Annotated in this window: 48 protein-coding genes (1 of these 48 cut by a window edge); 13 read left to right on the top strand and 35 right to left on the bottom strand. The window is 71.4% G+C overall.

Going from position 1 to position 56,416, the window contains the following annotated elements; genetic code table 11:
• Both ACQ5BE_RS07255 and ACQ5BE_RS07250 read right to left on the bottom strand, forming a co-directional pair.
• On the bottom strand, positions 1 to 499 hold the 5' end (the start) of the coding sequence (locus ACQ5BE_RS07255) for a geranylgeranyl reductase family protein (RefSeq protein WP_430296343.1). It extends 833 nt beyond the left edge of the window; 499 of the gene's 1,332 nt are visible here — the first part of the coding sequence; its start codon is at positions 497 to 499; the stop codon falls past the left edge of the window.
• Between the two features lie 10 nt (positions 500 to 509).
• Positions 510 to 1,220: a demethylmenaquinone methyltransferase gene (locus ACQ5BE_RS07250; protein ID WP_255405788.1), complete on the bottom strand. Its 711-nt coding sequence runs from the start codon at positions 1,218 to 1,220 to the stop codon at positions 510 to 512.
• A gap of 100 nt (positions 1,221 to 1,320) precedes the next feature.
• Between ACQ5BE_RS07250 and ACQ5BE_RS07245 the strand changes: the two genes are divergently transcribed.
• Complete coding sequence (locus ACQ5BE_RS07245; protein WP_430296341.1) at positions 1,321 to 2,703, top strand: isochorismate synthase; 1,383 nt, start codon at positions 1,321 to 1,323, stop codon at positions 2,701 to 2,703.
• A gap of 109 nt (positions 2,704 to 2,812) precedes the next feature.
• Here the strand turns inward: ACQ5BE_RS07245 and ACQ5BE_RS07240 are convergent, their stop codons facing one another.
• The 7 genes from ACQ5BE_RS07240 to ACQ5BE_RS07210 form a co-directional block, all read right to left on the bottom strand.
• A complete protein-coding gene (locus tag ACQ5BE_RS07240) occupies positions 2,813 to 3,619 on the bottom strand; it encodes an amino acid ABC transporter ATP-binding protein (protein ID WP_222703650.1) in 807 nt (268 codons plus the stop codon).
• Positions 3,616 to 4,617 carry an amino acid ABC transporter permease gene (locus ACQ5BE_RS07235; RefSeq protein WP_369802221.1) on the bottom strand — a complete coding sequence of 334 codons (1,002 nt, stop codon included), beginning with the start codon at positions 4,615 to 4,617 and terminating at the stop codon, positions 3,616 to 3,618. The genes ACQ5BE_RS07240 and ACQ5BE_RS07235 overlap by 4 nt, the downstream gene beginning before the upstream one ends.
• 5 nt (positions 4,618 to 4,622) lie before the next feature.
• A complete protein-coding gene (locus tag ACQ5BE_RS07230; protein ID WP_208710197.1) occupies positions 4,623 to 5,561 on the bottom strand; it encodes an ABC transporter substrate-binding protein in 939 nt (312 codons plus the stop codon).
• A gap of 412 nt (positions 5,562 to 5,973) precedes the next feature.
• A complete protein-coding gene (menD, locus tag ACQ5BE_RS07225) occupies positions 5,974 to 7,665 on the bottom strand; it encodes a 2-succinyl-5-enolpyruvyl-6-hydroxy-3-cyclohexene-1-carboxylic-acid synthase (RefSeq protein WP_430296339.1) in 1,692 nt (563 codons plus the stop codon).
• 16 nt (positions 7,666 to 7,681) lie between these two features.
• A complete protein-coding gene (locus tag ACQ5BE_RS07220) occupies positions 7,682 to 9,727 on the bottom strand; it encodes a PhoX family protein (protein ID WP_430296615.1) in 2,046 nt (681 codons plus the stop codon).
• 158 nt (positions 9,728 to 9,885) lie between these two features.
• Positions 9,886 to 10,908, bottom strand: a complete 1,023-nt coding sequence (locus ACQ5BE_RS07215; protein ID WP_430296338.1) for an o-succinylbenzoate synthase — start codon at positions 10,906 to 10,908, stop codon at positions 9,886 to 9,888.
• On the bottom strand, positions 10,905 to 11,648 hold the full coding sequence (locus ACQ5BE_RS07210; RefSeq protein ID WP_430296337.1) for a M50 family metallopeptidase: 744 nt from the start codon (positions 11,646 to 11,648) through the stop codon (positions 10,905 to 10,907). Before ACQ5BE_RS07210 ends, ACQ5BE_RS07215 begins: the two co-directional genes overlap by 4 nt.
• A gap of 91 nt (positions 11,649 to 11,739) precedes the next feature.
• Between ACQ5BE_RS07210 and ACQ5BE_RS07205 the strand changes: the two genes are divergently transcribed.
• Positions 11,740 to 12,789, top strand: a complete 1,050-nt coding sequence (locus ACQ5BE_RS07205; protein WP_430296336.1) for a LacI family DNA-binding transcriptional regulator — start codon at positions 11,740 to 11,742, stop codon at positions 12,787 to 12,789.
• Positions 12,790 to 12,898: 109 nt separating this feature from the next.
• On the opposite strand, the gene ACQ5BE_RS07200 is transcribed toward ACQ5BE_RS07205, so the two are convergent.
• The 4 genes from ACQ5BE_RS07200 to ACQ5BE_RS07185 all read right to left on the bottom strand — a co-directional run bounded on the left by ACQ5BE_RS07200 (position 12,899) and on the right by ACQ5BE_RS07185 (position 17,512).
• A complete protein-coding gene (locus ACQ5BE_RS07200; RefSeq protein WP_430296335.1) occupies positions 12,899 to 14,260 on the bottom strand; it encodes a glycoside hydrolase family 32 protein in 1,362 nt (453 codons plus the stop codon).
• Positions 14,261 to 14,271: 11 nt separating this feature from the next.
• The gene (locus ACQ5BE_RS07195) at positions 14,272 to 15,138 is read right to left on the bottom strand and encodes a carbohydrate ABC transporter permease (RefSeq protein WP_430296614.1); all 867 of its coding nucleotides are present in this window, start codon (positions 15,136 to 15,138) and stop codon (positions 14,272 to 14,274) included.
• Between the two features lie 68 nt (positions 15,139 to 15,206).
• Positions 15,207 to 16,082: a carbohydrate ABC transporter permease gene (locus ACQ5BE_RS07190; RefSeq protein WP_430296334.1), complete on the bottom strand. Its 876-nt coding sequence runs from the start codon at positions 16,080 to 16,082 to the stop codon at positions 15,207 to 15,209.
• Positions 16,079 to 17,512, bottom strand: a complete 1,434-nt coding sequence (locus ACQ5BE_RS07185) for an extracellular solute-binding protein (protein ID WP_430296333.1) — start codon at positions 17,510 to 17,512, stop codon at positions 16,079 to 16,081. The genes ACQ5BE_RS07190 and ACQ5BE_RS07185 overlap by 4 nt, the downstream gene beginning before the upstream one ends.
• A gap of 155 nt (positions 17,513 to 17,667) precedes the next feature.
• Between ACQ5BE_RS07185 and ACQ5BE_RS07180 the strand changes: the two genes are divergently transcribed.
• A complete protein-coding gene (locus ACQ5BE_RS07180) occupies positions 17,668 to 18,621 on the top strand; it encodes a phosphatase PAP2 family protein (RefSeq protein WP_430296332.1) in 954 nt (317 codons plus the stop codon).
• A gap of 32 nt (positions 18,622 to 18,653) precedes the next feature.
• Here ACQ5BE_RS07180 and ACQ5BE_RS07175 read toward each other — a convergent pair whose 3' ends face one another.
• The 6 genes from ACQ5BE_RS07175 to pdhA form a co-directional block, all read right to left on the bottom strand.
• Positions 18,654 to 19,850 (bottom strand): MFS transporter, encoded by a 1,197-nt coding sequence (locus tag ACQ5BE_RS07175; protein WP_430296331.1) that lies wholly within the window; start codon positions 19,848 to 19,850, stop codon positions 18,654 to 18,656.
• Between the two features lie 229 nt (positions 19,851 to 20,079).
• Positions 20,080 to 21,576, bottom strand: a complete 1,497-nt coding sequence (locus tag ACQ5BE_RS07170; protein WP_430296330.1) for a MinD/ParA family ATP-binding protein — start codon at positions 21,574 to 21,576, stop codon at positions 20,080 to 20,082.
• Between the two features lie 76 nt (positions 21,577 to 21,652).
• Positions 21,653 to 22,465 (bottom strand): MBL fold metallo-hydrolase, encoded by an 813-nt coding sequence (locus ACQ5BE_RS07165; protein ID WP_430296329.1) that lies wholly within the window; start codon positions 22,463 to 22,465, stop codon positions 21,653 to 21,655.
• 56 nt (positions 22,466 to 22,521) lie between these two features.
• Entirely contained in the window at positions 22,522 to 24,066 is a 1,545-nt protein-coding gene (locus ACQ5BE_RS07160) for a dihydrolipoamide acetyltransferase family protein (RefSeq protein WP_430296328.1), read from the bottom strand.
• A gap of 1 nt (position 24,067) precedes the next feature.
• Positions 24,068 to 25,168 (bottom strand): alpha-ketoacid dehydrogenase subunit beta, encoded by a 1,101-nt coding sequence (locus tag ACQ5BE_RS07155; protein ID WP_430296327.1) that lies wholly within the window; start codon positions 25,166 to 25,168, stop codon positions 24,068 to 24,070.
• Positions 25,165 to 26,346, bottom strand: coding sequence for a pyruvate dehydrogenase (acetyl-transferring) E1 component subunit alpha (gene pdhA, locus ACQ5BE_RS07150; RefSeq protein WP_430296326.1), 1,182 nt, complete (start codon positions 26,344 to 26,346; stop codon positions 25,165 to 25,167). Before pdhA ends, ACQ5BE_RS07155 begins: the two co-directional genes overlap by 4 nt.
• Before the next feature lie 149 nt (positions 26,347 to 26,495).
• Here pdhA and ACQ5BE_RS07145 point away from each other — a divergent pair, with 149 nt between their 5' ends.
• Both ACQ5BE_RS07145 and ACQ5BE_RS07140 read left to right on the top strand, forming a co-directional pair.
• Entirely contained in the window at positions 26,496 to 26,981 is a 486-nt protein-coding gene (locus ACQ5BE_RS07145) for an Lrp/AsnC family transcriptional regulator (protein ID WP_430296325.1), read from the top strand.
• 56 nt (positions 26,982 to 27,037) lie between these two features.
• Positions 27,038 to 27,847: a hypothetical protein gene (locus ACQ5BE_RS07140; protein ID WP_430296324.1), complete on the top strand. Its 810-nt coding sequence runs from the start codon at positions 27,038 to 27,040 to the stop codon at positions 27,845 to 27,847.
• 154 nt (positions 27,848 to 28,001) lie between these two features.
• Here ACQ5BE_RS07140 and ACQ5BE_RS07135 read toward each other — a convergent pair whose 3' ends face one another.
• The 6 genes from ACQ5BE_RS07135 to paaA are packed head-to-tail and all read right to left on the bottom strand — an operon-like array spanning position 28,002 to position 32,749.
• Positions 28,002 to 28,784 carry an enoyl-CoA hydratase/isomerase family protein gene (locus tag ACQ5BE_RS07135; RefSeq protein ID WP_430296323.1) on the bottom strand — a complete coding sequence of 261 codons (783 nt, stop codon included), beginning with the start codon at positions 28,782 to 28,784 and terminating at the stop codon, positions 28,002 to 28,004.
• Between the two features lie 35 nt (positions 28,785 to 28,819).
• Complete coding sequence (gene paaE / locus ACQ5BE_RS07130; protein WP_430296322.1) at positions 28,820 to 30,055, bottom strand: 1,2-phenylacetyl-CoA epoxidase subunit PaaE; 1,236 nt, start codon at positions 30,053 to 30,055, stop codon at positions 28,820 to 28,822.
• Positions 30,056 to 30,556, bottom strand: coding sequence for a 1,2-phenylacetyl-CoA epoxidase subunit PaaD (gene paaD / locus ACQ5BE_RS07125; protein WP_430296321.1), 501 nt, complete (start codon positions 30,554 to 30,556; stop codon positions 30,056 to 30,058).
• A gap of 22 nt (positions 30,557 to 30,578) precedes the next feature.
• Positions 30,579 to 31,436, bottom strand: coding sequence for a 1,2-phenylacetyl-CoA epoxidase subunit PaaC (gene paaC / locus ACQ5BE_RS07120; protein WP_430296320.1), 858 nt, complete (start codon positions 31,434 to 31,436; stop codon positions 30,579 to 30,581).
• Complete coding sequence (paaB, locus tag ACQ5BE_RS07115) at positions 31,433 to 31,726, bottom strand: 1,2-phenylacetyl-CoA epoxidase subunit PaaB (RefSeq protein ID WP_208710228.1); 294 nt, start codon at positions 31,724 to 31,726, stop codon at positions 31,433 to 31,435. The genes paaC and paaB overlap by 4 nt, the downstream gene beginning before the upstream one ends.
• Positions 31,727 to 32,749 (bottom strand): 1,2-phenylacetyl-CoA epoxidase subunit PaaA, encoded by a 1,023-nt coding sequence (paaA, locus tag ACQ5BE_RS07110; protein WP_430296319.1) that lies wholly within the window; start codon positions 32,747 to 32,749, stop codon positions 31,727 to 31,729.
• Between the two features lie 181 nt (positions 32,750 to 32,930).
• Here paaA and ACQ5BE_RS07105 point away from each other — a divergent pair, with 181 nt between their 5' ends.
• Positions 32,931 to 34,013: an LCP family protein gene (locus ACQ5BE_RS07105; RefSeq protein ID WP_430296318.1), complete on the top strand. Its 1,083-nt coding sequence runs from the start codon at positions 32,931 to 32,933 to the stop codon at positions 34,011 to 34,013.
• Between the two features lie 50 nt (positions 34,014 to 34,063).
• On the opposite strand, the gene ACQ5BE_RS07100 is transcribed toward ACQ5BE_RS07105, so the two are convergent.
• From ACQ5BE_RS07100 to ACQ5BE_RS07085, 4 genes are all read right to left on the bottom strand, one after another.
• A complete protein-coding gene (locus ACQ5BE_RS07100) occupies positions 34,064 to 35,737 on the bottom strand; it encodes a polysaccharide biosynthesis tyrosine autokinase (RefSeq protein ID WP_430296317.1) in 1,674 nt (557 codons plus the stop codon).
• A gap of 125 nt (positions 35,738 to 35,862) precedes the next feature.
• Complete coding sequence (locus tag ACQ5BE_RS07095) at positions 35,863 to 36,453, bottom strand: low molecular weight phosphatase family protein (protein WP_430296316.1); 591 nt, start codon at positions 36,451 to 36,453, stop codon at positions 35,863 to 35,865.
• 90 nt (positions 36,454 to 36,543) lie between these two features.
• The gene (locus tag ACQ5BE_RS07090; RefSeq protein WP_430296315.1) at positions 36,544 to 37,131 is read right to left on the bottom strand and encodes an LPXTG cell wall anchor domain-containing protein; all 588 of its coding nucleotides are present in this window, start codon (positions 37,129 to 37,131) and stop codon (positions 36,544 to 36,546) included.
• A 173-nt stretch (positions 37,132 to 37,304) separates the two neighbouring features.
• Complete coding sequence (locus ACQ5BE_RS07085; RefSeq protein ID WP_430296314.1) at positions 37,305 to 39,152, bottom strand: DUF4012 domain-containing protein; 1,848 nt, start codon at positions 39,150 to 39,152, stop codon at positions 37,305 to 37,307.
• A gap of 113 nt (positions 39,153 to 39,265) precedes the next feature.
• Here ACQ5BE_RS07085 and ACQ5BE_RS07080 point away from each other — a divergent pair, with 113 nt between their 5' ends.
• Positions 39,266 to 41,518 carry a S9 family peptidase gene (locus ACQ5BE_RS07080; protein WP_430296313.1) on the top strand — a complete coding sequence of 751 codons (2,253 nt, stop codon included), beginning with the start codon at positions 39,266 to 39,268 and terminating at the stop codon, positions 41,516 to 41,518.
• Positions 41,519 to 41,665: 147 nt separating this feature from the next.
• Here ACQ5BE_RS07080 and ACQ5BE_RS07075 read toward each other — a convergent pair whose 3' ends face one another.
• From ACQ5BE_RS07075 to pta, 3 genes are all read right to left on the bottom strand, one after another.
• Positions 41,666 to 43,147 carry an amino acid permease gene (locus ACQ5BE_RS07075; RefSeq protein WP_430296312.1) on the bottom strand — a complete coding sequence of 494 codons (1,482 nt, stop codon included), beginning with the start codon at positions 43,145 to 43,147 and terminating at the stop codon, positions 41,666 to 41,668.
• Positions 43,148 to 43,399: 252 nt separating this feature from the next.
• Entirely contained in the window at positions 43,400 to 44,566 is a 1,167-nt protein-coding gene (locus tag ACQ5BE_RS07070) for an acetate/propionate family kinase (protein ID WP_430296311.1), read from the bottom strand.
• Between the two features lie 8 nt (positions 44,567 to 44,574).
• Positions 44,575 to 46,677, bottom strand: coding sequence for a phosphate acetyltransferase (gene pta / locus ACQ5BE_RS07065; protein WP_430296310.1), 2,103 nt, complete (start codon positions 46,675 to 46,677; stop codon positions 44,575 to 44,577).
• 212 nt (positions 46,678 to 46,889) lie between these two features.
• Here pta and ACQ5BE_RS07060 point away from each other — a divergent pair, with 212 nt between their 5' ends.
• From ACQ5BE_RS07060 to ACQ5BE_RS07040, 5 genes are all read left to right on the top strand, one after another.
• Positions 46,890 to 47,354 (top strand): hotdog fold thioesterase, encoded by a 465-nt coding sequence (locus ACQ5BE_RS07060; RefSeq protein ID WP_344299015.1) that lies wholly within the window; start codon positions 46,890 to 46,892, stop codon positions 47,352 to 47,354.
• Between the two features lie 192 nt (positions 47,355 to 47,546).
• Complete coding sequence (gene paaK / locus ACQ5BE_RS07055) at positions 47,547 to 48,821, top strand: phenylacetate--CoA ligase PaaK (RefSeq protein WP_430296613.1); 1,275 nt, start codon at positions 47,547 to 47,549, stop codon at positions 48,819 to 48,821.
• Between the two features lie 63 nt (positions 48,822 to 48,884).
• Entirely contained in the window at positions 48,885 to 49,538 is a 654-nt protein-coding gene (locus tag ACQ5BE_RS07050) for a TetR/AcrR family transcriptional regulator (RefSeq protein ID WP_430296309.1), read from the top strand.
• 53 nt (positions 49,539 to 49,591) lie between these two features.
• Positions 49,592 to 50,398: a DUF427 domain-containing protein gene (locus tag ACQ5BE_RS07045; RefSeq protein ID WP_430296308.1), complete on the top strand. Its 807-nt coding sequence runs from the start codon at positions 49,592 to 49,594 to the stop codon at positions 50,396 to 50,398.
• A gap of 124 nt (positions 50,399 to 50,522) precedes the next feature.
• Positions 50,523 to 51,647 (top strand): PQQ-dependent sugar dehydrogenase, encoded by a 1,125-nt coding sequence (locus ACQ5BE_RS07040; protein ID WP_430296307.1) that lies wholly within the window; start codon positions 50,523 to 50,525, stop codon positions 51,645 to 51,647.
• 126 nt (positions 51,648 to 51,773) lie between these two features.
• Here ACQ5BE_RS07040 and ACQ5BE_RS07035 read toward each other — a convergent pair whose 3' ends face one another.
• From ACQ5BE_RS07035 to ACQ5BE_RS07025, 3 genes are read right to left on the bottom strand one after another with little or no spacing between them, the layout of a single operon-like run.
• A complete protein-coding gene (locus ACQ5BE_RS07035) occupies positions 51,774 to 52,967 on the bottom strand; it encodes a mannitol-1-phosphate 5-dehydrogenase (RefSeq protein WP_430296305.1) in 1,194 nt (397 codons plus the stop codon).
• Positions 52,964 to 55,009, bottom strand: a complete 2,046-nt coding sequence (locus ACQ5BE_RS07030; protein WP_430296304.1) for a PTS mannitol transporter subunit IICBA — start codon at positions 55,007 to 55,009, stop codon at positions 52,964 to 52,966. Before ACQ5BE_RS07030 ends, ACQ5BE_RS07035 begins: the two co-directional genes overlap by 4 nt.
• A 55-nt stretch (positions 55,010 to 55,064) precedes the next feature.
• On the bottom strand, positions 55,065 to 55,880 hold the full coding sequence (locus ACQ5BE_RS07025) for a TetR/AcrR family transcriptional regulator (protein WP_430296303.1): 816 nt from the start codon (positions 55,878 to 55,880) through the stop codon (positions 55,065 to 55,067).
• A 211-nt stretch (positions 55,881 to 56,091) separates the two neighbouring features.
• Between ACQ5BE_RS07025 and ACQ5BE_RS07020 the strand changes: the two genes are divergently transcribed.
• Positions 56,092 to 56,416: phosphoenolpyruvate-utilizing N-terminal domain-containing protein (locus ACQ5BE_RS07020; protein WP_430296302.1), on the top strand; the 325-nt coding region annotated here is incomplete at its 3' end.

The following is a 56,416-nucleotide window of genomic DNA, read 5'->3' as shown; positions in this document are numbered from 1 at the left end:
AGTTGCCGTCGGCGGCGAGGACGACGTCGGCGCGGAACTCGCGCGTCTCCCCCGTCTTCTTCCCGTCCCCGTCGAGAAGCTGGGCGCGGGCACCCACGACGCGGCCGCCGTCGTCCGTGATGACCTCGGTGACCGAGTGCCCCTCGAGGATCTGCGCGCCGGCGCCGCGGGCGTGCTCGGCGAGGGCCTCGTCGAAGCCGAGGCGGGTGCGGATGAGCCCGTAGTCGGGGAAGTCCCCGAGCGCGGGCCACGGGAGCTCGAGCGTGCGGCCGCCGGCGATGAGGCGCAGGCCGCGGTTTCGCCGCCAGCCGTCCTCGGCGGCATGCGGCAGGCCGAGGAACTGCATCTCGCGCACTGCGCGGGGCGTGAGCCCGTCGCCGCAGACCTTCTCCCGCGGGAAGCGGGTCTTCTCGAGGACCGTGACGGGCACGCCGGAGCGCGCGAGGTAATGGGCAGCGGTCGAGCCGGCAGGGCCGGCCCCGATGACGAGGACCTCCATGGGACTCAGCTCAGCGCGATGCGCGGCGGGTGCGGCGCACCTTCGCGAGCGGACCGGTGGAGGATGCCGGCGAGACGGGCTTGTAGGCCCGGTGCACGGCCACGATCCCGCCCGTCAGGTTGCGGTAGGCGATGTTCTCCCACCCGTCCATCGCGAGCCACGCGGCGAGGTTGTCCTGGTCCGGCCAGGCCCGGATCGACTCGGCGAGGTACACGTACGCGTCCGGGTTCGAGGAGGCGCGGCGCGCGATCTCCGGCAGCGCGCGCATGAGGTACTCGAGGTACATGGTCCGCCAGATCGGGTTGACCGGCGACGAGAACTCGGCGATGACGAGCCGGCCGCCCGGCTTCGTCACGCGCAGCATCTCGGCCAGCGCCTTGTGCGGCTCGTTGACGTTGCGCAGGCCGAAGCTGATCGTGACGGCGTCGAAGGAGTTGTCGGCGAACGGCAGGTTCGTGGCGTCGCCGGCGATGAAGTCGATGTCAGGGCGGCGCCGCTTGCCGACCTTGAGCATCCCAAGCGAGAAGTCGCAGGCCACGACGTCGATCCCGGCGTCCGCGTAGGGCTCGGCGGAGGTGCCGGTCCCGGCCGCGAGGTCGAGGACGCGCTGGCCCGGCTTGGCCGCGACGGCGTCCACCACGACCTTGCGCCACCGGCGGGTCTGGCCGAGGGAGAGGAGGTCGTTGACGACGTCGTAGCGCGGTGCCACCTCGTCGAACATGGAGGCGACCTCGTCGGGTCGCTTGTCGAGGGATGCCCTGCTGCCTGCGCTGCTCACCCGCACCATTCTGCCAAAGATTACCGCGTAGTCTTGATCCATCATGAGCCACCCTCTGCGCGCCCTCACGGTTGATCTGGGCCCCACCGGCCCGGGCACCACCGGCCAGGGCGACGTCCCCGACAATCTGGCGGCACTCCTGGGAGGCGCGGGCACGCAGTGCTGGATCCGCCGCGGCGAGGGGCAGGTCGGCTTCGGGGAGGTGGCCCGCTTCACCGTCACCGGGCCCGAGCGGTTCATCGAGGCCGAGGCCTGGTGGAAGCACCTCGTGATCGAGGCGGACATCGAGGACCCGGTCCAGCACCCGGGCACCGGCCTGGTCGCCTTCGGCAGCTTCGCCTTCTCCAAGACCTCCCACTTCCTCTCGCGGCTGATCGTGCCCGAGCTCGTCGTCGGCATCCGGGACGGTCGGGCCTGGGCCACCCTCGCGACCGCCGACGGCGGGCGCCCCTCCGAGGCCGAGGTGCGCGGCGCCGTCGTGCGCGCGCTCGCCGACCGCACGCGCGGCACCGAGGCGGCCGTACGCACGACGGCGCGCGCGGACCTCGCGGGCGGCAACGGGCAGGCGGGGGGCCGGGCGGCGCGCAGGCCCGTGCGCCTCGGACCCGGATCGCTCGGGGAGCAGCGGTGGATGCACGCGGTCTCCTCGGGAGTGGAGCGGATCGCGGCGGGCGAGCTGGAGAAGCTCGTGCTCGCGCGGGACATCGTCGTGGAAGACGGCGCGGGGATCGACCGCGGCGGGGTGCTGCGGCGGCTGTCGTCCGCCTACTGGGATACGTGGGTCTACGGCGTCGACGGGCTGGTGGGCGCCACGCCCGAGATGCTCATCCAGGTGGAGGGCCGCACTGCGCAGGCGCGCGTGCTCGCCGGGACCCTGGACCGGCGCGATGCCTTCGGGAAAGGCGAGGACTACCCCGCCCGGGTGCTCGCGGGCTCGGCGAAGCAGCGGCACGAGCACGACATCGCCATCCAGTCCCTCACTGTGGCGCTCGAACCGTTCTCGGAGGCCATGAACGCCCACGACGAGCCGTTCATCCTCGAGCTGCCGAACGTCTTCCACCTCGCGAGCGATGTGAAGGCGGAGCTCGCCGAGGTTGAGGGGCACGTGCCCACCTCGCTCGCCCTCATCAACGCCCTGCACCCCACCGCGGCGGTGTGCGGGACGCCCACCCAGGTGGCGGGCGCGATCATCCGCGAGCTCGAGTCGATGGACCGGGGGCCGTATGCCGGGCCGGTCGGGTGGCTCGACGCCGCCGGGAACGGCGAGTGGGGCATCGCGCTGCGCGGGGGCGTCATCGAGTCCCCGACGACGATCCGCCTGTATGCCGGCTGCGGGATCGTCGAGGCGTCCGTGCCGGAGACCGAGCTCGCCGAGACGTGGGCCAAGTTCCGCCCGATGCTCGAGGCGCTCGGCGTCGAGCGCTGACCGGGACCCCGCAACCGCACGGCAGGGACCACGCAACCACCGTAATGGTTGCGGGGTCCCTGACGGGGCCTTGCGGGGTCCCTGGCGGGGCCTTGCGGGGTCCCTGGCCTCAGAGCACCTTGCTCAGGAAGCCCTTGGTGCGCTCGTGCTGCGGGTTGGCGATGACGTCGCGCGGGTTGCCCGACTCGACGACCACGCCGCCGTCCATGAACGTCAGGGTGTCGCCGACCTCGCGTGCGAAGCCGATCTCGTGGGTCACCACGATCATGGTCATGCCCGAGGCGGCGAGGTCCTTCATGACGTTCAGGACGTCCCCGACCAGCTCGGGGTCCAGGGCCGAGGTCGGCTCGTCGAAGAGCATGAGCTCGGGGTCCATGGCCAGAGCGCGGGCGATCGCGACGCGCTGCTGCTGCCCGCCGGAGAGCTGTGCCGGGTAGTGGTTCGCCCGGTCCGAGAGCCCCACCCGGTCAAGGAGCTCGAGCGCACGCTTTCGCGCGGACGCCCTGTCGTGGCCCTTGACCTGGACGGGCGCCTCCATGACGTTCTCGACGGCCGTCTTGTGCCCGAAGAGGTTGAAGCGCTGGAACACCATCCCGATGTTGCGGCGCTGCCGGGCGATCTCCTTGACCCGCAGCTCGTGCAGCCGGCCGCCGTGCTCGCGGTAGCCGATGAGCTCGTCGTCGACGAAGATCCGTCCCGCGCTGATCGTCTCGAGGTGGTTGATGCAGCGGAGCAGGGTCGACTTGCCGGACCCCGAGGGCCCGATCAGGACGGCAACCTCGCCCTGGCGGACCGTCATGTCGATCCCGCGCAGCACGTGGTGCTGGCCGTAGTACTTGTGCACTCCCTCGATCCGGACCAGTTCGCCAGCCCCGGAGGGGATGCGGTGGGTGCCTTCGGGCGCCGGTGCGCTCATCGTCCGCTCTCCTCGATGTCCTTGCCGGCCACGGTCGGGCCGCCGGGCATGGTGTCCGCCGCGGAGCCGAGACCCGCGGCCGCGGCCTTGGTTGCTGCGGGGTTGACCACCGCGGCGGGTGCGAGGTTGTCCACGCCCTTGCCGTAGTGCTTCTCGATGAAGTGCTGGCCGACCATCAGGATGCTCGTGACCAGCAGGTACCACAGCGCCGCGACGATCAGCAGCGGGATCGGCAGGTAGGTCTTGTTCGCGAGCGAGTTCGTCACGAACGTCAGGTCGAGGGTGAACGGCACCGCCAGGACCAGCGAGGTGGTCTTGAGCATGCCGATCGTCTCGTTGCCGGTCGGCGGGACGATCACGCGCATGGCCTGGGGGAGGATGATGCGCCGCATGATCTTGCCCCGGTGCATGCCCAGAGCCTCGGCGGCCTCCATCTGGCCCTTGTCCACGGACTTCAGGCCCGCACGGAAGATCTCGGCGAGATACGCGGACTCGTTCAGGCCCAGCCCGATCACCGCGGGCAGGAACCCGCGGGTGGGATCCTCGAGGACCCAGGTGACCAGCGCCGGCCCGAACGGGACGCCCAGGGACACGGTCGGGTACAGGACCGTGACCAGGCCCCAGAAGATCAGCTGCGTGTAGACCGGGGTGCCGCGGAAGAACCACACCCACGCCCACGCCGACCAGCGGAAGATCGGGTTGTCCGACTGCCGCATGAACGCCAGGACGACCGCGAGCACGATCGCCAGGATCATCGACAGGACCGTGAGCAGGAGCGTCCAGCCCACGCCGCGGACCACGTTCACGTCCAGGATGTAGAGCGCGACGGTGTCCCAGTGGAAGTTGGGGTTGGTGGCTAGGCTCTGGACGGCCAGGGCCAGCAGGAGCACGATGACGGCGGCGCCGACCCACCGGCCGGGGTGGCGCACCGGAACCGCCTTGATCAGTTCCGGTGCGCTTGCCGTGGAGGCTGGGGCGTCAGCCTTGTGAACAGTCATAGTCATCAGACTGCCGGGTTGACCTCAGACTTCGGAAGAGCGCCTTCGGCGTTGTTCCACGAGTCCAGGATCTTCTTGTAGGTGCCGTCCTCCATGAGGCTCGTCACCGTCTTCTGGATGAGCTGTGCGAACGCCGTGTCGCTCTTGGCCACGGCGATGCCCTGGGGGGCCGAGTCGTAGGTGTCGCCGAGCTTCTCGACGGCGCCGTTGGTCTGCTGGACCGCGTAGCCGACGATCGGCGAGTCAGCGGCCATTGCATCGAGCGAGCCGTTCACGAGACGCGTGTTGAGGTCCGTCTGGGCCTTGAGGGAGACGACCTCGATCGCGGGCTTGCCAGCGGCGGTGCACTTGGCGTTGCGCTCCTTGAGGTCCGGGTCCTCCTGGACGGTGCCGGTCTGGACGCCGACCTTCTTGCCGCAGATGTCATCGAGCGAGAACTTCTTCGGGTTGCCCTTCTGCACGGCCCACGCGGTGCCGGCCTTGAAGTAGCTCACGAAGTTCACCGCGGCGAGGCGCTCGGAGTTGATCGTGAAGGAGGACATGCCGAGGTCGTACTTCGGGCCGAGGGCGGGCAGGATCCCGGTGAACTCCGCGGTCTGGACCTCGGTCTTGAGCCCGAGCTTGGCGCCGATGGCCTTGGCGAGGTCGACGTCGTAGCCCATCGGCGTGGCGTTGTCGCTGCCGCCGAGGAATTCAGCCGGTGCGTACGACGTGTCGGAGCCGACGACGAGCTTGCCCTTGGACTTGATGGCGTCCGGAACCTGCGAGGCCAGGCTGTCGTCCTTCTTCACCGACGACGGGTCGAAGGACGCCGATGCCGACCCCGAGCCGCTCGGCTGTGCCGCTCCCCCGGTCTCGGAGGCGTTCGTGCAGGCCGTGAGCGCGAGGGCCCCGACGGCGAGGACCGCAGCGCCCTTGGCGGCGAGCTTCGCGGAGAAAGTCATATCTCTACCTTTACTTGGAGGTACATGTCAGAGGTGCTAGGCGACGTCCCATCCTACCCTTGACCAGGGCGCGATGAGATGTGCATCACAGGCAACTTATGTTTCCCTATTGGACAACACCCCTGAAGGGTAATCAAGCTCTGTCACGAGGAGGTTTCCGAAATCCCAGACACCCGCCCCAACGGGCCGGGAGGCCCCAGCTTCCCCCCTCCATCCTCTCGGGTACGCCAATTCCCGACCCCCAGCGTTCCGGGTACGCGAATCCTTCGTCCCAAGCGTTCCGGGTACGCAGCGGGATCCTCCGCCGCGGCGCGCCATCCACGCGAAGCTCCCCCGCGTACCCGAGACCGCTCAGACATGACTTTGGCGTACCCGAAACGGCCCCAGGGGCGACTTTGGCGTACCCGAGACGTCAGTTGTGGCTCACGGCCCTGCCCACGGCCAGCCGGATCCGCTCGTGCAGGTCGCGCAGGGACGCCCTGTCTACCCGGGCCTCGATGATCTCCCGCCCCCGCCGCCGGGGAGCGCCGAGCGCCGCGGACGCCTCCGCCGTCGTGCGCACGAGCGTGTGCCGTACCCCATACGCGGCCGCGAGCGCGCGGAGGTCGGCGCGGTGCGGCGTGCCGAAGAGGCGTTCTACGGCGGCCGCGGCGCCCGGGAGCGCCGGGTCGCCCACGCGCCCGTGCTCGAGCAGGCCGAAGATCGCCCCGCCGGCGTCGTTGAGCACGACGGCGCGCAGGTCCGGGTCCGCTTCCCCGTCGCCGAGGAGGAGCCCGCCGGCGTCGTGCAGGAAGGTCAGGTCCCCGAGGAACGCGGTGGTCTCGGTGCGGCGGCCGAGCCAGAGGCCGGTGGCCGTCGAGACGGTCCCGTCGATCCCGGACAGGCCGCGGTTGGCGAAGACCCGGGCAGCCGGCTGCGGCGGAGGGGCCGCCGCGAGGTCGACATCGCGGATCCCGTTGGACGAGCCGAGCAGCAGCTGCCCCCGCGCGCTCTCCCACACGAGCTGTGCGAGCCTCGGCCCCGTCAAGGGCGCGCCGGGGCCGCCGACGATCCGGTCCACCGCCTCCTGCGCCGCGGCGCCGGCGAGGAGCCACGAGTCGAGCCACCCCTCGGCCCCGCGCCCGGCGAAGCCCGAGAGGATGTCGAGGTCGTCCACGAGCCGTTCCCTGCGTCGGCCCTCCCGGAACCACGCGACCGGGCGGGGGTGGTACAGCGCCGTCTGGACGCCGTCGCGGGCCAGGAGCGCCGTGACGGGCCGGGACAGGGTGGGCCGGCCGAACAGCACCACGCGCTCGATCCTCAGTCCGGGATGCCCGTCCAGGAGGAGCCGGTAGGGGCCCACGGCATGGCCGCCGAAGCGCGCATTCGAGGACGGCTCCGCCAGCAGCGGGAGGCCGTGCGCTGCCGCGAAGGCCTCCGCGAGCGGGCCCGCGCCGTGGCCGGCGAGGACCACGGTGCGCCGCGGCGGCAGCCCGCCGAGGGCTGCGACCGGCGGCCGGCGGTAGGCGTAGGGCTGGACGGGAGGCGGCTCCCAGCCTCCGCCGGCGGGCGGCTCCCAGCCGGGTTCCGGCACGAGCGGGTCGCGGAAGCAGAGGTTGAGCTGGACGGGGCCGGCGGGGATCCCCTCGAGCGCGCCCGTCGCCGCGGAGAGGGCGGTCCGCACGGACGACGACGGCGACGCACCGGCCGCGACGCTCGTCGCGAAGCGCACGTGCTCGCCGAAGAGGTCGAACTGCTCGGTGGTCTGGTTCGCGCCGGTCCCGTGGAGCTCCTCGGGCCGGTCGGCCGAGAGGACCACGAGGGGCACCTCGGCGTGGTTGGCCTCCATGACGGCGGGCAGCAGGTTGCCCACGGCCGTGCCGCTCGTGGTCGCGACGGCGGCCGGCCGCCCCGAGGAGAGAGCCACGCCGAGGGCGGTGAAGGCGCCCACGCGCTCGTCGACCCGCACCACGAGCTCGAGGTGGCCCCGGCCCTCCGCCTCGGCCAGGGCGTAGGCGAGCGGGGCGCTGCGGGATCCCGGGCACACGACGACACAGCGGACGCCGCCCGCGAGCAGCGCGTCGACTGCTGCGCGGGCGGCGTCCAGGGAACTGAGGGCACTCACGCCCCCATCGTATGTACTACTTCGCGTGCTGGGCCGGGAGGACCTGCACCACGGCCGGGCGCGGGGCGCGCACCTGGCCGGCGGCAGGCGTGCCGCCCTTCACGTAGTCCGGGAAGAGCGAGTGCGGCTCCTCGAAGGTGCCCTCCTCACCCGGGTGCTGGACCGAGACGTAGACGTGGCGCTCGGCGTCGTGGACGATCGGGCCGCAGGTCTCGGCGTCCCGCGGGACCGAGAGGAACTGCTCGACCTTGCCGCGCTCAGGGCCCTCGAGGGTGACGCGGAAGAGGCCGTCGTTGTAGCCGATCGAGCTCGGCGCGCCGTCCGTGGCGAGCCACATGTACCCGGAGGAGTCGAACGCGACGTTGTCGGGGCACGAGATCGGGGAGACCTTGTCCGTGGGGTAGCCCGCGAAGTACGCGGTCTTGTTCTTCGCCGGGTCGCCGGCGACGAGGAGCAGGTTCCAGCCGAACGCGGTGGCCGTCTGGTCGCCCCCGTCCTCGGTGATCTCGACGATGTGGCCATCGCGGTTCACCGTGCGCGGGTTGACCTCGTCCGCCGGCGCGTTGGTGCCCTTGCCGCGGTTCGAGTTGTTCGTGCAGACCACGTAGACCTTGCCCGAGGTGGGGTGCGGCTCGACGTCCTCGCAGCGGTCCATCTTGGTCGCGCCCACCTTGTCGGCGGCCAGACGGGTGAAGACCAGGATCTCGGCCACGGTCATGTCCTTGAGCGCCTCGTGCCCGGGCTTGCCGCCGACGACGAGCGGGAGCCACTCGCCGCGGCCGTCGAACGCGCCGTCGGACGGGAGCGCGCCGGAGCCGTCGATCTCGCCGGCGGAGTTGCCCGTGAACTTGGCGACGTAGAGGTCGCCCTCGGACAGGAGGGTCATGTTGTGGGCCCGGTCGCCCTCCCTGTACGTGTCCTTGGAGACGAACTTGTACAGGTAGTCGAAGCGCTCGTCGTCGCCCGAGTACGCCACGGCCTTGCCGTTCGCGGCGATGCGGACGTTCGCGCCCTCGTGCTTGAAGCGGCCCAGCGAGGTGTGCTTCTTGGGGGTCGACGTCGGGTCCATCGGATCCACCTCGACGACCCAGCCGAAGCGGTTCTCCTCGTTCTCGTAGCCCGCGGTGCGGGTGTCGAAACGCGGGTCGTCGAGCTCCCAGCCGCGGCCGGTCGCCTTGTCGGAGAGGCCGTAGCGCTTCTGGGCCGCCGAGGTGCCGGCGGAGCGGAAGTAGCCGTTGAAGTTCTCCTCGCCGGAGAGGATGGTGCCCCACGGCGTCGTGCCGCCGGCGCAGTTGCCGAGGGTGCCCTTGACCGTGCGGCCGGCCGGGTCGGCGGCGGTCTTCAGCAGCGGGGAGCCTGCCGCGGGGCCGGTGAGCTCGTACTCGGTGTCGATGAGGAAGCGGCGGTTGAGCGGGGCGCCCTTGACGTAGGTCCAGGCGCTGTTCTTGTCGCGGCGCGTGAGCTCGACGACGGACAGGCCGTGGGCGGCGCGGGCGACGGCGCGGACCCGGGCCGGGTCGGCGTCGAGCTGCGCCTTCGGGAACATGATGCCCTCGTTGGTGTACTCGTGGTTCGTGAAGAGCACCGCGCGGTGGCCGTTCTCGCCGTCGATCCGGATGATGTCGGTGTAGTCGTTGTTGTAGCCGAACTGGCGGGCCTGGGCGGCCTCCGTCTGGTTCACGATGTCGAACGCGGGCGAGTCGTTGAAGAGCGGGTCGCCCCAGCGGATGATCGGCGTCCAGCTGTAGCCCGACGGGACCGTGAACTCGTCGACTGTGAAGTTGACGGGGCTGATCGGGGTGAAGTCGAGCTTGCTGGTGACGCCCTTGGCGGCCGGGGCGAGGCCGGCGGCCTCAGAGCGTCCGGCGCCCGCGCCCGTGAACGCGAGGGTGAGCGCGCCGGCGAGGCCGAGGCCCAGCGCGGAGCGGCGCGAGATCGCCCCGGCGGCGATGTCGCGGAAGTAGCCGTTGTCCGAGGTGTTGCACACCTCGCCGAGGCAGGCGTTGTCGCACTTGAGGGCGCAGGTCACGGCGCTTCGCTTGCCGCGGACATGGTCCAGCATCGGCAGGAGCGTACGGCGGGATTCAGTCAAGGGGAATCATCCTTACGGGTGCGATCGGATAGCGATGTCCTCCACCCGAACATTCCCAGCGAAAATCCAGCTAAGCCAGAGGTTAACTCAAGGTAAATGCCCTTGGAGACCTGAGGCACACGCGGCCCTCAACGGCCCGCGAGGACGGCGTGGCACCGGCGGAGCCGCTCGATCCACCACGTGCGCCGCTCCGCCTCCACGGCGAACCGGGCCAGCAGCTCGGGGTCCGGCTCTGACCGTCGGGCCAGCTCGGCCCCGGCCGGGAGGTAGCCGCCGTCAGGCACGAGAGGCGACCGCACGACGTCGTGCGCCAGCAGGGCCCCGGTGCCGAGCCCGCAGGCGTACGGCAGCTGCGGGAGCGCGGCGGCCAGCGCGACGCCGGCGGCGAGCCCCACCGAGGTGTCGAGCGCCGAGCTCACGACGGCGGGGAGGCCGGCCTCGCGGACGATCTCGAGGGCGCGCCGCACTCCCCCGAGCGGGGCGGCCTTGACGACGATGAGGTCCGCCGCGCCGGCGCGGGCGACGCGCAGGGGGTCCTCGGCCTTCCGGACGGCCTCGTCGGCGGCGATCCGCACGGGTGTGCCGCGCGCCTCGAGGAGGGCGCGGACCTCGGCGAGCCCGTTGATGCCGGGGACGGGCTGCTCGGCGTACTCGAGGCCGAACGGCTCGAGCTGCCCGAGCGCCTCGACGGCCTCAGGCACCGACCAGCCCCCGTTCGCGTCGACCCGCAGCGCCGCGTCCGGCAGCACCTCGCGCACGGCGGCGACCCTGCCGACGTCGTCCGCGATGCTCTGCCCGGCCTCGGCGACTTTGACCTTGACGGCGGTGACCGGCCCGAAGGCGGCGAGCACCTCGGGGACGCGCCCCGCGGGGACAGCCGGGACGGTCGCGTTGACGGGCACGCGCTCGCGCACCGGCGCGGGGAAGCCTTCCCACGCCGCCTCGACGGCGGAGGCGAGCCAGCGGGACGACTCCGCGTCGTCGTACTCGAGGAACGGGGCGAACTCGCCCCATCCTGCGGGCCCGCGCAGCAGCAGCGCCTCGCGCTCGGTCACGCCGCGGAACCTGACGGTCAGCGGGACGCGCACGACGGCGGCCGCCGCCTCGAGCTCTGGCAGGTCGGGGAGCACGGGACGGCGGGTGCAGCTCATGCGCCCACTGTACGCACGGCGCCCGTCAGGACGGCCCACGAGGCGACGCCGGCGAGGGCGATGACGGCGGCGAACGCGACGAGCCACACGGCCGAGGGGACGCCGGTCTTTCGGGAGAGGATGAACGCGTCCGAGCTCGCGAGCTCCCGGTGGCGGCGCGTGTGCACCGAGACGAGGTTCCACCAGTCCCGCGCGGCGCCCATCACGAGCGCGAGCCCGACGGCGAGCGTCAGGTGGCCCTGGAGGTCGGCGGGCACCGCGGCGACGATGGCCGCGACGGCGATGATCGATCCGGCCAGGATGAGCACGCCGGCGAGGTTCCGGATGAAGAGGAACACGAGCGCGAGCACGATCACGGACACCGACAGAGCCGTCCTCCCCCACCCGGCAGCGGAGGCCCACACGAGCGCTGCGCCGACGGCTGCCGGCGCCGGGTAGCCCCAGAAGCCGAACCACACGGCCCGGCCGCGGCCCACGCCGTGGGTCGTTCCGCCCTGGTCCATGCGCAGCGTGATCCCGGTGACCTTCATGCCAGTCGCGAGCCCCGCGAAGGCGTGGCCGAGCTCGTGGACCACGGTGACGAAGCGGCCGAAGAACCTCCACAGGACCGGGACGACGCACAGAGCCGCCGCTCCTCCGAGGATCCACAGCAGCTCCGCCGCGGGCACCACGAGCGGGCTCGAGCGCCCGAACCCGGAGAGGAACCCGTTGACGAAGGCCTGCCACCACTGTTCGATCACGGGCACCGAGCCTACCGGCGCTCGCTGGGAGGGGGCCGCGCGCCGTCGTGCGCCGGCTAGCAACCGCACACGTGTCAGGTACACTGCGGGCATGACGCGCAAGGCCACAGCACTCGATGTCGCACGGCGAGCCGGCGTCTCCCGCAGCGCCGTGTCGCTCGTGCTGAACGGGCGCGGGGACGGCAACGTCGCCAAGGACTCCCAGGAGCGCATCCTCGCGGCGGCGGCCGAGCTGAACTACACGCCCAACGCGATCGCCCGGAGCCTGCGGGACCAGCGCTCGCGCGTGATCGGGCTCGTCTCGGACCAGGCGGTCACGAGCCCGTTCGACGGCGAGATCATCGCCGGCGCCGACGCGGTCGCCCGCAGCCGGGGGTTCGTCACCCTCGCCACGGACACCGAGCAGGACGCCCTGAGGGACCTCGACGCGGTGCGGACCCTGCTCGACCGGCAGGTCGACGGGCTCATCTACGTCACCGTGGGCCTGCACGAGCTCCACGTGCCGCAGGGCATGCTCGCCGTCCCGTCCGCCCTCGCCAACTGCTACGCGTCCCCCGACTCCCCGTCCGGGGCGTCAACGCTCCCGTCGATCCAGCCGGATGAGGTGGCCGGGGGGCACGACGCCGCCGCGCACCTGATCGGGCTCGGCCACCGCCGCATCGCATTCCTCGGCGGGGAGTACTCCTCGCCGGCCGTCGCCCTGCGCGAGGCGGGCTTCCGGGCCGCCATGGCCGAGGCGGGCCTGCCCGTGCGGGAGGACTGGGTCTTGGAGGCGGGGTGGGACATCGCTCCCGGGCACACGGCCGCGACGGCCCTCCTGTCCGCGGCCGCCGGCGAACGGCCCACCGCACTGCTCGGCGGCAACGACCGCGCCGCCGTCGGGATGGTCCTGGCCGCCGCCCGCCTGGGCCTCGACGTCCCCCGGGACGTCTCGGTCATGGGGTACGACGACGAGCAGCGCGTCGCCTCCGTCATGGTCCCGGCGCTGAGCACCGTGGCGCTGCCCCTGCGGAGGATCGGCGAGGAGGCCATGCGCGCGGTGCTCGGCGCACTCGACGGCGGCGATCGGGCCTCCGGGCCCCTCCTCATCCCGTGCGAGCTCACCCCCCGAGACTCCACCGGCCCCGCCCCCGCCGTCTGAGGGTCACCTCCTGAGGGTCACCTCCTGGGAGTCACCTCGCGTGACCCCCAGGAGGCGACCCCCAGAGGGCCATCCGGCGGCGGCCGTCCGCCGAGCCCCGGGGGCAGGGTCAGGCGCCCGGGACGGCGAGCCGCCACGCGCGTGCCCTGACGCCCGGGCCCAGCTCGAGCCGGTAGGACTGCGCGCCGGAGGGATAGGCCCGCAGCGTCGTCGCGGCGCCGGCCGAGGTGAACACCTCGACGATCGATGCGTCGACGAGCACCCGCACCTCGTCGCCCTCCGCCACAGCCCCGCTCCACACGGTCGCGTCCCCGAGCAGGAGGCGCAGCGTGCCCTCGCCGGCGACCACGGCGTCGGCCTGGTCGGGCAGCGGCAGGTGCGCGGCGCCGTCCTGCGTCCCGGGCGCGTCCTCGAGCGGCTCGGCCCGAAGCGCGGCGAGTTCGGGGGCGGCCTGCAGCCGGACGGCGTCGCCCTCCACCCGCAGCTCCCGCGGGAACGTGAGCAGTCCTGACCAGCCGACGGCGTCGCAGTCCTCCTGCGTTCGGCCCGGCAGGCCGGAGGCTGCGACCTCCTTGGCCCAGCCCCACATGAGCACGCGCTCCCCGGCCTGGACGGCCTGCGGCGCGTAGAACGAGCCGCCCAGGTCCGTGGTGCCGGACGAGCGCGGCGTGAAGACCGGCAGCCCAGTGACGGGATCGAGCGCCAGGGACCCCACAAGATGCCCGACCCCGGTGAGCTGTTCCTCGCGCCACAGCGAGAAGACGGCCACCCATGATCCGCCCGAGCGGACCAGCTGCGGGCACTCCCAGATGTTCGCGTCGGGCAGCTCGGAGGCGACAGGGTCCTCCGACGTGAGCCAGATGCCGTGGTACTCCCAGGCGGAGAGGTCGTCGGCGCCGTACAGCAGCACGGCGGCGTGCCCGGTGGCGAGCCCGGCGCCCTGGACCGCCCACCGATGCCCGGCGAACTCGAAGAGGAAGGGGTCCCGGACGGCGACGACGCGCGGGTCGTCGGGCATCCCCGCCGCGACGGCGCCGTCCTGCACCCACTCCCCGAGGTCGGCCGTCCCCCGGGCGAGCACCACCTGGGAGCGGCCCGACCCGTCCGCGACACCGGAGTAGACGGCGATGAGCGTCCCCGCATCGAGGGTCACGACGCCGGTCCAGCACCCGTACGCGTCGGGGCCGCCCTCCTGCGGGGCGAGCGCGACGGGGTGTGCGTCCCACCGGACGAGGTCCGGCGAGCTCAGGTGCCCCCAGTGGATACGGTGGTGCCGCGCGGATTCCGGGTTGTGCTGGAAGAAGACGTGCCAGCGCCCGTCGGCGAACACCACGCCGTTGGGGTCGTTGACCCAGCCCCGGCCCGGACGCGGATGCAGCCGCGGGAAGGAGCGGTCGGGATGGGCGGCGGCTGCGTCCGCCCCGATGGCGGCGGGGACGACGGCGGCGGGTGCGGTGTGCGCGGAGGTCATCGGCGTGCTTTCTACTTGCCCGCGCCGGCGGTGAGGCCGTCGCGGAGGGAGCGCTGGCCGACGAGGAAGACGACCAGTGCGGGGATCATGGACAGGACCACGCCGGCGAGGACCACGGAGATGCTCCCGGTGCCCATGTTCCCCTGGAGGGAGACGAGGCCGAGGGGCAGCGTGAAGTTCTGCTCGGAGATGGTCAGGATCAGGGGCCGGAAGAACTCGTTCCAGTGGAAGTTGAACGCGAGGATCCCTACGATCGCGAGGCCCGGCATGGCCAGCGGCGCGTACACGGAGCGGAAGATGCGGAAGGGGGACGCGCCGTCGATCGCGGCGGCCTCCGCGAGCTCGGCGGGCAGGCCGAGGAAGTACTGGCGCATGAGGAAGGTGCCGAAGGCGGTGGGGATCGCCGGGAGGATCAGGGCGAGGAGCGTATCGGAGAGGCCCATGCCGCGGATGAGCATGAACACCGGCACGATCGTGACCTGCACCGGGACCATCATGGTCGCCAGCACGAGGGAGAACAGGGTGCCTTTGCCACGGAACTTCAGGAACGCGAAGGCGTAGCCGGCGAGCGCAGCGGAGATCATCTGGCCGACGGCGATGAGTCCGGTGACGAGGGCGCTGTTGAGCACGAGCAGCGCCATGTCAACCTGCTTGAAGACCTGCGCGTACGAGCTGAAGTCCGGGTCCCACGGGATGAACGACGGCGGGAGCTTCAGCGAGTCCGCCGGGGGCCGCAGCGAGGTCGAGAGCGTCCACAGCACAGGCCCGAGCGTGAGCGCTGCGGCCAAGACGAGGACGGCGATCCGGCCGACGAGGGACCAGTCGGGCGCGCGACGGCGCCGGGTCGCCGGGACGTTCGGGCGGCGGTCCCGCTTCATGGGACTCGGGCGGGCTCCGCGGTTCGAAGGAGTGGGGAGCGGGGTCGCGGTGGTGGTCATGTCAGGCCTCACTGGTAGAAGACGAAGCGCTTGCTGAGCCGGAACTGGAGGGCCGTGACGGCCATGATGACGAGCATGAGGACCACGCCGATCGCGGAGGCCTTGCCGAATTCGAGGCGTTGGAACGCGGTCTCGAAGATCACCATGACGGCCGTGCGGGTGGAGTCTCCAGGGCCGCCGCGGGTGAGGACGTAGGGCTGGTCGAAGACCTGCAGGGCGTTGATGATCGCCATGACGGAGGCCACGAGGGTCGTGGGGCTGATGAGCGGCAGGGTCACGTGGCGGTGCTTGCGCCAGCCGGTGGCGCCGTCGAGGGACGCGGCCTCGTAGGTCTCCTGTGGGATGGAGGCGAGCGCGCCGAGGAAGAGCAGGAACGAGAACCCGAAGTTCTGCCACACGTAGACGAGCACCACGACCGTGGCGGAGCCGAGCGGGGTCGTGAGCCACGGGACCGCGGGGATCCCAACGGTGCCGAGGAGCCAGTTGACCACACCGAACTGCTCGTTGAAGAGGTACTTCATGAAGATCGAGACGCTTGCCGCGGAGAGGATGAGCGGGAAGAAGAACGCCGAGCGGAAGAACACCCGCAGCCAGTGCGGCAGCCGCTCCTGGACGAGGACGGCGAGTCCGAGCGCCACCCCGAGCTGGAGGATGACGGCGACGACCACGAAGCCGATCGTGTTGCCGAACGCGACGCGCACCGTGGGGTCCGTGGCGATCTCGGTGAAGTTGGCGAGCCCGGCGAACTGCAGGTCGCTGAGGATGTCCCAGCGGAAGAACGCCAGGAGGATCGAGGCGACGATCGGGACGAGGGTGAAGACGCCCATCCCGACGATGGTCGGGGCGAGGAACAGCCAGGCCATGGCGCGCGAGCCGGTTTTCATGCGGTCCTCCTGAGGGCCAACTCGAGGTCGTTCTGCAGGGAGGAGAGCGCGCTCCTGAGCTGCCGCTCGTCCCCACTCACGGCGAGCGAGACGTTCTTGATGAGGGCGGTTTCGACGGCGGCCTGCTGGGGCGGCGCCGGGATGGGCCCGGTCGCGGGGAACCGGTCCAGGGTGTCGTAGAAGACCTTCCAGTGCGCGGGGCCCTTGCCCGCGTAGAGCGCCTCGTTGACCATCGAGCGGCGGGCGGGGGTGGTGGTCGGGGTCGCGAAGATGAGCTCCATCGCCTCCCGGGAGGCGCTGAACTTCACCCACTCCCACGCGGCGTCCTTGTCCTTGGCGGTCTTCATGATCGCGTAGCCGGCGGTGCCGAACTGGTGGCGCTGGAGTGCGGACGCCGGCCCGCTCGCCCAACGGGGGAAGAACGCGACGTCGAACGCGTCCGGGCCCATCCCGGCCTCGGCGAGGCCCTGGACCCAGTAGCCGCCGGCCGGGGTCGTGCCGATCCTGCCCGAGGCGAAGAGCCCGACGAGGGAGTTTCCGCCGCCCTCTTCCGGGCGGACTCCGAGGCCGTCCTTGACGAGTCCGCGGAGGAAGTCGAAGGTCTCGAAGACGCGCGGGTCGTCCGCGTTCGGGGCCTCCCAGAGGTAGCCACCGGAGCGGGACGCGCGGGAGGGGTCCGAGGCGTAGAAGCGGTCCCAGAGCCAGTCCCCGCCGGTGGCGCGCTGCTCGGTGAGGAACGAGGTGCCGTTGGCGTAGAGCCACGGGACCACGCCGCCGAAGAGCCGGTTGGTCCAGTAGTACGGGGTGAAGCCGCCCGGGTTGGCGCGCCGCATGGCGCCGAGGGCCGAGCGGAAGTCGAGGTGGGTCCAGTCGTCGGCCGGCCGGGGCAGCCCCGAGGCGGCGAAGACGCTCGTGTTGTAGTACATGTCGGCGGCGTTCCAGTCCATCGGGAGCTGGTACAGGCTCCCCCGGTACATGAAGGCCTCGACGAGGCTCGGGTGGACGTCGGCAAAGTACTCGGCCATCACGGCGGCGTCGCGGCGGACGAAGTCGTCGAGCGGGTGGGCGAGCTTCTCGGCGAAGAGCTGGGCGCCCTCGGTGGCGACGTACACGACGTCGGGCGGATTGCCCGCGGCGACCATCGTGAGGATCTTGCTGAAGAAGTCCTTCCAGTCCACGGCCTGGATCGCCTGGACGCGGACCCTGATCTCGGGGTGGAGGCGCCGGAACGCGTCGACGGCCTTCTGGCGCGCGGCGGCGTCGGCCGCGGTGCCGAGGATGGCGATGCTGAGGCTGCCGTCGTTGCGGCCGGGGATGTCCGTCCCGGTGAGGCGGGGCCACGAGGCCGCGGTCGCCCCGAGGATTCCGACGCCGAGGGCTCCGAGGGCGGTGCGCCGCGAGATCTCCCGCAGCCTGATGGAGTCGCCCATGACTCTCCTTTGAGGGGTTCGTACGGCTGAACGCCGTTCCTAACACGTGTTAGGAATCGTAGATGTGACGCCTAACACGTGTCAAGTGTCCGCGTGTTCCCGCCCCAGCGCTCTTCTTCAGGCGCCGTCCAGCCGCGTGTGGCAGGCTGGAACGGATGGCTGCACCCACCCGCGCACGCTCCGAGGTCCCCGGCCCACGCGGCCGCCGGAACCCGTCTGCACCGCTGCCTGGCGGGGATCCGAGGCGCGTTCCACGCCCTGCGGTAGGCGTCGGGCCGTTCCTGCTCGCCTCGCTCGCGGCCGTCGCCGCGCTCCTGTGCACCTACCTGTTCTTCGTCCGCACCACCACGGGGCAGTACATCGACGAATCCGCCCTTGTCGAGGCCACCGAGCTCTACGGGGCCGCAGGCAAGGCCTCGCTGCGGTTCCTCGACTTCCTCCCCGCGCTCTCGGTCGCCCTCGCGCTGGGGGCGCTGGGATACGCGGCGCTCGTACGACGGCGCTGGGCCGCCTCCGCCGTCGCCCTCGCCGCGGCGCTGTGCGCCAACCTCGCCACCCAGCTGCTCAAGAACGACGTCCTGACCCGCCCCTACCGCGGCATCGAGACCTACATGGAGAACTCGCTCCCCTCGGGGCACACAACCCTCGCCGCCTCCGCCGCGGCCGCGGTCTTCCTCGTCGCGTCCCCGCGCTGGCGCCCCCTCGTAGCCTTCGCCGGCGGGACCTACGCCGTGGCGACCGGCGTGTCGACCCTCGTGAACCAGTGGCACCGGCCGGCCGACGTCGTGTCCGCGTTCCTCGTCGTCGCCGTGTTCATGGCCCCCGCGGCCTGGCTCGTACTGCGCACGGGCATGGGGTGGAACGTATGGGACGGGTTCGGGCGCCACGTGGGCTCGTCACGGCTGTGGCTTGCCCTGCCGACGGCCGCGGGGCTCGCGGCAGCGGGAGTCGCCGTCGTCGCGCTCGTGCGGATCGCGCCGCTGGCAGGGCGGGAGGTGAGCACGACGAACTACTTCTGGGCCGGCCTGGCGTTCATCGTGATCAGCGGCTACCTGGTCGCCGTGGGGGCATCGTGGCTCATGGCGCATGCTTCGCGCTCCGGCCGCTGACAAGCCGCCCCGCTGAGTCGGCCCGGCACGGCTCAGGCGCCGCCGGCCTGCCGCCGCTGCGCCCGCGGGACGGCCCACGCGAGCACGGCCGCCGCGGCCAGGCCGAGGCCGCCGGAGGCCGCCACCCCCGCCCCGAGGCCCAACGCGGCGGTGACGGCCGAGAGCAGGACGGGACCCGCCGTCGTGCCCGCGTCCGCCATGAGCCGCCAGAGCCCGAGGAACTGCGCACGGCCGGGGCTCGGTGAGAAGTCGGCGCCCAGGGTCATGACCATGCCCGAGCCGATGCCGTTCCCCATGCCGAGCGCGCACGAGGCGGCGAGGAAGGGCCAGAACGTGCCCGTCCACGGCATCGCGATGAGGGAGAGGCCCATGAGGGTCATCGAGGGGACCGCGACGGCGAGCCTGCCCCGGGTGTCCATGGTCCGGCCGCCCGGATAGAAGAGCAGGAGGTCCATGCCCCCGGCGATCCCGTAGACGAGTGCGGCAGTGGTCGCGTCGAGGCCGAGATGGTCGGCCCACAGCGGGATGACCACCTGTCGGGACTGCCGCACCGCGGAGACGAACAGGACGCCGAGCCCGACGGTCGTCAGGACCCTCCAGTGCCCCGCCGCGACCTGCGCGAGGCGCGGCTCGGGCGCGCGCGGCCCGTCGCCGTCGTCCACGGCGAGGTCCCGCATCCACAGGGCGACCACCGATGCGCCGGCGAGCACCACCGCGCCGAGCCAGTAGGCGCCGCGAAGTCCCCAGAACTGGATCGCCGCCGCGCCGAGGAAGGGGCCGATGAAGATCCCGATGCGGCTCACCCCGCCGAGGGTCGAGAGCGCGCGGGCGCGGTAGTCCACCGGGACGGCCTCGGTGAGGTACTTCTGGCGGGCCAGCCCGGTCACGCTGCCCGACATGCCGAGCACGACGAGCGCGGGGACGAGCTGCCACAGTTCCTGGGCGAGGGCCGCGAGCACGAGGGCCACGGCCCCCGCGAGCTGGGCTCCGACGATCGCCCAGCGTTCCCCGAAGCGCAGCGTGAGGTAGGAGGCGGGCAGGTTGAACAGGAGCGAGCCCAGCCCCACGAGCGTGACCGTCAGCGCGGCGACGGCCACGGAGGCGCCGAGGTCCCGCGCCGACAGCGCGATGACCGGCAGCACGGCCCCCTCGCCGAGGAAGAACAGGACGGACGGGCCGAAGGCCGGGACGGCGATCGACAGGAGGGAGAACTGTCCGGGCCGCTGCACTCCCCCACTCTAGTGACGCGCGAGGTCACGCCTCCCCATTGCACGCACAGGGCGCAGTGGCTAGAGTAAATCCAGTCCTTGGACTAACCTCGTCTCCTGCCGGACCGAGACCACGCCGGAGACGCGGCCGCTATTGGGGGCGGCCGCGCCTCCGTGCTGGCGGTCGTGGCGTGGCCGGGGTGCGGCTTGGGAGGGCGCTCGAGCTCGGTCTGGCCCGCGACGACGAGGGTCAGCGCCGGTAGCCGGAGACGATCGCGGCCGCGATCTCGCGGTACGCCTGGCGCGTCTCGGGGCGGAGCGCCGGGAGGGAGACGAGGTCGCCGTCAGCCATCGAGCGGTCGTGCGGCACGGTGATGAGGGCGCGGCACAGGCCCGAGAGCGTTGATTCGATCGCGCCCTTGTCCACGCGCGCGGAGACGTCGTCCTTGTCGGTCACGACGACGATCGCGCCCTTCGCGAGGCGGTCGTAGCCGTGGGCCGACAGCCAGCGCAGCGTGTCCCGGGCCCGTTTGGCGCCGCTCACGGCATAGCCGGCGACCACGACGATGTTGTCCGCCTCCTGCAGGATGCCCCGCATGGCCGGCCGGCTCACGCCCGTGCCGCAGTCGGTGAGCGTGACGCCGAAGTGCCTGGCCACGAGCGCGTGGACGCGCCGGTAGTCCTCTGCCGTCAGCGAGTCGGAGAGCTCCGGATCCTGCTCCCCCGCGAGAAGGTGCAGGCTGCCGGCCTGGTGCAGGTAGGAGACGAGGCGGGCACGCGAGGTGACCGAGCCGAAGTCCCGCAGGAGGCTCGTGATGGACCGGCTGCGCTCGGATTCGTAGGCCCCCTCGCCGAGGGCACGCTCGACCAGGTCCCCTGCATCGGGGTTCGCGTCGATGGCGCACGGGGGTTCCGGCCGCAGCTCGGCGAGGGTGAGCCCGACGCCCACCGTGGTCGAGGTCTTGCCGATGCCGCCCTTGAGGGACAGGAACGCGGTGTTCCAGCTGCCCTCGAGGCGCCGCGCAATCTGCCGCTCGAGCAGCTCCTCCCGGCGCTCCCGCTCGCTCGGGCCGATGTTCACGGCACCGCCGGTGATGCGGTAGAGGAGGCCCCGCAGGCCCTTCGGCGGATGGGCCGGGCCCGGGCGGACAAAGCCCGCTGGCTCCTCGTGCTCAGGCGCCGCGGGCACTGGCGTGGGCTCGCGCACGGGACGCGGCGGTGCTGGCCTGGCCCCCGGCGCAGCCGCGGTGATCGGCGCAGGCGAGGTCTGGGCCGCAGGTGAGGCCTGCGGCACGGGCGAGGCCTGCGGCGCAGGCTCGGGCGGCAGTCCGGCTGTGGGCCCCGCGCTCGGCTCTACAGATCGCCTCTCGCCGTCACGAGTCCCCGGCGGGGGCTCTCCGACGGTGCGAGGCGGGCGCCCGCGGCCAGCGGCCACGGCGGTTGCGCGTGTCGCCGGCGTGGTCTCGGCGTCCGGTCGGCCGCCGGCCACCGGTTCGCCACCGGTCGCGGGCCGGGGGTCGTCCCCGGCGCGCCGGGCGGTGTCCGCCGAGGGCTGGGCGATGCCCGCCGGGTTGGCGGCCGCCTCCGACGGCGCGGGTGCGGCGGCCGCCCGAGGCGACCCGTCGGCGTCGTGCGCGCTGGTGACCGCGGCGCCGGGCTGGGTTGGAGCGGCAGAATCGTCGACGTGTGCCGCCCGTCGCGCCGCTTCCTCGGCTTCGCGCAGCCGCCGGGCCTCCCGCCGGGTCATGGGCGCAGGGGAAGCAGCTTCAGGCTCGACCGGACCGTCCGTCATGCTGCCCCCTCTTCCTCGCCCTGCCGGAACGTCAGCTCAGGCTGCTGGCCTTGAGCCGGCGGATGAACAGGCGGGACTGCTCGGGGCCGTACGGGAGGATCGGGACGGCCTTGGTGGCGTCGTCCGGAGTCTCGCGCGTGGCCTGCCTGGCCGAGCGCACCGCCGTCGCCATCGTATCCGCCATGGTGCGCACGAGCGCGTCGCTGCACAGCTCCCCGTGCCCCGGCACCAGGTTGTCGTAGCGGTGCCGCAGCGCCGAGATGTGCCGCAGGACGTCCGCCCATTCCTCCGGGTACGAGTCCCCGAACTCCGGGTACGCGCCCTCCTCGACGAGGTCGCCCGCGAAGAGCGTGCTCTGGGTCCCGACGAGGAGGTCGCCGTCCGTGTGGCCGCGGCCCAGGTGGAACAGGGTGACCGAGGTCCCGCCCAGGTCGACGAGCACGGGCTGGTCGCGGACAATCGCGGTCGGGACCACGATCTGGGTGTTCTCGCCCTCCCCCGCCGCCATCTCCGGCTCCGCCTCGGCCACTGACTGCCGCTCGGCGTCGCCAGTCTCGGCGATGGCCGCCGCCGCGTTCTCGTGAGCGTAGAACTCCGTCACACCGGCCGCGGCGAACACCGCGTTGCCGAAGTAGTGGTCGTAGTGCGCGTGGGTGTTCACGACGACGAGCGGCAGCTCCGTCTTCTCCCGCACGGCCGCGAGGATCGCCGCGCCCTGCCGTGGGCCCTGGCCGGTGTCGACCACGAGGGCCCGCTCGGTGCCCACCACGAGCCCGACGTTCATCCGCAGCGGCTCGGTGGCGAGGACGTATGTGCTGGCTCCGAGTTCTCGCCATTGCGCCATGTGATGCATTCCTTCTCGTCGGCGGGTCAGGGTTGAGCTTGATTCTGCCATGCCCTCTAGAGGTCTGCGAGGACGCTCCCCGGCTGCTCGACCGCGTCGGCGACGAACCGCAGGAAGCCGCCGGCCGTGCCGCCGTCGCACACGCGGTGGTCGAACGTGAGGGTCAGCTGGACGACCTTGCGGACCTGCAGCTGGCCGTCGACGGCCCACGGCCGGTCGATGATCCGGCCGACGCCGAGGATGGCGGCCTCGGGATGGTTGATGATCGCCGCGCTGCCGTCCACCCCGAACACGCCGTAGTTGTTGAGCGTGAAGGTGCCTCCCGTGAGGTCCGCCGGGGTGGCCTTCCCCTCTCGGGCGAGGGCCGTGAGGCGGCGCAGCTCGGAGTCCAGGCTGCGGGCGCTCAGGGTGTGGGCGTTGCGGATCGCCGGGACGACGAGGCCCCGGTCGGTCTGGGCTGCGAAGCCGAGGTTCACGCCGCCGAACTGGACAATCTCCTGGCCGTCGTCTGTCTCCTCGATCCTCGTGTTGAGCTCCGGGAACTTCTGCAGCCCCGCCACCACGAACCGTGCGATGAAGGCGAGCAGGCTCGGCGTGCTCCCGGGGTCGCGGCGCTTGAGGCCGTGGCGCAGGTCCACGAGCGCCGTCGCGTCGGCGTCGACCCAGACCGTCGCCTCGGGGATCTCCGTCCGTGACCGGACCATGGCCTGCGCGACTGCCTTGCGCACGCCCTTGACGGGGGTTCGCGACGCGATCGCGAGGCCCGTCCGCGCGTCCGCTTCCCCCGCCGAGGTCACCCCCTCTGCCGCCGACGTCACCCCCTGCGGCGCCGAGGTCACCCCCTCTGCCGCCGACGTCACCCCCTGCGGCGCCGAGGTCACCCCCTGCGGCGCCGAGATCACCCCCTCTGCCGCCGACGTCACCCCTGCCGATTCGACGTCGCGGCGCATGATGAGCCCATCCGGGCCGGACCCGGAAATCCGGGCGAGCTGGACATTGAGGTCCCGGGCCAGCCTGCGGACGAGCGGTGAGACGACGCGCACGGCGTCCGCGGGCGGCGTCGTGCGCGCCGGTTCCGCAACCGGAGCGGACGACGGCGCCGCCCCCTTGCGCCGTCGGGTGCGGCCGCCTGCCGCCCCACCAGGCGTGCCGTAGCCGATGAGGACATTCCCCGACCCAGAGGCTTCAGCGGGTGCTGGCGGACGGGCTCCGGCGCGTTCCTCCTCGCGATACGCCTCCCGGGCGGCTGCCCGAGCCCCAGAGGGGGTGACCTCGGCCCCACCAGGAGTGACCTCGGCACCAGACGGGGTGACCTCGGCGCCAGACGGGGTGACCTCGGCGATGGTGATGAGGGGGGCGCCGACGTCGATCGTGGCGCCCGGCTCGCCGTGCAGCTCGGAAACGGTCCCCGCGTACGGTGTGGGCACCTCGACGACGGCCTTGGCGGTCTCGACCTCGGCTACCGGCTGGTCCACGGCCACGGTGTCACCCGCGGCGACGAGCCAGCGGACGAGCTCGGCCTCGGTCAGGCCCTCCCCGAGGTCGGGGAGCCTGAAGGTCCTCTGTGCGGTGCTGTTCTGGGCGCTCACGGCGGTCGCCATGTCAGTCCTCCCACTGAAGGTCGTCGAGGGCGTCGAGGATGCGGTCGACGCTGGGCAGGTACCAGTGCTCGAGCTTGGGCGCCGGGTACGGGATGTCGAACCCGGTCACGCGCCGCACGGGCGCGGCGAGCGAGTGGAAGCAGCGCTCCTGCACCCTGGCCACGATCTCGGACGCGACCGACGCGAAGCCCGCGGCCTCGGCCACGACGACGGCGCGGCCCGTCTTGCGCACGGACGCGGACACGGTCTCGTCGTCGAAGGGGACGATCGTTCGCACGTCGATCACCTCGACGGACCGGCCCTCCGCAGCGGCGGCCTCGGCGGCCGCGAGCGCCGTCGGCACGGTGGGGCCATATGCGATGAGCGTCGCGTCCGTGCCGGAGCGTGCGACGGCGGCGGCGCCGTCGACGCTGAGCCGCCGCGCGCCGTCGTGCGTGCCACCGGCACCGGGGCCCTCCCCGCCCCGGCCCGCGAACTCCGACCGCAGCGCCTCGAGGTCCACGAGGTCCTTGGACCAGTACAGCTTCTTGGGCTCCATGAACACGACCGGGTCGTCGCTCGCGATGGCCTCGCGGAGCATGCGGTACGCGTCCGCGACGGTCGCGGGCGTGAAGACCTTCAGGCCCGGCGTGTGGGCGTAGTATGCCTCGGAGGAGTCGCAGTGGTGCTCGACGCCGCCGATCCCGCCCGCGTACGGGATGCGGATCGTCAGCGGCAGCCGGACGCGTCCGCGGGTGCGGTTGTGCATCTTGGCGATGTGGCTCACAATCTGCTCGAACGCCGGGTAGGCGAACGCGTCGAACTGCATCTCGATGACCGGGCGCAGGCCGTTCATGGCCATCCCGATGGCCATCCCGGCGATGCCGGACTCGGCGAGCGGCGTGTCGAAGCACCGGTCCGCGCCGAACTCCTTCTGGAGGCCGTCGGTGACCCGGAAGACCCCGCCGAGCGTTCCGACATCCTCGCCGAACACCACGACGCCCGCGTCGGCGCGCATCTCGTCGGCCATGGCCGTGGTCAGGGCCTTCGCGAAGGTCAGGGGTTCGGGGCCTGCGGGGCGGGCGGCGGCGCGGGCCGCGGCGGCCTCGGCGACGGTGCTCATGCTCCGTGCTCCTTTCCGGAAAGGTCGCGGGACTGCTCGTCGGCCACGAGGGCGGCCTGCTCGCGCAGTTGCGGGGTGGGTTCGGTGTAGACGAAGCGGAAGAGGTCCTGGGGGTCGACGGCGGTGTCCTCGCCCAAGCCCTCGCGCAGCTGCCGGGCCACCCCCTCGGCGTCTGCGGCGACGGCGGACTCGGCGTCGTCGGTCAGCACGCCCTCGGTGCGCAGGTACTCGCGCATGCGCTTGAGGGGGTCCTTGACGGCCCAGGCCGCCACCTCGGCGTCCTCGCGGTAGCGGGTCGCGTCGTCGGCGTTCGTGTGCGCCTGCATCCGGTAGGTGTAGGCCTCGACGAGCAGGGGCCCCGAGCCCGAGCGGGCCAGTCGCACGGCGCGGTCGAGGACGGCGAGGAGGGCGACGGCGTCGTTCCCGTCCACGCGCTCCCCCGCCATGCCGTAGCCGATCGCCTTGTGTGCCAGCGACGGCGCGACCGTCTGGTGGGCGAGCGGCACCGAGATGGCGTACTGGTTGTTCTGCACGAAGAACACGACCGGCAGGTGGAACACGGCGGCGAAGTTGAGCGCCTCGTGGAAGTCGCCCTCGCTCGTGGCGCCGTCGCCGCACATCGCGAGGACCACGGTGTCCTCGCCGCGCAGCTTCGCCGCGTGGGCGACGCCGACGGCGTGCAGCAGCTGCGTGGTCAGGGGCGTGGACTGGATGCCGACCTTGTGCTTGTGCGGGTCGTAGCCGCCGTGCCAGTCGCCGCGGAAGATGGTCATCGCCTCGACCGGGTCCACACCCCGCGTCATGACGGCGACCGCGTCGCGGTACGTCGGGAACATCCAGTCACCGTCGGACAGGCACAGCGCCGCGGCAACCTGGCAGGCCTCCTGGCCGTGGCTCGACGGGTAGACCGCCATGCGGCCCTGGCGCACGAGCGCCGAGTTCTGGTCGTTGACGCGGCGGCCGATGACGAGCCGGCGGTACGCCTCGAGCAGTTCGTCCGCGGCGGGGATCGGGTACTCATGGCCGGGGGCTGAGCCGCGCTCGTCCTCGGGGCGCAGCGTCCCGTGCTCGTCGAGGATCTGGATCTGGGCCACCCGGCCGTGCACCGGAAGCATGTAGTCCTCGATGCTGATCCCGAAGCTGCGGATGGCCTCCTGTGCCTCGGCGGGAATGGTCATGGCTCCTCCTCGTGCCGGACGTGTTGACTCAAGTATCCGCTGCCGTAGCCATTCGTATGCCGTTGAAGGGCACATCGTGGAAGACTGGATCCAGACCGCCCGAATTCAGAGACGAAACGTCACAATGACGTGGATCACAGGAGGGTTCCATGGACGATCTGCATCCCAGTCGCGAGGCACCGCCCCGGGCCGTGGAGCCGCGGCCGCTCGACGACGTCGACCGCGCCATCCTCGCCGAGCTCACTGAAGACGCGCGCCGCTCCGTGACGACCATCGCGGAGAACGTGCACATCTCCCGCGCGCACGCCTACAACCGGATCTCCCGGCTCCAGGCAGACGGCGTCATCACGAAGTTCACGGCCCTCGTCGATCCGCTGCGGGCCGGCCTGCGCTCGAGCGCGTACGTGACCCTCAAGGTGCGCCAGCAGACGTGGCGCGAGCTGCGCGAGCGGCTGCGCGCCATCCCGGAGGTGCACCACATCGCCCTCGTGGGCGGGGACTTCGACGTCATCATCCTCGTGCGGGCGCTGGACAACACCGACCTGCGCCGTGTCGTGTTCGACCAGCTGCAGAACATGCCCGGCGTCCTGGACACGCAGACGTTCCTGGTGTTCGAGGACCTGGACACCCGCTGACCTCCCACGCGTCCGGCGTGGGAAGGTAGAGGCAGGGAGCCGTGACGAGGAGAGCCATGAGCAGCGATGCGGGGACGGAGCGGGCGGACGCCCCGTCGCGCGGGCGGCCCGTGTGGATGTGGGTACTCATCGCCGCCTGCGCGGCGGTGGGCGTGGGGCTCGTCGTCGCCGTCGCCGGACTGTTCACTGCGGCCCCGCCGCAGCCGCCGGCGCCGGCACCGGGCACGGCCAGCGCCCCGCCGCCGACCCCGGACAGCGAGCTGTCCGTCTACCGGCTCAGCGATCCGCTGCCGTTCTCGTCGGCCCCTGTCTGGCACGCCGCCCCGAGCGCCCTGTACACGCTGACCGCGGCCCCCGACGAATTCCGCTACGTGGGCTCGAACGGGTGCACCCTCGTCTTCCGCACCGGCCCGCTCGTGCCGTCGCCTTCACCCTCGGCGCGCCCGACGGCGACCGCCTCGGCATCCGCCGCCGGCTCGCCGACGCCCTCGGGCCCCTCGTCATCGGGCCCGACGGGCAGCGCCGGCGCCGCGGCGTCGGACGATCCCGAGACGGCGGCGACGGCCGCAGCGCTCGAGGGCGCGGCGGCCACCGTGCTCGCGCGTGGTACCGGCGGCGCGGTGACGGGGAGGGGCTTTCCTGTCGTCGTGACCCTCGGGTCCCTCACCGGGCCCCTCGTCGACATGGCCGGGGCCACCCTGCGGGTCCAGCACGCCGACGGCACCGTCACGCACGTCCGCCTGGCCGTGCGCGCGGCACCCTCCGCGCAGGCGTCCTTCCAGGTCTCGGCCGAGTGCGCGACCCCCGAGGAGGCCGCCACGGCGATGAACCACGCGAGCGTGCACGCCTTCATCGCGACGCGCTGACGCCCACGCTGAGGGACCCCACAACCAACCGCCAGGGACCCCGCAATCCACCGCCAGGGACCCCACAACCAACCGCCAAGGACCCCGCAACGGATCATGCCCGTTGCGGGGTCCCGTCCCGGCGGTTGCGGGGTCCCTGGCGCGCGATCGCGGGTCAGCGGCCGGTGAAGGCGGGCTTCCGCTTCTCCTGGAAGGCCTTGAACCCCTCGGCGTAGTCCTCCGAGGAGCAGAGCTGGGCCTGCGCCTTGTTCTCCGCCTCCATGGACTCCCAGAGCCCGAGGCGACGGTCGCGGATCTGCGCGACGAGCTCCTTCGACGCGACGAACGCGCCGGTGGCCCCCTCGGCGACGCGGCCGACGATCTCCCGCGTGCGCGGCAGCAGTTCCTCGGCCGGGAAGGCCCGGGAGAACATGCCGGAGCGGACAGCGTCCGCCCCGCTCATGAGCTCGGCCGTGTACACGAGGTCGAGCGTGCGGTGCATGCCGAGGCGCTCCGTGAAGTACCAGTGGCCGCCCGAGTCCAGCGTCGCCCCGAGGTTCGCGAACGGCGAGCCGATCTTGGCGTTCTCGGCCACGTACACGACGTCGGTCGCGAGCAGCAGCCCGAGGCCGACCCCGAGGGACGCGCCCTGGGCCGCCGCGAACGTGGGCGCCGGGAAGGCCGCCATCTTCTGCAGCAGGGGCTGCACCTTCCCGCCCAGGTACCCCAGCACGTCGTCGTCGGCGGGGACGACCCCGGAGATGTCCCGGCCCGCGCAGAAGGCCCGGCCCTCGCCGCGCAGGAGGAGGACCCGCACGTCGCCGCGCGAGGCGGCGGCAGCGGCGTCGTCGTAGGCGTCCGAGAGCTCGCCGAGCGCGGCCTCGTCGAGGGAGTTGAGCTTGGCGGGCGCGTCGAGGACGACCTCGGCGACCCCGCCGGCGATGGTGAGGTTGATCATTCAGGCTCCTTGGTTTCGGCTCTGCTCAACCGCCGTCACGCGTCGAAGTCGACGGACACGCTGTCCGTGGTCGGGTGGGACTGGCACGTCAGGACGTAGCCGCGCTCCACCTCGTCCGGCTCAAGCGCGTAGTTCTCCGTCATCTCCACCGTGCCCGAGACGAGCTTGGCACGGCACGTCCCGCAGACGCCGCCGGCGCACGCGAACGGCACGTCGGGGCGCACGCGCAGGGCCGCGTTCAGGATCGTCTCGTTCGCGGAGACCGGGGACTTGACCGTGCCCTGGAGTCCGTCGAGGCGGAACTCGATCTCGAAGCTCTTCCCGCTCGGGTCCTCGATCACCGGCCGGCCGATGTTGCCCTCGAGGCTCGTCGGGGTGCCGGTGGTGAAGAGCTCGTAGCGGACCTTCTCGGGCTCCACACCGCGGGCCGAGAGCGTGTCGCGCACGAGCTGGACGAGCTCGAACGGGCCGCACAGGAACCACTCGTCGACGTCGTCGGCGTGGATCACGGTGTTGAGCAGCGTGGTGAGCTTCTCGTCGTCGACCCTGCCGGAGAGCAGCGGGGAGATGCGCTGCTCGCGCGAGAGCACGTGGTGGAGCGCGAAGCGGGACGGGTAGCGGTCCTTCAGGTCCGCGAGCTCCTCGACGAACATGACGTCCATGGCCGCCTTGTTCGCGTAGATGAGGTCGAAGCGGACGTTCTCGTCCGCCGCGAGGACGGTCTTCGCGATCGCCATGATGGGCGTGATCCCGGAGCCGGCCGCGACCGCCACGAACGTGTGCTCGACATCCGTGTCGATGCTCGCCGGGTCGTTGAGACCGGTCATCCTGTGCTTCGAGATGAACGCGCCGGCCGGGCTCATGACGTCGAGCACGGTGCCGGGCTCGAGGCTCTCGTTCGCCCAGGTCGAGAAGATGCCGCCGAGGTCGCGCTTGATGGCCACCTTGATCTCGGTCGAGCCGTCGTCGAAGCGCCGGGGGGCCGCGCAGATCGAGTACGAGCGGCGCACCTCCCGCTTCTCGCCGCCCTGGTTCGGGTCCTCCAGCTCGGCCCGGAGGGCCACGTACTGGCCGGGGATGTAGTCGTACTCGTCGGCGAGCTCGGCGGGGACCGCGAACGTCACCTCGATCGCGTCGTTGGTGAGCTTGCGGACGTCGCTCACCTCGAGCTTGTGGAAGGACGCACGACGCCGCGTGGTCCCCTCCGCGTCCGAGCCGGCGGCCGCGTCTTCTGCGACGTCGGCGGCGGTCTCGTTCAGCTGGTCAGTCATCTAGAGCACCTTGAAGTAGTCGAAGGGTTCCTTGCAGTCCTGGCAGACGTAGAGGGCCTTGCAGGACGTGGAACCGAAGCGGGACATCTCGCGTGTGTTGAGGGAGTGGCACTGCGGGCACTTGACGGCGAGGCCGAGCTTGATCGGGCCGGCGTGGGCTGTTCCCATACCGGCTGCGCCGGTAGGTGGGGCGATGCCGTACTTCTCGAGCTTGGCCTTCCCCTCCTCGCTCATCCAGTCCGTGGTCCAGGCCGGGGAGAGCACGAGGTCGACCTCGACCTTGGAATGGCCGGCCTTGGCGAACACCGCCGTGAGGTCGTCCCGGATCGTGTCCATGGCGGGGCACCCCGAGTAGGTCGGGGTGATCGTGAGGCGGACCGTGCCGTCGGTGTCGAGGCGGCCGTCCCGCAGGATCCCGAGGTCCGCGATGGACAGCACCGGGATCTCGGGGTCGGTCACCGTGGCCGCGAGCTCGCGGACCTCGTCGTCAGTGGTGATCATGGCAGTTCCTTGCCTCGGTCCTCTACCAGGTTGCCCCGGGGTGCTTGCGCGCGAGGACCTGCATCTCGGCGAGGATGTAGCCGAGGTGCTCGGTGTGCTCGCCGCGGCGGCCGCCGCCGCTGGCACGCGGGACGTTGGGGACGCTGAGCGTGGCCTCGTCGAGGACCGATGCGATCTGGGCGTCGAAGGCGGCCCGCAGGCTCGAGGGGCGCACGCCCGCGTCGCCGACCGCGTCGATGAGCGCGTCGTCGTCGAACATCTCGTCGACGTAGGGCCACACGAGCTCGAGGGCGTCCTGCATCCGGCGGTGCGACTCCTCGGTGCCGTCGCCGAGGCGGAGGGTCCACTGCACGGCGTGGTCGCGGTGGTAGTCCACCTCCTTGAGGGCCTTCGCGGCGATCGCGGCGATGGTCGCGTCGGTCGAGGCCAGCAGCTCCGTGTAGAGGAGGTACTGGTAGACCGAGACGACGAGCTGGCGCGCGATCGTGAAGCCGAAGTCGCCGTTGGGCTGCTCGACGATCCAGAGCGAGCGGAACTCGTCCTCCTCCCGCCAGTAGGCGAGGTCGTCCTCGGTCTTGTCCCATGCGTGGCCCGCGTAGGAGAGGAAGGAGCGCGCGTGGCCGAGGACGTCCAGGGCGATGTTGCCGAGGGCGATGTCCTCCTCGAGCTCCGGGGCGCGTGAGATCCAGTGGCTCAGGCGCTGCGCGAGGATGAGGGCGTCGTCGCCCAGGCGCAGGGCGTACTGCGCGACGTCCTCGGCGGGCTTCTCCTTGGCGATCGCGATGTCCTCGGGACGCAGCGCGTTGCCGGGGGTGACTCGGGTGGCCGACGCCGCGGAGTCGCCGAAGCTGTCGAGCGAGTGGTCGGTATGCGTCGTCACAGGTGCTTCACACCCTCGCTCTTGGTGTAGTACGTCGCGTGGCGGTAGTCCTTGCCCTGCGGCGACTCGAAGAACGCGCCCTTGGAGTCCGGGTCGGAGGAGGCGATGGCGTCCGAGGGGACGACCCAGATGGACACGCCCTCGTTGCGGCGGGTGTAGAGGTCCCGCGCGTTGCGCAGCGCCATTGCCGCGTCAGGGGCGTGGAGGGAGCCGGCGTGGACGTGGGAGAGGCCGCGGCTCGAGCGGACGAAAACCTCCCAGAGGGGCCAGATGTTGGTCTGCTCGCTCACTTAAGCTGCTCCGATCTCGTTCTTGGCGGCCTTGGCGGCCTGCTTCTCTGCGTACGCGCGGGCCGCCTCGCGGACCCAGGCGCCGTCCGCATGGGCCTCGCGGCGGCGCGCCATGCGCTGGGCGTTGCACGGGCCGCGGCCCGCGATGACCTCGTGGAACTCCTGCCAGTCGAGCTCCTTGTGGATCCACCGGCCGTTCACCTCGTCGTAGCGGAGCTCAGGATCCGGGAGGGTCAGGCCGAGGACCTTGACCTGCTCGGCGATCATCCCCACGAACCGCTGGCGCAGCTCGTCGTTGGAGAATCGCTTGATGTTCCAGGCCATGGACTGCTTCGAGTTCGGCGAGTCGGCGTCCGGCGGGCCGAACATCATCAGGGCCGGGGCGTAGAAGCGGTTGACGGCGTCCTGGGCCATCTGCTTCTGGGCCGGGGTGCCGTTCGAGAGCTCGAGCAGGATCTCGAAGCCCTGGCGCTGGTGGAACGACTCCTCCTTGCAGATGCGCACCATGGCGCGGCCGTAGGGGCCGTAGCTCGCGCGGCAGAGGGGGACCTGGTTGGCGATCGCCGCGCCGTCCACGAGCCAGCCGATCGCACCCATGTCGGCCCACGTGCGTGCCGGGTAGTTGAAGATCGACGAGTACTTGGCCTTGCCGTCCAGGAGCTGCTGGTTCAGGACGTCGCGCGGGGTGCCGAGGGACTCCGCCGCGGAGTAGAGGTAGAGGCCGTGGCCGGCCTCGTCCTGGACCTTCGCCATCAGGATGGCCTTGCGCTTGAGGCTCGGGGCGCGGGTGATCCAGTTCGCCTCGGGCTGCATGCCGATGATCTCGGAGTGCGCGTGCTGGGACACCTGGCGCACGAGCGTCTTGCGGTAGGCCGCGGGCATCCAGTCGCGAGGCTCGATGCGCGAGTCCTCGGCGATGATGCGATCAAAGTAGGCCTGACCCGCAATGTCCTCAGCCGACGGGGCCTCGTCACCCTGTCCAGGCTGGGGCTGGGGCACGGACTGCAGGGTCGCAGCTGCCATGTCTCCTCCTCAGAAATAATTACCGACCGTTCGTTCAGAATATGGGTCGATTCTACTGCCGTCAAGGTACGCAGCCTGTTTGCCCCGCAGACGCCCGCGGCACTCGAATGTGGCGGGTTCCCTACTCGTTTCGGGGCAGAGCCCTGTCCGGGCTCCCTGACGCGGCGTCACCGTTGGTTCCATGATCCCGACGACGAGCGACCCGGCCCTCGGCGCTGAGGCGGGGCCGGCCCAGCATCGCATCAGGCGCCGGCGCCGGCGCCGGCGCGGGACAGTGGTCCTCCTCGTCGCGCTCGCCGTCGTCGTCGGTGCCGCGTCCGCAGCCATCGTCTTCCTGGGATCGCTCGCGACGACCTTCGACTCCGCGACCCAGAAGATCCCGACAGCGTTCCCGCAGAACGTCGCGAGGCCCGCGGAGGAGCTGGCCGCAGACGGCAAGACCGCCGTCAACATCCTTCTGGTCGGCAGCGACAGCCGGGGAGCCGCCCTCTCGCAGGCCGAAGCCGGCGTTCCCTCGGACCAGCGTTCGGACACCATGCTGCTGGTCCACATCCCCGCCGACAGGAAGAACGCCTACGTCATCTCGATCATGCGGGATACCTGGGTGCCCATCCCTGGTCGGGGGAACGCGAAGGTCAATGCCGCCTTCGCCTTCGGGGGCGTCCCGCTCATGGTCGAGACCGTCGAATCGCTCCTCCACCAGCGCATCGACCACGTGGCGCTCGTCGACTTCGAGGGGTTCAGGGCAGTCACCGATGCGGTCGGCGGCGTGGACGTCGACGTTCCGGTTCCCTTCACCGCCGCCCAGTCCCCGGGCTACCGGTTCGCGGCCGGTCGGCAGAAGCTCACCGGCGACCAGGCCTTGGCCTTCGTCCGTGAACGCTATGCCTTCCCCGACGGCGACTACCAGCGCGTGCGGGACCAGCAGATCTTCGTCAAGTCGCTCGCGGGCCAGATCGCGCGGCCGGAGACTCTGGCCAATCCATTCACTCTCAGCCGGGTGGTCACGCAGCTCGCGCCCTACCTCACGGTGGACAGCGGCTTCACGTCGCAGGCGGTGTCTGCGCTCGCCTTCGAGCTGAAGGACATCCGCCCGTCGGCCATCGTGAGCTTCACGCTGCCCACTGCCGGGACGGGCGTCTCACCCGACGGGCAGTCGATCGTGATCATGGACGAGGGGGCGACGGAGGCACTGGCAGCCGCGATGAGCGGTGGCACGGTCCCCCAGTACGTGGCCGAGCGGAACCTCCAGAACGGCAACTGAGCAGTCCACAGCGGTGGACGCCGTCTCGGCTCGCTCGCCCGGGACCCTGCTCAGCCTGCGGAGCGGCGGCCCCGGTGATCCCTCAGCTGCGCCGGCAACCAGAGATCGTCGGCCAGGCCGTCCGCGTCGACGCTCTCGTCCGCGTCGGTGAGCTGGCCCAGGCGTCCGGAGGACGGCGCGTGGCGGTCCTGCCTGTCCGCATAGTGCCCTGGAACAGCCGCCGGGCGGTAGGCGGGCTCGTACGGGGCCTCAGCCAGCGGCCGGCTGTCGGGAGCCGGCTCGTGCAGCTCGGCGTCGGGGGCGTTCACGGTCGGGCGCGGGGCGCGGGAAGGCTTGCGTCTGGCCGAGGGCCGCCGGCCCTTGGTCCGCCCCCCGCGGGCGTCGTCGCCGTAGGTGCCGTAGTACGAATAGGCCGAGGACTCCGGCCCCGCGGTGGGCACGCAGTTCAGGACGACGCCGAGAAGCCGGCCGTTGACCCTGCTCAGGTTCCCGAACGCGCGCTCGAGCTGGTCGGTCGTGGTCTGGCCCGCGCGGGCGACGACGAGGGTGCCGTCCACGGCCCGGGACAGCACGGCCGCGTCGGTCACCGGGAGCAGCGGCGGCGCGTCGACCAGGACGATCGCGTCCTCGGCGAGACGGCGCAGGAGGGCCTGCATGGCGCGCGAGCCGAGGAGCTCTGCGGGGTTCGGAGGGATACGCCCCGAACCGAGCAGCGTGAGGTTCTCGGAGCCCGCCCAGCCCTGCCGGACGTCCTCGATGTCTGCGCGGCCCGAGAGCACGTCGGTGACCCCCACTCCCGGGACAAGGTCGAAGACCTTGTCGACCATGGGCCGACGGAGATCGCAGTCCACGACCACGACCTTCTCCCCCGCCGCCACCATGCCGGCGGCGAGGTTGGCCACCACGGCCGACTTGCCTTCGGAGGGCATGGCACTCGTGACGAGGATGACCCGCGGCGGCTGGTCCACGTCGACGAACTGCAGGTTCGTGCGGAGCTCGCGGAACGCCTCGCCGAGCGCGCTCCCCCACTGGTCCGCCGCGATGACCTCGGCCTGCGGCCCGAAGTCGTGGTCGACGGGAAGGGTGCCGAGCACCGGCACGGAGAACTGCCGCTCGACCTCGGCGGCAGTGCGGATGCGACGGTCCACATGGTTGCGGACCATGGCGTACGCGAACCCGAGCAGCAGGCCACCTACCACCCCGACGCCGAGAGTGAGGCGGATGTTGGGCGAGACAGGCTCGGTCGGGAGCACGGCGCGGCTCAGCGTCACGACGCGGACCGGGGGCAGGCCGGTCTGGCCGGCGGAGCGTTCGATCTCGGAGACCTGGGCGGATAGTGCGGAGATCCAGGCGTCGGCAACGCGCTGTGCCTCCGAGGGATCAGTGGACTTCGCGGAGACGCGGATCTCGGTCGTGTCGACGGGCACGGTGACCGTGACGGCCGAGGCGAGGGCCTGCGGGCTGCGGTCCATACCGAGGTCGCGGGCCACGCGCTCGGCGACGAGCGCCGACTCGGCGACCGACTTGTAGTTCTTGGCCCGGGACTTGGCGAGGTTGTCGCCAGCGAGAGACAGGCTCAGGTTGTCGCCGCCCACCGTGATGACGACCCCGCTCGCCTCAGCGGCATACTGCCGGGGCTGGACCAGATACCAGCCGAAGGCCACGGCGGTCGCGAGCGTGGTGATGAGGAGGATTCCCCGCCAATGCCGCCGCATAACGGCCATATAGTCGCCAAGGGTCAATTCCCCGCCCTTGCGCGCGTCCGTCTCATGCTCCACGAAAACTGTCCTCCCCATTGGCCGCTTCCGCGGACACCCGATCGAGTCTACCGAAGGCGCGCCATGCCGCGTCACACGAGGCGTTCGCCGTATCCCTGCAGAGCGTCCAGCGCGGGAAGCAGCTGCGATGCCATCGCCTCATAGGCGGCGGGTCCCCTGCGGAAGGGGTCGGTCACCTCGTCGTCCCGGCTGGGTGCCCGCCTGAACGCCGAGGCCCGGGCGATGGCCTGCTTCCATGCCGGACGCCACTCGGCGGCGCCGCGGCGTTCGGCGCCGAACGATGCATCGCCGAGAACCCGCGCGAGCTCCCGGATCAGGAACGTGCGCTTGAGCGCCGCCGGCTCGGCACGCAGCACCTCTGCCAGGTGCTCCCTGCCTGCCGTGAGCACCAGGTCCGCCGCGCGGATGCTCTGGGGCTCGAGCTGACGGGCGGCAAACCCGTCGAACGTGATCCCCTCGGCGAGGCCGATGGCCGCGATCGGGCCGGCAACAGGCTCTCCCACGAGAGCGCGGGTCCCGGCACTCGCGACGCGGGTGCGTCCGGGGGCCAGCGTGTCGAACCTGTGCTGGAGCCACCGCTCGGCAAGGGGAGAACGGCACACGTTGCCCGTGCACACCACGAGGATCCTGAAGGGCTGCGCCGCATCCAAGGCCGGATCCACGCCGCTGGTCAACCTCCGAGGGCGGACGCGCGGAAGGGATGCCCCTCCCGCGCGCCCGTCCCTGCGGCGTTGTTGCCCATGCGGATGTCGCTACTGGCGGGCCGCGCTGCGGCGGCGGGCGACGATCGTGACAGCCGCACCAGCCGCGACAGCACCGACGCCGGCGATGGACCAGCCGATGAGGGCCGGGTCGGCGCCCGTCTGGGCGAGGGCCTGGCCCCCGGTCTGGCTCTGGTCACTGACCTGGGCCACTTCGGCCGAACCCACGACGACGACGCGCGCCGTCGCCGTGTGGCCGGAGGTCGCGCCGACGGCGGTGATGAGGTACGTGCCCGGCTCGTTGAGAACGATGGTGGCGGTCGCGACGCCCTTGGCATCCGCGACGACGGACAGCGGCGCGGGAGCCGCAGAGAGGATTCCGGGAACGCTGAGGTTGGCCCCGCCGCGGCCGCCGCCGGCAGCCTGCGGGCCTCCGACGAGGCTGAAGCTGATGGTCACGGTCTCACCGGGCGCAAAGCCGGATGCGGTGAAGGTGAATGCCTCTCCCGGGGCGACCGTCGAGTCCGAGACGACTGCGGAGGGCGACGGCGCGGGGTACTGGCCCGCGACGGCCGGGAGTGCTCCGGCGAGAACGATTGCTCCAGACAGCGCGAGTGCGGCGCCGATCTTCTTCTTCATGGTCTAACTCCCCCTAGCGATAGTGGTTTCGCCGCCTGTCAACGGCTATACGGGGCACACCATCATTCTCTACGGCCCCTGTCACGAAGATGACGTCAGAGTTCACCCGGACCCTCGGAGACTAACACGTTCGGAGAAAAGGCCGAAAACGCGCAATAAACCCCTCCCAGATCTCATCCGGCGCCCGTTGCACAGCCAGTGCCGGAGCCCTCCTGGACGACCTCGGCACGGGGCTGCACGCCCGGGCTCGTGTCGATGCGCATCGGCGCATCCGGCACCCCACTGAAGCGGAACTCGAGCTGGGTGCTCTGCCCGGGGGCGAGCCGAACTGTGAGCAAGCCCACAGGGCGTCCTGCATGCCGGTCGGACGCCATGCCTCCCGGTGCGCCGTCGATCACGGCGTTCTCCACGTACGCTCCCGCCGGCCCGTAGGCCACGACATTCGTCTGCACCATTCCCGGTGGAATTCCGAACACCCCATTTCCGGTCACGTATGCCGGCAATGAGTGCGCGGCATCCTCCGGGGCATCATTCCTCAACGAGATCCGCAGAACTGCGTGGGAGCCCTGGGAATCGCACATCCGGACGACAGAGACGGTTCTTCGGACGTAATAGTCCATTTTCGCGCCCGTGCCGTCATTGAAATAGGCACCGAACCGGGCGTCCCCCCGCTCCGGCCCCGCCACCGACCCGGAAATGTCCCAGCCGCCCAGGGCGGCCTGTTCCTCGGAATGCGTCGAATAGAGGAGCATGCGGCCGTCCCCGACGACCGTCTCGACCGCGGAAAGGAGGGCCTTCTCCTTCGGCTGGCCGGCAGAGAATGCGTCGAACACCTTTCGCGCCACGGCCGCGAAATAGGCGTCCTGCTCCTTCGGGGACTCGATCCGGTAGATGTCGGAGAGCAGGGTGCGCACTGCATTGTCGCTCGTGAGCGCCGTCGGCAGCCCGTCTCCGCGGAAACGCGAGAATTCCGGCCCTGAAAGGTCCACCGGGCCCCACGCACGCAGCAGCTGGGCCAGGGCGACCGGGTCCAGCGACGCCACGCCGTCGACCTTCCGTCCGGTCGAGGCCTCCCACATGGCCGCCGCGGTCGCGGCCGCCGTCGGGAAGTCGGGCGTCAGCGTCACGTCCTGCATGAAGCGGCCGAGCCGCGAGCTGTAGATGCGCGTCTGGACGGGGTCCACGGCGATCGGTGGCGCGAAGACGCCCAGCCCGCCGGCAGAGCCCTGGGCCGTGACGGAGACCGCTCCCCGCTCCGCGACGAGCTCGACCAGGGCTCCGGGGATGCCGCCTCCGGCGCGGGTCTCTGCGTTGTTCTGGATGAGGACGAGGTACCTCCGCGGCCCGTCCGCGCCCAGCATGCCCGGGGCGATCCGGGCCATCGCCTCGGCGGTCTGGACCGCACCCTCGACGGCGTCGAGCTGTTTCCTGCCCTCCGCCAGCGGCCCGCGCAGCTGCGGCAGGACCGCTGAATCGTCGATGCCCCGCAGACGTGACGCGGCGGCGTCGACCGCGTCTGCCGCCTCCGCGAGACGGGGCGCCGCGCCCGCGAGTGCGGACAGGTCGCGCTGCCCCCCTGGCGGGGCGAGCAGCGAGGGTCCAACCGCCGAAGCGGCGTCCATCAGGGCCGGCAGGGCCGCGCTGGCGAGCCCGTCGGCGGCCACGGACACCTCCCGGGCCACCCGCAGGTTCGGGCCCGCCCACGGCAGGGCCTCCGCGAGTGCCCACAGGGGCGAGGACGAGGATCCGCGGGCCGCGCTCGCGTGCTGCTGGATCTCGCGGACAGTGGCACGCGCGTCGTCGAAGCGTCCGTCCTCGGCCTGGCCCTTGAGCACAGGCACCAAGGCTGCCACCCGCGTGAGCTCGTCGCGGGTGCTCATCGCCTGCACTGCGACGACGGCTCCGCACACGACGACGGCCGCGAGCAGCGCGGCCAGGGCCCAGGCCCGCCGGAACCGCCAGGCCCGCCGGGACCGCCGCACTCTCCTGCGGGCGCGCCCGTCCCTGCGCAGGTCCCCCATCTGCTGCCTCTTCCGCTTGTCCGATCGTCCCCTGCCGATGCTAGTGGTCCCCGCGGCGGCCCCCAACCCGATGGCCGCCGCGGCGGAGACGGCGCGGCGGATAGGGTTGGCCCATGAGTGAAGCTCCGGCCCCGGCCGCGCCTGTCGCGAAGAAGGTCCCCGCCACGCGCGAGCACCACGGGGAGACGTTCGTCGATCCCTATGAGTGGCTGCGCGACAAGGAGAACCCCGACGTCGTGGCGCACCTGAAGGCTGAGAACGCGTACACCGAGGCCGTCACAGAGCACCAGCAGCCCCTCCGCGACGCGATCTTCGAGGAGATCAGGCGCCGCACCCAGGAAACGGACCTCTCCGTCCCCGCGCGCAAGGACGGCTGGTGGTACTACTCCCGCACCGTCGAGGGGCAGCAGTACCCGATCTACTGCCGCGTCAAGGCAGCGGAGCCCGCCGAGGGCGCGCACGACGGCGGCGACGCCCTGAGCGCGTGGACCCCGCCCGCCGTCGCGCCCGGCACCCCGGTCCCCGGGGAGGAGATCCTCCTCGACGGGAACGCCGAGGCGGAGGGGCACCCGTTCTTCGCCCTCGGCGGTGCGGCCGTGACCAGGGACGGCAGCCTCTACGCGTACTCGGTCGACACGGCTGGCGATGAGACGTTCACTCTGCGGGTCAAGGACCTGCGCAGAGGAGAGCTCCTGCCCGAGGTGATCGAGGGCGTGTTCTACGGGCTTGAGTTCGACCCGGACGGGTCGCGGCTCTTCTACATGGTCGCCGACGATTCGTGGCGCCCCTACCAGGTGCGAGTGCACGTCCTCGGGACGCCCGTCGAGCAGGACACGGTCCTGTACCAGGAGGACGACGTCGCGCAGTGGACGGGGATCGACCTGTCCTCCGACCGCCGCTGGCTCCTCGTGGGGATCGGCAACTCCGAGTACTCCGAGACCCGCATGCTCGACCTGACCGAGCCGGGTGCCGCCCTGCAGCTGGTCCTGGGCCGTGAGGCGCGCATCCTGCACTCCGTGGAGCCCTTCGAGCACGGAGGCCGCACGCGGCTGCTCGTGACGCACAACGGGCGCCGGGAGAGCGCGGCGCCGAACAGCGCCGCGGCGGACGACGCCGTGCCGGATGGGACGGCGCCGAACAACATGGTCTCGCTCGTCGACCCGGACGAGCTCGGCAAGCCCGTCGGCGAGCAGGAATGGACCACGCTCATCGCCGACGACGACGCCGTGAAGGTCGAGGGCGCCGACGTCACCGCGACGCACCTCGTCGTCTCGTTGCGCCGGGACACCATCACGACCGTCCGGTTCGCTCCCCTCGCGGATGCCGTCGCGGCGGCGGACCGCGGGCACGCGCCGTCGTTCGTGGAGCCCGAGTTCGGCGAGGAGCTCTACACCGCCGGGGCGGGCGTCACCGACTTCACGGCGCCGTTGGCGCGCCTGAGCTACACGTCCTACTTCACGCCGCCGCGCGTGTACGACTACGTTCTCGCGACCGGCGAGCTGCTCTTGCGCAAGGAGACCCCGGTGCGCGGCGGGTACGACCCGGCGGACTACGTGGCCGAGCGCGCCTGGGCGACGGCCGACGACGGCACGCGCGTCCCGCTCTCGGTGCTCCGGCGCGCCTCGGTGCAGCAGGACGGGACGAACCCTGCGCTCGTCTACGGGTACGGCTCCTACGAGGTCAGCATGGACCCGGGCTTCGCGATCCCGCGGCTGAGCCTGCTGGACCGGGGGATCGTGTTCGTGATCGCGCATGTGCGCGGCGGGGGCGAGCTGGGCCGGAAGTGGTACGAGGACGGCAAGAAGCTGCACAAGAGGAACACGTTCACCGACTTCGTGGCCGCCACGGACTGGGTGGCATCGTCGGGCTGGGCGGACCCTGGGCGGATCGCGTGCATGGGCGGCTCGGCCGGCGGGCTCCTGATCGGCGCGGTCCTGAACCTCGCTCCGGAGAAGTACGCGGCGGCCGTTGCGCAGGTCCCCTTCGTGGACGCGCTCACCACGATCCTCGACCCTGCCCTGCCGCTCTCGGCGCTCGAATGGGAGGAGTGGGGCAATCCGATCGAGGACGCCGAGGTGTACGCGTACATGAAGTCGTACTCGCCGTACGAGAACGTCCATGCGGCGCCGTACCCGAAGATCGCCGCCGTGACGAGCTTCAACGACACCCGCGTGCTGTACGTCGAGCCGGCCAAGTGGGTGCAGGCGCTGCGCGAGGCGTCCACGTCCGGGCAGCCGATCGTGCTCAAGACCGAGATGGACGCCGGCCACGGCGGCGCCTCCGGCCGGTACGAGGCATGGAAGGACCGCGCTTGGGACTACGCGTTCATCGCCGACGCCCTGGGCGCGAGGGACCTCCTCCCCTGACTCTGAGGGTCACCTCCTGGGGGTCACCTCCTGGGGGTCACCTCCCGTGGCCCGCTCGGGAAGTGCCCTTTCCCTCAGGAAGTCGGCATCGCAGCGACTTCCTGAGGGGAACGCGACTTCGCAGGCCGCCTCGCCCTCCGCGCCTCGCTAGGCGCGGACGTCGACCCGCTCGTCGTCCGCCTGCTCCGAGGCGTCGGGGCTGGCGGGGCGCTTGGCCTCGGCGCGCTTCACGAGCAGCCAGCCGAGCCACAGGAGGACGCCGACCGCGGGCACGCACAGGATTGTGTAGAAGCCGATCGGGAATACCTCGCCGGTGGCCTTGTCCGTCATCGTGTCGAACGCGATGAGGACCGTGATGGCGGCGAGGGCGGCCAGACCCAGCCAGCTCGTCCACGGTGAGCCGGGCATGGGAAGGGTGGACGCGGCGTCGCCCTTCTTCTTCCGCAGCATGATCTGGCACGCGAAGATGGAGCCCCATGTGAAGATCACGCCGATCGAGGCGGTGTTGAGCGCAAGGTCGAACGCGTGGCTCCCGCCTGCCCAGATGTTCACCACGATGCCCACGAAGTACACCGCGCCGATGGCCAGGACCGCGGCGTAGGGCACGTGGCGCGAGGACATGCGCGTGAGCCAGCCGGGGGCGTGGCCGTTGGCAGCCATGGTGCGGAAGATCCGGCCGATCGAGTACAGGCCCGTGTTGCACGAGCTGAGCGCGGCCGTGATGACCACGAGGTTCATCGCGGACCCCACCCAGCCGAGCCCGAGCTGGTCGAAGACGGTGACGAAGGGGCTCACGCCGGCCTTGTAGTCATCCGAGGGCAGGAGCATGGCCAGCAGCAGCACCGACCCGACGTAGAAGACGACGATGCGCACCACCACGGCGCGGATGGCCCGAGGCACCTCCCGCTCCGGGTCCTCCATCTCGCCGGCAGTGATGCCGACGAGCTCGATCGCGTTGTACGCGAAGATCACGGCGTTGAGCACGAGGATCATCGCGAAGAAGCCGTGGGGGAACATGCCGCCGTCGCCCGCGAGGAGGTTCGCCGGGGAGGCATGGGTCGCGCCGACCTGGGCGTTGAGGACAACCATGACGGTCCCGGCGACGAGGAAGAGGCTGATCGCCCCGACCTTGAGCACCGAGGCCCAGAACTCGAACTCGCCGAAGGCCTTCACGCTCAGCAGGTTCACGGCGACGAGGAGGGCGAGGGCGCAGAGCGCGGAGACCTCGACCGGGACGTTGGGGAAGAAGTACTGGAAGTAGAGGCCGATCGCGAGGAGCTCTGCGATGCCGGTCATGGCCCAGTTGACGAAGTACATCCATCCCGAGAGGTAGGCGCCCTTGGGACCGAACATCTCGCCGGCGTAGCTCACGAAGGACCCGGACGTCTGCCGGTACATGACCAGCTCGCCGAGTGCGCGCATGAGCAGGTAGGCGATGGCGCCGGCGATCGCGTACGAGAACACGAGTGCGGGGCCCGTGGATGCGAGGCGGCCGCCGGCGCCCATGAACAGGCCGACGCCGATCGCACCTCCCATCGCGATCATCTGCACATGGCGGCGGGTCAGGGACTTCTGGTAGCCCTCGGCGGAGACTTCGGCGGGTGAGGAATGATGGTGGTGCACAGGCAAAGACTGTCCTTCTGGGAGCTTGCCCGCACCGGTGGGGCCGGGCCGCCGTCAAGTGTAGGCACGCCTCGCACCGCGCTCCCCGGCGATGTGGCACAGATCTCCTGTGGCGCCCCTCTCTCCTGCCGGCACGGGGTGACCTCGGCGCCACACGGGGCGACCTCGGCGCCATACCCGGTGACCTCGGCGCCACACGGGGCGACCTCGGCGCCATACCCGGTGACCTCGGCGCCACACGGGGCGACCTCGGCGCGGCTAACTCGGGACTGCGGCGCGCACGACGGCGGCGGTCGCCTCCGCAATCGCCCTCTCCTCGTCGGTGGGAACCACGAGAACGGGGATGGCGGACCCGGGCGCCGAGATGACGCGGGGCTCCTTGGAGCGCTCGGCGTTGCGGTCGCCGTCGAGCACGACGCCCAGCGCGCCGAGCCGGGCCACCACGCGGGCCCGGAACGCGACGGAGTTCTCGCCGATCCCGGCCGTGAACACGATCGCCTTCGCCCCGCCCACCGAGACGTGGTACGCCCCGACGTACTTCGCGAGCCGGTAGGACGCGACGTCGAGCGCGACCTCCGCCTTCCGGTCCCCGGCCTCGGCGGCCTCGACCACCGTGCGCATGTCGTTCGAGCCCGCGAGCGCCCGGAGGCCGGACTCGCGGTTGAGGAGGCTGTCGATCTCGTCCGCGCTGTGCCCCTGCCGGGCGAGGAACACGAGGATCGACGGGTCGACGTCGCCGGACCGGGTGCCCATCACGAGGCCTTCGAGCGGCGTGAATCCCATCGAGGTGTCCACGCTCCTCCCCCCTGCCACGGCAGTCGCCGAGGCGCCGTTGCCGAGGTGGAGCACGACGCCGTCGAACGCCTCGGGCGCGAGGCCCAGGAGCGCGGCCGCCCGGCGTGAGACGTACTCGTGCGAGGTCCCGTGGAACCCGTACCGCCGGATCCCGTGGTGCGTGTAGAACCACTCCGGCACGGCGTAGCGCCAGGCGTGCTCCGGGATGGTGCGGTGGAAGGCGGTGTCGAACACGGCCACCTGCGGCATGTCCGGCCACTTGGACGCGATGGCCCGCAGCCCCAGCACGTTCGCGGGGTTGTGGAGCGGCGCAAGCGGGTTGAGCCGCTCGATGGCGCGGATGATCTCGTTGTTCGCGAGGACCGGCTCGGAGAACCGCTCGCCGCCGTGGACCACCCGGTGCCCGACCGCGTCGATGGCCCGGTCCCCCAGGACCTCGTGCAGCGCCCGGTCGACCTGGTCGAGGGCCTCGGCGTGGTCGCGCGGCCCGATGGCCTCGCCGTCGCCCCCGCCGCCGTTGCCCATCCCGATGCGCTCGATGAGCCCCTCGGTGAGCACGGTGCCGGCGTCGACGTCCCTGACCTGGTACTTCAGGGACGAGGAACCTGAGTTGATGACGAGGACGAGCATGCGGGCTCCTAGCTCTCGGTCTTCTGCGACGTGCCCTGCGCGGCGGTCTGCGCCTGGATGGCGGTGATGGCAACGGTGTTGACGATGTCCTCGACCGTGCATCCGCGGGAGAGGTCGTTGACCGGCTTGTTCAGGCCCTGCAGCACGGGGCCGACGGCGACCGCGCCCGAGGACTGCTGGACCGCCTTGTACGTGTTGTTGCCGGTGTTCAGGTCCGGGAAGATGAACACCGTCGCCTGTCCGGCGACATCGGAGCCGGGCAGCTTGGAGGCCGCGATCGACGCGTCCACGGCGGCGTCGTACTGGATGGGGCCCTCCACGGCGAGGTCGGGCCGGCGGGCACGCACGAGCTCGGTGGCCCGGCGCACCTCGTCGACGGCCTCGCCAGAGCCGGACCCGCCTGTCGAGTAGGAGAGCATCGCGACCCGCGGCTCGACGCCGAACTGCGCGGCGGTCTCGGCCGAGGCGAGGGCGATGTCCGCGAGCTGCTCGTCGTTCGGGTCGGGGTTGACGGCGCAGTCACCGTAGACGAGCACGCGGTCCGGCATCAGCATGAGGAACACCGACGAGACGATCTTCACCCCGGGCTTGGTCTTGACGAACTCGAGCGCCGGCCGGATCGTGTGGGCGGTCGTGTGCGCGGCGCCGGAGACCATGCCGTCCACGACGCCGAGCTGGACCATCATGGTCCCGAAGTAGCTGACATCCAGCATCGTCTCGAGGGCCTTGGCGAGGTCGACGCCGCGGTGGGCGCGCAGCCGCGCGTACTCCTCCGCGAACTTCTGGCGCAGGTCCGAGGTGGCGGGGTCGACGACGTCGATCCCCTCGAGCGAGATGCCGTTGGCGGAGGCGGTCTCGCGGACCTGGGTCTCGCTGCCCAGGAGTGTGAGGTCGCAGACGTCGCGGCGGTGCAGGATGTCCGCGGCGCGCAGGATGCGCACGTCCGTCCCCTCCGGCAGGACGATCCGCTTGCGCTGGGCGCGCGCGCGGCCGATGAGCTCGTGCAGGAAGCGCAGCGGCGTCATGGACTCGGGCCGCGGCAGGTCGAGCCGCTCGAGGAGCTCGGCGTCGTCCACGTACCGCGCCCACGCCCCGAGCGCGGAGGCCACCTTGCGCCGGTGCCCGGTCCAGATCTCGCTGCGCACCTCGGAGACGCCGCGGGCAGCGTGGTACGTGTCCTCGTCGTACGCGAAGACCGGGAAGGGGGCCTGGGCGAGGAGCGGGAGGATGTGCGGGTCCGGGGCGAGGCCGCCGGTGAGCACCATCGCGGCCGGGACGGGGAACTCTGGCGAGAACGTCGAGGCGAGGGCGCCGACCATGACGTCGGCGCGGTCGCCGGGGACGATCACGAGGTCGCCGTCGTCCAGCGCGGCGATGAAGTTTGCGACGTTCATCGCCGCGACCTTCACCCCGCGCACCTCACGCTCCATGTCGGCGCTGCCGGCGAGCTGGCGCAGGCGGAGCGCGCCGGAGACCTCGCCGGTGGTCGGGCGCGAGATCTCGGCGAGCTCGGGCAGGACGTAGACCGGGCGGTGGGACGCCCCCGGACGGATGGCGGCCTTGATCTCGTCCATCTGCTCGGGGTCGGCGCGGTTCACCATCATCACGAGGAGGCTGCACCGCGCGGCGTAGAGCTCCTTGCGGGCCACGTCGACGGCGTCCGCGATCTCCTCCGGAGTGCGGTCGCGGCCGCTCACGACGGCGAGCATCGGGCACCCGAGGTCGTTGGACAGCCGCGCGTTGAGGGCGAACTCGACCGCGGAGTCCTGCCCCGTCAGGTCGGTGCCCTCGACGACGACGACGTCCACCTTCGCGGCGATCTCGGCGAAGATCTCGACGCACCTGGAGTCGATCTCCTCGCGCTGGCCGGAGGCGAGCAGGCGCCTGACCTCCCTCGCCCCGAGGCCGCCGCGGCACACGTCCGCGTCGAGGTCGAAGCGGCTCCGCATGAGGGCCACCATCGGGTCCGCGTCCGGGGAATCGCCCATGACGATGGGCTTGAAGAAGCCGATCCTGCCCGTGCTGCGGTGCAGCGCCTCGGCCACTCCGAGGGCCACGAGGGACTTTCCCGAACCCGGGGTGGTCGCGCTGATGTAGATGCCACGTGACATGGGCGCTCCTGCTCTCGGCGGTCGGCCCGGCGGCGCTCCTCGCCTCCTCCGGGCTGCTCTGGACCAGTCTCTCAGGTGCCCGTGCGGCCCGCCCCGGAAACGCCCCGCCGACGCGCCGCGGGCCTGCTCACGGCAGGCTGTGCTCCTTGACACATCGCGGCTCATGAGATTACCTAATGAACATTCGGTAAAAAATTGCGAGAGGTGTCCCCATGAGCGAAGTTGCTCCCGCCCACACGCTTGCCCACCCGATCCTCACGGACGACTACGCGACAGAGTGGATGGGCCTGACCGTCCTCGAGCTCGGTGACGGAACGGCCACGGTGGCGACGACCCTGCGCCGGGAGATGCTCAACGGCTTCGGGATCGCGCACGGGGGAATGCTCTTCGCCATCGCGGACTCCGCCTTCGCCCTCGCCTGCAACCCGCACACGCCAGATGAGGCGCAGGCCAACACGGTCACCGTCGCCTCCGGCGTCGACGTGAACTTCCTCGCCCCCGCCCACGAGGGCGAGCTCATCACGGCAGTTGCCGCCCGCCGGGCCCACGCTGGCCGCAGCGGGATCTACGACGTCCAGGTCTTCTCCTCCCCCGCGGACACGCCCCACACGGCCGAGGCCCCCGGCCGCCTGGTCGCCGAGTTCCGCGGCCGCTCGCGCACCATCCCCAAGCGCTGAGCCGCGCCGCCGTCGCCCGCACCGGCGCACGACGGCGACCGCGCGCCGTCGTGCGCGCGCCCAGACCCGCCCGAACCCCGCCCCCACCCAGCCCGACAATGAAGTGAGCCCGCCGTGACCCAGACCGCATCCGCCCCCGAGACCCCGAAGACCTCCGCCTTCGGCCCCGCCGTCCTCGACGCCGAGGAGACGATGAGCCGGGACGAGATCGAGGCCCTCCAGCTGACCCGCCTCAAGGAGACGGTGAAGTACGCATACGAGCGCGTCCCGCACTACACGCGCAAGTTCGACGAGGCCGGCGTCCGCCCCGAGGACCTCAAGGAGCTCGACGACCTCGCCAAGTTCCCGTACACCACCAAGGAGGACCTCCGCGAGGAGTACCCCTTCGGCATGTTCGCGGTCCCGATGAACGAGGTCACCCGCATCCACGCCTCCTCCGGCACCACCGGGCGCCCCACCGTGGTGGGCTACACGAAGCAGGACCTCGACACGTGGGCCACGATCGTGGCCCGCTGCTTCCGCGCCGCGGGAGTCCGCCCCGGCATGAAGGTCCACAACGCCTACGGCTACGGCCTCTTCACAGGCGGCCTGGGCGCCCACGCCGGCATCGAGAAGCTGGGCGCGACCGTCATCCCGATGTCCGGCGGCCAGACCGAGAAGCAGATCCAGCTCATCGAGGACTTCGCCCCGGACGCGATCTGCTGCACGCCGACCTACCTCCTCACCATCGGCGACGCGATGATGCACAAGGGCATCGACCCGCGGAAGACCTCGCTGAAGTACGCGGTCCTCGGCGCCGAGCCGTGGACCAACGAGATGCGCGCCGAGCTCGAGGAGATGTTCGGCCTGAAGGCGAGCGACATCTACGGCCTCTCCGAGGTCATGGGCCCGGGCGTGGCCGGCGAGTCCTACGAGACCCAGGACGGCTCGCACATCTGGGAGGACCACTTCCGCCCGGAGATCGTGGACCCGTTCGACCTCACCAAGACCAAGTCCGACGGCGAGACGGGCGAGCTCGTCTTCACGTCCCTGACCAAGCAGGCCCTGCCGATCATCCGCTACCGGACCAAGGACCTCTCCACGCTGCTCCCCGGCACCGCCCGCCCGGGCCACCGCCGCATGGGCCGCATCTCGGGCCGCACCGACGACATGATCATCCTGCGCGGCGTGAACCTGTTCCCGTCCCAGATCGAGGAGATCGCCCTGCGGATCCCCGAGCTGAGCCCGCACTTCCAGCTCATCCTGACCCGTCCCGAGGGCCGCCGCATGGACGACCTCACGATCAAGATCGAGCCGCGCGAGGGCACCACCCCGGAGCAGCGCCAGGCGGCCGGCTCCACGCTGCGCCAGCAGATCAAGATCCACATCGGGTCCTCCTGCACGATCGACGTCGTCGAGCCCGGCTCGCTCGAGCGCTCCAACGGCAAGCTCCGCCGCATCTACGACCTCCGCGACCAGAAGGCGTAGCACCCCCTCCTCCCCGTGGCCGCCGGTCCTGCCAGCGGCCACGGCCTCCCTAGACTGGATCCCATGCCCACCCTCCCCGCCACCACCAACGGCACCAGCAGCAGCGGCACCACCACCAACAGTGCCACCACCGGCCGGCGCGGCCGCCCCGGATACGACCAGCAGACCGTGCTCAACGTCGCGGTCGAGGTCTTCAACCGTCACGGCTACGACGCCACGAGCATGGGCATCCTCGCCGAGAACCTCGGCATCTCGAAGTCCGCGATCTACCACCACGTGCCGTCCAAGGAAGACCTGCTCTCGCTCGCGCTCGAGGAAGCCCTCGGCGGCCTCGAATCGGTGTGGGCCTCGCCCGAGGCCCAGTCCGGGACGGCGGAGCACCGCCTCGAATTCGTGGTCCGCTCCACCGTGCGGGTCCTGACCGAGAAGCTGCCGTTCGTCACGCTCCTGCTGCGCCTGCGCGGCAACACCGAGACCGAGCGCGCCGCCCTCGAACGGCGCCGCAGCTTCGACCGCAAGGTCGCAGAGCTCATCGGCGCGGCCCGCGAGGAGGGCACCCTGCGGAAGGACATCGACCCGCGCACCGTCTCGCGCCTCCTGTTCGGCACGATCAACTCGATCGTCGAGTGGTACCGCCCCGGCGGCTCGCTCACACCGGAGAAGCTCGCGGACGACGTCGTGACCGTGGTCTTCGACGGCCTGCACACCCGCAGCTGAGACCCGCCGGGCGGTCCTTGATCTTTCGCCGTCGCCGTGCCCACGCTGGGTCCATGGCCGTACGGATCTCCCAGGAACTCAAGAGGCTGCTCCCCCAGCTGCGCTACGAGCCCACCGCCAAGCGCCTCCGCGCGAAGCTCGGCGACGCGCTCGTGCTCGACTCGCAGCGCGCCGTCGTGCTCTGGGAGCCGGACCGGTACCTGCCGGTGCACGCGGTGCCCGCGGACGACGTCGTCGCGCGCCTCGAGGCCGGCCCGTCGCCTGACGCCGTCCCGCCGGAGCGCCCGGGGCCACCGAGCTCGCCGTTCCCCTTCGCGCCGCACACGGCCGACGGCGAGCCGCTCGCCGTCCGCGTGGGCGGCACCCTCGTGCCAGGAGCCGCGTTCAGGCTCGCCGACCCCGATCTCGCCGGGTATGTGGCCTTCGACACCGAGGCGTTCTCCTGGTTCGAGGAGGAGGAGCCCATCCTGGGGCACCCCCGGGACCCGTTCAGCCGCATCGACGTGCGCGCCTCGAAGGCCCACGTGCGGGTCCTGCTCGACGGCGTCGTGCTCGCGGACTCCGCCTCCACGGTGCGGCTCTTCGAGGGCCGGCTCCCGCCGCGCAGCTACTTCCACCCGGACGACGTCCGGTGGGAGCATCTCGTCCCGGACCCGCTGCGCACAGTGTGCCCATACAAGGGCGTCGCAAAGTACTGGGCCGCGCCCGGCCTCGGCGACGGGCGGCCGGTCGCGTGGAGCTACGGCCCCTATTTCCCGGAGATGCTGCAGATCCAGGACCGCATCGCATTCTTCGACGAGCGCGTGGACGTCGAGGTCGACGGGGTCGTCCAAGGGCGGCCGAGGACGACCTGGTCCTAGATGGCAACGCGTTGCCATGGGGTTGGCTTCGGCGCCGAGCCGACCTATAGTCAGAAAGTGACCTGCATCTCAACGGCGCGATGCAGGTTTTTCTCTGCCTTCTTCCAGCGAGGCAGGTGAGACTGTGCCCCCGGTTCCGCGCCGAACGTTCCTCGCGCTGCTCGGGGCCGGTGCCGGCGCGGCCGCACTCGCCGGGTGCACGCCGTCGGACGCCCCGAACCCTCCGCCGAATCCCGGGTCGGGCGCGGCGGGCCCGGGGACGGGAGCGCCCGGCGGGGCCGGCGCGCCCCGGGTCACCCGCACGGTGGCCGAGCGGCTCTCCACGCCGTGGTCGATCGCCTTCCTGCCCGACGGCTCCGCCTTCGTCTCGGAGCGGGACTCGGGCAGGATCCTGCGACTGGGAGCCGGCGGCGACCCCCGCGAAGCGGCGCGGATCGCCGTGCGCACCGACACGAGCGAGGGCGGCCTCCTCGGCCTCGAAGCGGCCCCCGACTTCGCCAGCAGCGGCACCCTCTACGCCTACTACACGGCGGAGCGCTCGAACCGCGTCGTCGCCCTGCACTGGGACGGCAGCTCCCTGGGCGGTGAGCGCGTCCTCCTCGACGGGATCCCCGAGGCGCCCATCCACAACGGCGGCCGGATCAAGGCCGGCCGCGACGGGTTCCTCTACATCGGGACCGGGGACGCGACAAACCGCTCCTCGTCCCAGGACCGGGCAAGCCTCGGCGGGAAGGTCCTGCGCGTCGCGTCCGACGGCGCGCCGGCGGACGGCAACCCCTTCGGCAACCGGGTCTTCACCTACGGGCACCGGAACGTCCAAGGCCTCGCGTGGGACTCCTCGGGCCGGCTCTGGGCCAGTGAGCTCGGACCTGACCGGGACGACGAGCTCAACCTCCTCCAGGCCGGCTCGCAGTACGGCTGGCCCTCCGTGACCGGCGCCCGGTCGAGCAACGGGAGCGTCCCCGCCGTCCACGTCTGGCCCTCCACGGCGGACGCCTCCCCCAGCGCGCTGGCGATCGTCGACGACGTCGCGTACGTCGCCTGCCTGCGTGGGGAGCGGCTGTGGCGCCTCCCGCTGCCGGCCGCAGGTTCGACCGGGGACGGCAGCGGCCAGCTGCCGGGGGCCACGGAGCATTTCCGCAGCCAGTACGGCCGGCTCCGGGACGTCGTGCAGGTGCCCGGTCAGCGGGAGCTGTGGATCGCGACGAACGAGGGCTCGACCTCGAGGATCCTCGCCGTCGCGATATGACCCCCCTTCCGTCTGGGGGTCACCTCCTGGGGGTCACCTCCTGGGGGTCACCTCCTGGGAGTCACCTCCTGATGGCCTTCGCCGGAGGATTGACCACCAGAAGGTGACCCCCAGACCGCAGGGCGGTCAGGCGGGCCGTCCTGCCCGGGCGTCCGCGACCAGGGCGACCACGCGGTCGTGCAGCGGGTGCCCGGCGTCGAGGCCGGTGATCTCCTCTGCCAGCTCCGCGTCCGACGACCCCGACGCGAGCAGGGCCTGCAGGCGGACGGCCTCCTCGTCGTCGTGCGCGTCGAAGGCGAGAGCCGCGCCCATGGCCGCGAGGAGCGCATCGGCGGGCATCCCCCTTTCGGCGAGCTCGGCGGCGGGGCCGACGAACCGCTCATGCCGGGACAGCTTCCGCAGCGGAGCACGGCCGACGCGCTCGACCGTGTCGGGCAGCTCGGCGTTGGCGAAGCGGCCGAGGATCTTCGTCACGTACGCCTGCTGCTGCTCCGGGGCGAACCCGTACTTGGCCACGAGGAGGGCCTTCGTCTCGGCGAGCACCGCCTCGACCTTCGCGCGGACGTCCGGGTCGGCGAGGGCGTCCGAGATCTTCTCGGCCCCCACGCGGCGCCCGAAGTACGCGGCCGAGGCGTGCCCGGTGTTGACCGTGAAGAGCTTGCGCTCGATGTACGGCCCGAGGGAATCGACCCAGGTCACGCCCGGGATCTCGGGTGCAGCGTCCCCGAAGGGAGCCTTCTCGATGGCCCACTCGAAGTAGGGCTCGACGCGGACGTCGAGGCCGCCGCCCGCCTCCTGGGTCGGGACGATCCGGTCAACCGCCGTGTTGGCGAAGACCGCCCGGGCGTCCACGGCGCCGTCGTCCAGCCCCTCCCCTTCCGCTGCGGAGCGGATCTCCTTCTCCAGGATGTCCGTGGCATTGATCGCGTTCTCGCACGCCATGACGGCAAGCGGCGCCGCGCCGGCGGGGCGCGCCGCGATCCCGCGGGCGATCGCCGGCGCGACGAACTTCAGGATGTTCGGCCCCACCGCGGTGGTGACGACGTCGGCCGCCGCGATCCGGTCGACGAGCCCGGCCTCGTCGGTGGCCGAGTTCACGGCGGTGTAGCCGTCCACGGCATGGTCCGTGCCTCCCTCGCCCACCTCGTGCACGGTGTACGACGGCGTCTCGTTGAGCGCGTCGATGAGGGGCGCCGCGACGTCGGCGAACACGAGCCGGTAGCCGGCGTTGTGCAGGAGGAGACCGACGAAGCCCCTGCCGATGTTGCCTGCCCCGAAGTGGACAGCGGTCTTCTGGTGTTCTGCGGGTGCGCCGCTCACGCGTTCACCTTTCCGAGGATGTCGAGGATCTCGTCGACGCTGGAGGCCGCCTCGAGGCGCGCCACCTGCTCCTTGTCGCCGAAGACCTTGGCGATCTTGGCCAGGATGCCGAGGTGCTCCTTGTTCTTGCCGGCGATCCCGACGACGAACTTGACCGGCTTGCCGTTCCAGTCGATCGGGTCGTCGTAGCGGGCGAACGTCACGGCCGAGGCCTTGATGTGGTCCTTCGCCTCGTTGGTCCCGTGGGGGATGGCGAGGAAGTTCCCCATGTAGGTCGACACGGAGCCTTCGCGCTCGTGCATCGCCGCGGTGTACTGCCCGTCGACCGCGTCGACGGCCATGAGCAGGCGGCCGGCTTCGTCGATCGCTCCGGCCATGTCCGCTGCCCCGCCCTGCAGGAGGACGGACTCGCGGCGCAGCACCTGCCTGGCCTCCGCGGGCTCGCCGCCTGCGGGAGCTGCGGCGGTGGACGGTGCTGTGGCGGACGACGCCGGGGCCGCGGCGGCCGCGGCCGGCGCACCTGCCGCCGGGGCCGACTCGCCAGCCGGAGCCCCCGACTCCGCGTCGAGCGACTCGACGATCTCGTCGTACCTGGGGCTGCCCATGAAGTTGTCGACCGTCACGATCTGCGCGCTCGGCGTCTTCTGGCGGGCTCGGAGGGCGAGGTCCTGGTGGACCACGACCATGTCGTACGTGTCGGTGAGGCTCGCGATGGACGAGTTGGTGACCGTGACCTCGTCGTGGCCCGCGGCCTTGATCTTGTTGCGCAGCACCGAGGCGCCCATCGCGGAGGAGCCCATGCCTGCGTCGCACGCGAAGACGATGTTCCTGACGCCGGTTCCCGTGAGGGTCGCGACGCCGCCGCCGGTGGCCGCACCGCCGAGGACGCTGGAGGCCATGGACTTCCTGCCCTTCATGCTCTCCATCTGGGTCGTGGCGGCCTGCAGGTCGCCCTCTCCCTTGTCCTTGGAGGTGCGGAGGATAATCGATGCGATGACGAAGGAGACGGCGCACGCGAGGATGACCGCCAGGATCACCCCGATGTAGCTGTCCCTCGAGGTCTGCGCGAGGACGGCGATGATGGAGCCCGGCGCAGCAGGGGCGACGAGGCCGGAATGCGTGATTGCGAGGGTCGCGATGCCGGTCATGCCGCCGCCGATCGTGGCGAGGATGAGGATCGGCTTCATGAGCACGTACGGGAAGTAGATCTCGTGGATGCCGCCGAGGAAGTGGATGATCGCCGCGCCCGAGGCCGAGGCCTTGGCGGCGCCGCGGCCGAAGAACATGTACGCGAGCAGGACGCCCAGGCCCGGGCCGGGGTTCGCCTCGAGGAGGAACAGGATCGACTTGCCCTGCTCGAGGGACTGCTGGGTGCCGAGCGGGGTGAGGACGCCGTGGTTGATCGCGTTGTTCAGGAACAGGACCTTCGCGGGCTCGATGAGGAGCGAGGTGAGCGGGAGGAGTCCGTTGTCCACGAGGAACTGCACGGCCTTACCGGCTTGCTCACTCCCCGCCGTGACCACCGGGGCGATGCCGTAGAACCCGATGAGTGCCAGGATCGCGGCCCATATTCCGGCGGAGAAGTTGTTGATGAGCATCTCGAAGCCGGGCCGGATCTTGTGGGACCAGATCGCGTCCAGCTTCTTCATGGTCCAGCCGCCGAGCGGCCCCATGATCATGGCGCCGACGAACATCGGGATGCCGGCGCCGACGATGACGCCCATGGTCGCGATGGCCCCGACCACGCCGCCGCGCATGTCGTACACCGCCTTGCCGCCGGTGTAGGCGATGAGGAGCGGCAGGAGGTAGGTGATCATCGGGCCCACGAGGCCGACATAGGCCTTGCCGGTGGCGGGGTCGGTCCCCCAGCCGCCCAGCTGGGGCACGGGGAGGAAGCCCTTCTCGATGAAGAGCGCAGTGATGAGGCCCCAGGCGATGAAGGCGCCGATATTGGGCATGATCATGCCGGAGAGGAAGGTGCCGAACTTCTGCACCCCGGCCCGGGCCGTGTGCAGGCGCGAAGGCGCTGCTGTGGTCGACATGAGTTTTCCTGCTTTCGTCTCAGGAGGCAGCATGCGGCTGCGGGGAGGGGTGGGATCAGCCCTTCTGGTCTGGGTCGGCCGACGACGCGGACGCCGTGGAGAGCCGGTGGAGCCATTCGAGGAAGAGCTTCATCTCGGTGCCGGACAACTGGTCCGGGTGCGAGGACTGGAGCGTGGCGTTGAGGGCGATGGCAGCGGCAACATAGCTGGGCTGCCCGCCGCCCGCGGCCACGGCTCCTGCGGTGGGTGCATCGAGGATGCTGGGGTCGGTGAGGACAGAGCGCAGGACGGCGTCCCGCGTCTGGGTCGAGAGGGGATTGGTGGCATCGGGCGCCTCGGAGGCGTCGGAGATCAGCATGAGCGTCACACCCACGTTGGCCGCGAGGATCGCCCTCGCCGCCTCGAGCGGAGGCACGGCGAGCTGCCCGGAGGCGGCGAGCCGGTTGAGCTCCCTCTCGAGGAGCCGTTCGGCCTCGGTGACGACGACCGGGCGGCGGGTGGGGCCGCTGGTCCCGAACATGAGCATGTACAGCTGGGCGTGGGTGACGCCGAACTGGACGTGCACGTCCCAGAGCCTCTTGACGTCCTGGATCGGCACGTCCGAGCGCTCGATGCTGCCCTCGCTCTGGACGAACTCCTCGAAGCCCCGAGCCACCACGGCTTCCATGAGCCCGTCCTTGTCGCCGAAGTGGTGGTACAGCGTGGGCGCCGTGACCCGGGCGAGCTCGGTGATCTGCCGGGTCGAGACCGGGGCTCCGTCCGACGAGGCGACAAGATCCATGGCGGCCTGGATGAGCCGCTCACGGGGAGAGGGAACGTCCCCCTTCGTCTCCTCGGGGTCATCCGCGACTCCCGAACCTCGTTGGCGCATGGCCGCTAGCGTAGTGGATATAGCAACGCTATACAAGACACGAGAGTGAGGTGCATCACGGCGCGACGCGGCACTTCCCTCGACTGCCGACGGTGTGAACTGGATCACTTCCGCCTCTTGTATAGCAATGCTATAGCGGCTAGGGTAACGCAGGACACTTTTCGGGTGGCCCTCTCGCGTGCCCCCTACCCCCACGAAAGGATCTCGAATCATGGAGCAGTTTCACGGTGTCGGTGTGACTCCGGGGCGGGTTGTGGGGCCGGTGCTGCAGATGCCGGCGCCGGTGGCCGAGCCGGGTCCGGGGCCGGTTCCGGGGCAGGACGCGGTGGTGGAGGCGGAGCGGATCCGGTCCGCGTCCAAGGCCGTCCAGGCGGCGCTGAAGGACCGTGCCGCGGCCGCTGCGGGGGAGGCGCGGGGCGTGCTGGAGGCGACCGCGCTGATGGCCGCGGACCCGATGCTGGTCAAGGGCGCCGTGAAGCTGCTGGACCCCTCGAGTGACGGGGGTGCCCGCTCGGCCGAGCGGGCGGTGTGGGAGT

Origin of the sequence: Sinomonas sp. B1-1 (genome assembly GCF_050474465.1) — a bacterium.
GTDB classification, from domain to species: Bacteria; Actinomycetota; Actinomycetes; order Actinomycetales; family Micrococcaceae; genus Sinomonas; species Sinomonas flava.
This window is presented reverse-complemented; position numbering and strand designations above follow the sequence as displayed.

What these genes read in the sequence shown, in the direction of transcription:
- ACQ5BE_RS07250 (WP_255405788.1), bottom strand. Translation starts at nt 1,220, where the DNA reads ATGTTCGACGAGGTGGCACCGCGCTACGACGTCGTCAACGACCTCCTC.
- ACQ5BE_RS07245 (WP_430296341.1), top strand. Translation starts at nt 1,321, where the DNA reads ATGAGCCACCCTCTGCGCGCCCTCACGGTTGATCTGGGCCCCACCGGC.
- ACQ5BE_RS07240 (WP_222703650.1), bottom strand. Translation starts at nt 3,619, where the DNA reads ATGAGCGCACCGGCGCCCGAAGGCACCCACCGCATCCCCTCCGGGGCT.
- ACQ5BE_RS07235 (WP_369802221.1), bottom strand. Translation starts at nt 4,617, where the DNA reads ATGACTGTTCACAAGGCTGACGCCCCAGCCTCCACGGCAAGCGCACCG.
- ACQ5BE_RS07230 (WP_208710197.1), bottom strand. Translation starts at nt 5,561, where the DNA reads ATGACTTTCTCCGCGAAGCTCGCCGCCAAGGGCGCTGCGGTCCTCGCC.
- ACQ5BE_RS07220 (WP_430296615.1), bottom strand. Translation starts at nt 9,727, where the DNA reads ATGCTGGACCATGTCCGCGGCAAGCGAAGCGCCGTGACCTGCGCCCTC.
- ACQ5BE_RS07215 (WP_430296338.1), bottom strand. Translation starts at nt 10,908, where the DNA reads ATGAGCTGCACCCGCCGTCCCGTGCTCCCCGACCTGCCAGAGCTCGAG.
- ACQ5BE_RS07205 (WP_430296336.1), top strand. Translation starts at nt 11,740, where the DNA reads ATGACGCGCAAGGCCACAGCACTCGATGTCGCACGGCGAGCCGGCGTC.
- ACQ5BE_RS07200 (WP_430296335.1), bottom strand. Translation starts at nt 14,260, where the DNA reads ATGACCTCCGCGCACACCGCACCCGCCGCCGTCGTCCCCGCCGCCATC.
- ACQ5BE_RS07195 (WP_430296614.1), bottom strand. Translation starts at nt 15,138, where the DNA reads ATGAAGCGGGACCGCCGCCCGAACGTCCCGGCGACCCGGCGCCGTCGC.
- ACQ5BE_RS07190 (WP_430296334.1), bottom strand. Translation starts at nt 16,082, where the DNA reads ATGAAAACCGGCTCGCGCGCCATGGCCTGGCTGTTCCTCGCCCCGACC.
- ACQ5BE_RS07185 (WP_430296333.1), bottom strand. Translation starts at nt 17,512, where the DNA reads ATGGGCGACTCCATCAGGCTGCGGGAGATCTCGCGGCGCACCGCCCTC.
- ACQ5BE_RS07180 (WP_430296332.1), top strand. Translation starts at nt 17,668, where the DNA reads ATGGCTGCACCCACCCGCGCACGCTCCGAGGTCCCCGGCCCACGCGGC.
- ACQ5BE_RS07170 (WP_430296330.1), bottom strand. Translation starts at nt 21,576, where the DNA reads ATGACCCGGCGGGAGGCCCGGCGGCTGCGCGAAGCCGAGGAAGCGGCG.
- ACQ5BE_RS07165 (WP_430296329.1), bottom strand. Translation starts at nt 22,465, where the DNA reads ATGGCGCAATGGCGAGAACTCGGAGCCAGCACATACGTCCTCGCCACC.
- ACQ5BE_RS07160 (WP_430296328.1), bottom strand. Translation starts at nt 24,066, where the DNA reads ATGGCGACCGCCGTGAGCGCCCAGAACAGCACCGCACAGAGGACCTTC.
- ACQ5BE_RS07155 (WP_430296327.1), bottom strand. Translation starts at nt 25,168, where the DNA reads ATGAGCACCGTCGCCGAGGCCGCCGCGGCCCGCGCCGCCGCCCGCCCC.
- pdhA (WP_430296326.1), bottom strand. Translation starts at nt 26,346, where the DNA reads ATGACCATTCCCGCCGAGGCACAGGAGGCCATCCGCAGCTTCGGGATC.
- ACQ5BE_RS07145 (WP_430296325.1), top strand. Translation starts at nt 26,496, where the DNA reads ATGGACGATCTGCATCCCAGTCGCGAGGCACCGCCCCGGGCCGTGGAG.
- ACQ5BE_RS07140 (WP_430296324.1), top strand. Translation starts at nt 27,038, where the DNA reads ATGAGCAGCGATGCGGGGACGGAGCGGGCGGACGCCCCGTCGCGCGGG.
- ACQ5BE_RS07135 (WP_430296323.1), bottom strand. Translation starts at nt 28,784, where the DNA reads ATGATCAACCTCACCATCGCCGGCGGGGTCGCCGAGGTCGTCCTCGAC.
- paaE (WP_430296322.1), bottom strand. Translation starts at nt 30,055, where the DNA reads ATGACTGACCAGCTGAACGAGACCGCCGCCGACGTCGCAGAAGACGCG.
- paaD (WP_430296321.1), bottom strand. Translation starts at nt 30,556, where the DNA reads ATGATCACCACTGACGACGAGGTCCGCGAGCTCGCGGCCACGGTGACC.
- paaA (WP_430296319.1), bottom strand. Translation starts at nt 32,749, where the DNA reads ATGGCAGCTGCGACCCTGCAGTCCGTGCCCCAGCCCCAGCCTGGACAG.
- ACQ5BE_RS07105 (WP_430296318.1), top strand. Translation starts at nt 32,931, where the DNA reads ATGATCCCGACGACGAGCGACCCGGCCCTCGGCGCTGAGGCGGGGCCG.
- ACQ5BE_RS07100 (WP_430296317.1), bottom strand. Translation starts at nt 35,737, where the DNA reads ATGGCCGTTATGCGGCGGCATTGGCGGGGAATCCTCCTCATCACCACG.
- ACQ5BE_RS07090 (WP_430296315.1), bottom strand. Translation starts at nt 37,131, where the DNA reads ATGAAGAAGAAGATCGGCGCCGCACTCGCGCTGTCTGGAGCAATCGTT.
- ACQ5BE_RS07085 (WP_430296314.1), bottom strand. Translation starts at nt 39,152, where the DNA reads ATGGGGGACCTGCGCAGGGACGGGCGCGCCCGCAGGAGAGTGCGGCGG.
- ACQ5BE_RS07080 (WP_430296313.1), top strand. Translation starts at nt 39,266, where the DNA reads ATGAGTGAAGCTCCGGCCCCGGCCGCGCCTGTCGCGAAGAAGGTCCCC.
- ACQ5BE_RS07070 (WP_430296311.1), bottom strand. Translation starts at nt 44,566, where the DNA reads ATGCTCGTCCTCGTCATCAACTCAGGTTCCTCGTCCCTGAAGTACCAG.
- pta (WP_430296310.1), bottom strand. Translation starts at nt 46,677, where the DNA reads ATGTCACGTGGCATCTACATCAGCGCGACCACCCCGGGTTCGGGAAAG.
- ACQ5BE_RS07060 (WP_344299015.1), top strand. Translation starts at nt 46,890, where the DNA reads ATGAGCGAAGTTGCTCCCGCCCACACGCTTGCCCACCCGATCCTCACG.
- paaK (WP_430296613.1), top strand. Translation starts at nt 47,547, where the DNA reads ATGAGCCGGGACGAGATCGAGGCCCTCCAGCTGACCCGCCTCAAGGAG.
- ACQ5BE_RS07050 (WP_430296309.1), top strand. Translation starts at nt 48,885, where the DNA reads ATGCCCACCCTCCCCGCCACCACCAACGGCACCAGCAGCAGCGGCACC.
- ACQ5BE_RS07045 (WP_430296308.1), top strand. Translation starts at nt 49,592, where the DNA reads ATGGCCGTACGGATCTCCCAGGAACTCAAGAGGCTGCTCCCCCAGCTG.
- ACQ5BE_RS07030 (WP_430296304.1), bottom strand. Translation starts at nt 55,009, where the DNA reads ATGTCGACCACAGCAGCGCCTTCGCGCCTGCACACGGCCCGGGCCGGG.
- ACQ5BE_RS07025 (WP_430296303.1), bottom strand. Translation starts at nt 55,880, where the DNA reads ATGCGCCAACGAGGTTCGGGAGTCGCGGATGACCCCGAGGAGACGAAG.